47 protein-coding genes (1 of these 47 running past the window's edge) are annotated in these 57,671 nt (G+C 54.9%); 17 read left to right on the forward strand and 30 right to left on the reverse strand.

Translation table 11 applies throughout. The annotated features are described in order from the left end of the window. The first annotated feature begins 499 nt into the window (after nt 1–499). Nucleotides 500–3,175 (forward strand): phosphotransferase RcsD, encoded by a 2,676-nt coding sequence (gene rcsD, locus KCR01S_RS16435; RefSeq protein ID WP_072277172.1) that lies wholly within the window; start codon nt 500–502, stop codon nt 3,173–3,175. Between the two features lie 15 nt (nt 3,176–3,190). Beyond that, the gene (gene rcsB / locus KCR01S_RS16440; RefSeq protein ID WP_061284000.1) at nt 3,191–3,841 is read left to right on the forward strand and encodes a response regulator transcription factor RcsB; all 651 of its coding nucleotides are present in this window, start codon (nt 3,191–3,193) and stop codon (nt 3,839–3,841) included. 119 nt (nt 3,842–3,960) lie between these two features. Here rcsB and rcsC read toward each other — a convergent pair whose 3' ends face one another. Genes rcsC through gyrA form a run of 3 tightly spaced genes read right to left on the reverse strand, consistent with a single transcriptional unit; the run spans nt 3,961 to nt 9,632 of the window. Then, entirely contained in the window at nt 3,961–6,807 is a 2,847-nt protein-coding gene (gene rcsC / locus KCR01S_RS16445) for a two-component system sensor histidine kinase RcsC (RefSeq protein ID WP_061284003.1), read from the reverse strand. Continuing rightward, nucleotides 6,804–6,977, reverse strand: a complete 174-nt coding sequence (locus KCR01S_RS25180) for a hypothetical protein (protein ID WP_156478775.1) — start codon at nt 6,975–6,977, stop codon at nt 6,804–6,806. The genes rcsC and KCR01S_RS25180 overlap by 4 nt, the downstream gene beginning before the upstream one ends. 18 nt (nt 6,978–6,995) lie before the next feature. Then, the gene (gene gyrA / locus KCR01S_RS16450) at nt 6,996–9,632 is read right to left on the reverse strand and encodes a DNA topoisomerase (ATP-hydrolyzing) subunit A (RefSeq protein WP_061284006.1); all 2,637 of its coding nucleotides are present in this window, start codon (nt 9,630–9,632) and stop codon (nt 6,996–6,998) included. A gap of 160 nt (nt 9,633–9,792) precedes the next feature. Here gyrA and ubiG point away from each other — a divergent pair, with 160 nt between their 5' ends. From ubiG to glpC, 7 genes are all read left to right on the forward strand, one after another. Then, nucleotides 9,793–10,521: a bifunctional 2-polyprenyl-6-hydroxyphenol methylase/3-demethylubiquinol 3-O-methyltransferase UbiG gene (gene ubiG / locus KCR01S_RS16455; RefSeq protein ID WP_061284009.1), complete on the forward strand. Its 729-nt coding sequence runs from the start codon at nt 9,793–9,795 to the stop codon at nt 10,519–10,521. Between the two features lie 443 nt (nt 10,522–10,964). Continuing rightward, complete coding sequence (gene nrdA / locus KCR01S_RS16460; protein ID WP_061284012.1) at nt 10,965–13,250, forward strand: class 1a ribonucleoside-diphosphate reductase subunit alpha; 2,286 nt, start codon at nt 10,965–10,967, stop codon at nt 13,248–13,250. 256 nt (nt 13,251–13,506) lie between these two features. Beyond that, nucleotides 13,507–14,637 (forward strand): class Ia ribonucleoside-diphosphate reductase subunit beta, encoded by a 1,131-nt coding sequence (nrdB, locus tag KCR01S_RS16465; RefSeq protein ID WP_061284015.1) that lies wholly within the window; start codon nt 13,507–13,509, stop codon nt 14,635–14,637. After that, nucleotides 14,637–14,891, forward strand: coding sequence for a class I ribonucleotide reductase maintenance protein YfaE (gene yfaE, locus KCR01S_RS16470; protein ID WP_061284018.1), 255 nt, complete (start codon nt 14,637–14,639; stop codon nt 14,889–14,891). Before nrdB ends, yfaE begins: the two co-directional genes overlap by 1 nt. A gap of 226 nt (nt 14,892–15,117) precedes the next feature. Further along, the gene (gene glpA, locus KCR01S_RS16475) at nt 15,118–16,746 is read left to right on the forward strand and encodes an anaerobic glycerol-3-phosphate dehydrogenase subunit A (protein ID WP_061284023.1); all 1,629 of its coding nucleotides are present in this window, start codon (nt 15,118–15,120) and stop codon (nt 16,744–16,746) included. Next, nucleotides 16,736–17,995, forward strand: a complete 1,260-nt coding sequence (gene glpB, locus KCR01S_RS16480) for a glycerol-3-phosphate dehydrogenase subunit GlpB (RefSeq protein WP_061284024.1) — start codon at nt 16,736–16,738, stop codon at nt 17,993–17,995. Before glpA ends, glpB begins: the two co-directional genes overlap by 11 nt. Next, nucleotides 17,992–19,203 (forward strand): anaerobic glycerol-3-phosphate dehydrogenase subunit GlpC, encoded by a 1,212-nt coding sequence (gene glpC / locus KCR01S_RS16485; protein WP_061284028.1) that lies wholly within the window; start codon nt 17,992–17,994, stop codon nt 19,201–19,203. Before glpB ends, glpC begins: the two co-directional genes overlap by 4 nt. Here the strand turns inward: glpC and KCR01S_RS16490 are convergent. From KCR01S_RS16490 to KCR01S_RS16530, 9 genes are all read right to left on the reverse strand, one after another. Continuing rightward, nucleotides 19,175–20,371 carry a nicotinamide mononucleotide deamidase-related protein YfaY gene (locus KCR01S_RS16490; protein WP_061284030.1) on the reverse strand — a complete coding sequence of 399 codons (1,197 nt, stop codon included), beginning with the start codon at nt 20,369–20,371 and terminating at the stop codon, nt 19,175–19,177. The two genes, glpC and KCR01S_RS16490, sit on opposite strands and share 29 nt — an antisense overlap. Nucleotides 20,372–20,465: 94 nt before the next feature. After that, nucleotides 20,466–21,008, reverse strand: coding sequence for a YfaZ family outer membrane protein (locus tag KCR01S_RS16495; protein ID WP_061284032.1), 543 nt, complete (start codon nt 21,006–21,008; stop codon nt 20,466–20,468). A 179-nt stretch (nt 21,009–21,187) separates the two neighbouring features. Beyond that, on the reverse strand, nt 21,188–22,546 hold the full coding sequence (gene menE / locus KCR01S_RS16500) for an o-succinylbenzoate--CoA ligase (protein ID WP_061284035.1): 1,359 nt from the start codon (nt 22,544–22,546) through the stop codon (nt 21,188–21,190). Further along, entirely contained in the window at nt 22,543–23,508 is a 966-nt protein-coding gene (gene menC / locus KCR01S_RS16505; protein WP_061284039.1) for an o-succinylbenzoate synthase, read from the reverse strand. Before menC ends, menE begins: the two co-directional genes overlap by 4 nt. Then, complete coding sequence (menB, locus tag KCR01S_RS16510; protein ID WP_061284042.1) at nt 23,508–24,365, reverse strand: 1,4-dihydroxy-2-naphthoyl-CoA synthase; 858 nt, start codon at nt 24,363–24,365, stop codon at nt 23,508–23,510. Before menB ends, menC begins: the two co-directional genes overlap by 1 nt. Nucleotides 24,366–24,379: 14 nt before the next feature. Beyond that, nucleotides 24,380–25,141, reverse strand: coding sequence for a 2-succinyl-6-hydroxy-2,4-cyclohexadiene-1-carboxylate synthase (gene menH / locus KCR01S_RS16515; RefSeq protein WP_061284046.1), 762 nt, complete (start codon nt 25,139–25,141; stop codon nt 24,380–24,382). Then, nucleotides 25,138–26,808 carry a 2-succinyl-5-enolpyruvyl-6-hydroxy-3-cyclohexene-1-carboxylic-acid synthase gene (menD, locus tag KCR01S_RS16520; protein ID WP_061284049.1) on the reverse strand — a complete coding sequence of 557 codons (1,671 nt, stop codon included), beginning with the start codon at nt 26,806–26,808 and terminating at the stop codon, nt 25,138–25,140. Before menD ends, menH begins: the two co-directional genes overlap by 4 nt. A 79-nt stretch (nt 26,809–26,887) precedes the next feature. Continuing rightward, the gene (gene menF, locus KCR01S_RS16525; protein WP_061284052.1) at nt 26,888–28,180 is read right to left on the reverse strand and encodes an isochorismate synthase MenF; all 1,293 of its coding nucleotides are present in this window, start codon (nt 28,178–28,180) and stop codon (nt 26,888–26,890) included. Between the two features lie 200 nt (nt 28,181–28,380). Continuing rightward, entirely contained in the window at nt 28,381–28,836 is a 456-nt protein-coding gene (locus KCR01S_RS16530) for a GNAT family N-acetyltransferase (RefSeq protein WP_061284055.1), read from the reverse strand. A gap of 44 nt (nt 28,837–28,880) precedes the next feature. Between KCR01S_RS16530 and rnz the strand changes: the two genes are divergently transcribed. Beyond that, nucleotides 28,881–29,801, forward strand: coding sequence for a ribonuclease Z (rnz, locus tag KCR01S_RS16535; protein WP_061284058.1), 921 nt, complete (start codon nt 28,881–28,883; stop codon nt 29,799–29,801). Nucleotides 29,802–29,865: 64 nt separating this feature from the next. Then, nucleotides 29,866–30,861, forward strand: a complete 996-nt coding sequence (locus tag KCR01S_RS16540) for a chemotaxis protein (protein WP_061284164.1) — start codon at nt 29,866–29,868, stop codon at nt 30,859–30,861. Nucleotides 30,862–30,980: 119 nt separating this feature from the next. On the opposite strand, the gene KCR01S_RS16545 is transcribed toward KCR01S_RS16540, so the two are convergent. The 6 genes from KCR01S_RS16545 to KCR01S_RS16570 form a co-directional block, all read right to left on the reverse strand. Further along, nucleotides 30,981–32,015 (reverse strand): GIY-YIG nuclease family protein, encoded by a 1,035-nt coding sequence (locus KCR01S_RS16545; RefSeq protein WP_061284062.1) that lies wholly within the window; start codon nt 32,013–32,015, stop codon nt 30,981–30,983. Nucleotides 32,016–32,166: 151 nt separating this feature from the next. Beyond that, the gene (locus tag KCR01S_RS16550; protein WP_061284065.1) at nt 32,167–33,951 is read right to left on the reverse strand and encodes a diguanylate cyclase; all 1,785 of its coding nucleotides are present in this window, start codon (nt 33,949–33,951) and stop codon (nt 32,167–32,169) included. Nucleotides 33,952–34,069: 118 nt separating this feature from the next. Further along, entirely contained in the window at nt 34,070–35,179 is a 1,110-nt protein-coding gene (locus KCR01S_RS16555; protein WP_061284068.1) for an AI-2E family transporter, read from the reverse strand. Between the two features lie 148 nt (nt 35,180–35,327). Next, nucleotides 35,328–36,359, reverse strand: coding sequence for an AbrB family transcriptional regulator (locus tag KCR01S_RS16560; protein WP_061284071.1), 1,032 nt, complete (start codon nt 36,357–36,359; stop codon nt 35,328–35,330). 123 nt (nt 36,360–36,482) lie between these two features. Beyond that, nucleotides 36,483–36,686 (reverse strand): tautomerase family protein, encoded by a 204-nt coding sequence (locus tag KCR01S_RS16565; RefSeq protein WP_061284074.1) that lies wholly within the window; start codon nt 36,684–36,686, stop codon nt 36,483–36,485. A 65-nt stretch (nt 36,687–36,751) separates the two neighbouring features. After that, complete coding sequence (locus KCR01S_RS16570; RefSeq protein ID WP_061284077.1) at nt 36,752–37,921, reverse strand: MFS transporter; 1,170 nt, start codon at nt 37,919–37,921, stop codon at nt 36,752–36,754. A 107-nt stretch (nt 37,922–38,028) separates the two neighbouring features. On the opposite strand from KCR01S_RS16570, the gene KCR01S_RS16575 reads away from it, so the two are divergent. The 4 genes from KCR01S_RS16575 to KCR01S_RS16590 all read left to right on the forward strand — a co-directional run bounded on the left by KCR01S_RS16575 (nt 38,029) and on the right by KCR01S_RS16590 (nt 42,625). Beyond that, nucleotides 38,029–38,916 carry a LysR substrate-binding domain-containing protein gene (locus KCR01S_RS16575; protein WP_061284080.1) on the forward strand — a complete coding sequence of 296 codons (888 nt, stop codon included), beginning with the start codon at nt 38,029–38,031 and terminating at the stop codon, nt 38,914–38,916. A gap of 177 nt (nt 38,917–39,093) precedes the next feature. Further along, nucleotides 39,094–40,332, forward strand: coding sequence for an MFS transporter (locus tag KCR01S_RS16580; protein ID WP_061284082.1), 1,239 nt, complete (start codon nt 39,094–39,096; stop codon nt 40,330–40,332). Between the two features lie 257 nt (nt 40,333–40,589). Continuing rightward, nucleotides 40,590–41,570, forward strand: a complete 981-nt coding sequence (locus tag KCR01S_RS16585; protein WP_061284085.1) for a DUF1852 domain-containing protein — start codon at nt 40,590–40,592, stop codon at nt 41,568–41,570. Nucleotides 41,571–41,593: 23 nt separating this feature from the next. Beyond that, nucleotides 41,594–42,625 carry a methionine synthase gene (locus tag KCR01S_RS16590; protein ID WP_061284087.1) on the forward strand — a complete coding sequence of 344 codons (1,032 nt, stop codon included), beginning with the start codon at nt 41,594–41,596 and terminating at the stop codon, nt 42,623–42,625. Between the two features lie 89 nt (nt 42,626–42,714). On the opposite strand, the gene KCR01S_RS25185 is transcribed toward KCR01S_RS16590, so the two are convergent. Beyond that, a complete protein-coding gene (locus KCR01S_RS25185) occupies nt 42,715–43,134 on the reverse strand; it encodes a hypothetical protein (RefSeq protein ID WP_156478776.1) in 420 nt (139 codons plus the stop codon). A 288-nt stretch (nt 43,135–43,422) separates the two neighbouring features. On the opposite strand from KCR01S_RS25185, the gene KCR01S_RS16600 reads away from it, so the two are divergent. Next, the gene (locus tag KCR01S_RS16600; RefSeq protein WP_061284089.1) at nt 43,423–44,073 is read left to right on the forward strand and encodes a LysE family translocator; all 651 of its coding nucleotides are present in this window, start codon (nt 43,423–43,425) and stop codon (nt 44,071–44,073) included. 22 nt (nt 44,074–44,095) lie between these two features. Here the strand turns inward: KCR01S_RS16600 and KCR01S_RS16605 are convergent, their stop codons facing one another. Beyond that, nucleotides 44,096–44,983, reverse strand: coding sequence for a LysR family transcriptional regulator (locus KCR01S_RS16605; protein ID WP_061284091.1), 888 nt, complete (start codon nt 44,981–44,983; stop codon nt 44,096–44,098). Nucleotides 44,984–45,095: 112 nt separating this feature from the next. Here KCR01S_RS16605 and eamB point away from each other — a divergent pair, with 112 nt between their 5' ends. Beyond that, nucleotides 45,096–45,683, forward strand: coding sequence for a cysteine/O-acetylserine transporter (gene eamB / locus KCR01S_RS16610; RefSeq protein WP_061284093.1), 588 nt, complete (start codon nt 45,096–45,098; stop codon nt 45,681–45,683). Nucleotides 45,684–45,784: 101 nt separating this feature from the next. Here eamB and nuoN read toward each other — a convergent pair whose 3' ends face one another. From nuoN to nuoE, 10 genes are all read right to left on the reverse strand, one after another. Continuing rightward, nucleotides 45,785–47,242: an NADH-quinone oxidoreductase subunit NuoN gene (gene nuoN, locus KCR01S_RS16615; protein WP_061284096.1), complete on the reverse strand. Its 1,458-nt coding sequence runs from the start codon at nt 47,240–47,242 to the stop codon at nt 45,785–45,787. A gap of 6 nt (nt 47,243–47,248) precedes the next feature. Further along, nucleotides 47,249–48,778: an NADH-quinone oxidoreductase subunit M gene (nuoM, locus tag KCR01S_RS16620; protein WP_061284098.1), complete on the reverse strand. Its 1,530-nt coding sequence runs from the start codon at nt 48,776–48,778 to the stop codon at nt 47,249–47,251. 101 nt (nt 48,779–48,879) lie between these two features. After that, entirely contained in the window at nt 48,880–50,721 is a 1,842-nt protein-coding gene (gene nuoL / locus KCR01S_RS16625; RefSeq protein ID WP_061284100.1) for an NADH-quinone oxidoreductase subunit L, read from the reverse strand. Further along, entirely contained in the window at nt 50,718–51,020 is a 303-nt protein-coding gene (nuoK, locus tag KCR01S_RS16630) for an NADH-quinone oxidoreductase subunit NuoK (protein WP_052284921.1), read from the reverse strand. Before nuoK ends, nuoL begins: the two co-directional genes overlap by 4 nt. Next, nucleotides 51,017–51,571: an NADH-quinone oxidoreductase subunit J gene (nuoJ, locus tag KCR01S_RS16635; protein WP_052284920.1), complete on the reverse strand. Its 555-nt coding sequence runs from the start codon at nt 51,569–51,571 to the stop codon at nt 51,017–51,019. Before nuoJ ends, nuoK begins: the two co-directional genes overlap by 4 nt. 11 nt (nt 51,572–51,582) lie before the next feature. Beyond that, nucleotides 51,583–52,125, reverse strand: a complete 543-nt coding sequence (nuoI, locus tag KCR01S_RS16640; protein ID WP_052284919.1) for an NADH-quinone oxidoreductase subunit NuoI — start codon at nt 52,123–52,125, stop codon at nt 51,583–51,585. A gap of 14 nt (nt 52,126–52,139) precedes the next feature. Further along, nucleotides 52,140–53,117: an NADH-quinone oxidoreductase subunit NuoH gene (gene nuoH, locus KCR01S_RS16645; protein ID WP_061284102.1), complete on the reverse strand. Its 978-nt coding sequence runs from the start codon at nt 53,115–53,117 to the stop codon at nt 52,140–52,142. Beyond that, complete coding sequence (gene nuoG / locus KCR01S_RS16650; RefSeq protein WP_061284104.1) at nt 53,114–55,840, reverse strand: NADH-quinone oxidoreductase subunit NuoG; 2,727 nt, start codon at nt 55,838–55,840, stop codon at nt 53,114–53,116. Before nuoG ends, nuoH begins: the two co-directional genes overlap by 4 nt. 32 nt (nt 55,841–55,872) lie before the next feature. Further along, nucleotides 55,873–57,210: an NADH-quinone oxidoreductase subunit NuoF gene (gene nuoF, locus KCR01S_RS16655; protein WP_052284916.1), complete on the reverse strand. Its 1,338-nt coding sequence runs from the start codon at nt 57,208–57,210 to the stop codon at nt 55,873–55,875. Then, nucleotides 57,210–57,671: the 3' portion of an NADH-quinone oxidoreductase subunit NuoE gene (nuoE, locus tag KCR01S_RS16660; RefSeq protein ID WP_052284915.1), read on the reverse strand. It continues 39 nt past the right edge of the window; 462 of the gene's 501 nt are visible here — the last part of the coding sequence; its start codon lies off the right edge, out of view — the gene reads right to left on this strand; it ends in the stop codon at nt 57,210–57,212. The genes nuoF and nuoE overlap by 1 nt, the downstream gene beginning before the upstream one ends.

Genomic DNA, 57,671 nt, shown 5'->3' on the forward strand with positions numbered 1-57,671 from the left:
TAAAATAGTCATCGCTATCATCATTAACTTTATTTATTACCGTCATTCAGTTCTGAATGTCTGTTTACCCCTATTTCAACCGGATGCTTCGCATCCGGTTTTTTTTACCTTTCTTTACGAAAGCTTAATCAATCTGTGCTACCCACCGTAAATTATAACGACTATTAATTAATCGCATTGAATACAAAAATAATTCCCTGTTCATCATCATGAATTAATGTCTTGTTATTTCGTGCTATTTTTTAATGCATTAGGTAAATATTTGTACAGTATCTGTTTCGTTGTACACTTTCCCCGCACCCTCATCGCGCGTAAATGAAAATGCGTTTCAATTTCTGACTGAGCGGACCGCCCGTTTGATGAATTTAGCGTGTGTATGCATCTTGTTGGATTTTTTGTATATACTGCCAGCAGAGCAAAACAAGGTTTTACGCCTCAATGCACTTTACGCTTGAGCATATCCTCATTCAGATGCCGTTATGATGGGTTACACACGCCAATGAGTCAGTCCGACAAGATGAGCCCGACGAAATTCTCTCTCCTTCCCGGGAGCATCACGCGTTTTTTCCTTCTTATGATCATCGTCCTGCTGGTGACCATGGGCGTGATGATTCAAAGTGCGGTCAACGCATGGCTAAAAGATAAGAGCTATCAGATTGTCGATTTGACGCACGCCGTGCATAAACGCATTGATACCTGGCGCTATACCACCTGGCAGATTTACGACAATATTGCCGCCGCAAGCAGCAGCGCCACGCCGATTGAGGGTTTGCAGGAAACCCGGCTAAAACAGGATGTCTATTACCTGGAGAAGCCGCGTCGTAAAACCGAAGCGTTAATTTTTGGCTCGCACGATAGCGCGACGCTGGATATCACCCAGCGTATGTCGACTTATCTGGATACCCTGTGGGGCGCTGAAAACGTACCGTGGTCGATGTATTATCTCAACGGCCAGGACAATAGCCTTATCCTTATTTCTACGCTGCCGCTTAAAGATCTTTCCTCCGGGTTTAAAGAGTCTACCGTCGGCAGCATCGTCGATTCCCGCCGCGCCGAAATGCTTCAGCAGGCCAATACGTTGGATGAACGCGAAAGCTTCTCCACATTGCGCCGTCTGGCATGGCAAAACGGGCGCTACTTTACCCTACGCACCACCTTTAATCAGCCCGGTCATCTGGCGACCGTTGTCGCCTTCGATTTGCCGATAAACGATCTGGTGCCGCCAACGATGTCGCTGGACAGTTTCCGTCTTGAACCAGACCCAGCCCAGGCCTCGCCGCGGAGTCAGGAGAAAGACCCAGGCGACAGCGTAGCCATTAATTTTAATAGCTCCCGGATAGAGATTGCTTCAGCGCTCAATACCACCGGTATGCGCCTCGTGTGGCAAGTGCCATTTGGTACCCTGCTGCTGGATACCTTCCAGAACATCATGCTGCCGCTACTGTTAAACATCGGCTTACTGGCGCTGGCGCTCTTCGGCTATTCCACGTTCCGCAACTTGCCCGCGCGCGGCAGTAGCAATACGACGCCGTCGTCCGGTACCAATAATGAGCTGAGAATGCTGCGGGTGCTGAATGAAGAGATCGTTTCTTTATTACCCCTGGGATTATTGGTTCACGATCAGGAATCCAATCGCACCATTATCAGCAATAAAATTGCCGATCACCTACTGCCGCATCTGAACCTGCAAAACATCACCAGCATGGCGGATCAGCATCAAGGGGTGATTCAGGCCACCATTAATAATGAACTGTATGAAATACGCCAGTTCCGCAGCCAGGTTTCTCCACGAACGCAGATCTTTATCATCCGCGACCAGGACCGGGAAGTTCTGGTGAATAAAAAGCTCAAACAGGCTCAGCGGCTGTATGAAAAAAATCAGCAGGGTCGCGCCGCCTTTATGCAGAATATCAGCGACACGCTGAAGCAGCCGATTAAGGCGCTGGCCGCGGAAGCGACCAGCCTCGACACAGCTGAAAGCCAAAAACTGGCAAATCATGCCGACCTGCTGGTGAGATTGGTTGATGAAATTCAGTTGGCCAATATGCTGGAAAACGACAGTTGGAAAGGTGCATCCTCACAGTTCTCCCTTCAGGAGCTGATCGATGAAGTGGTACCTGAAGTGCTGCCGTCCATTAAGCGTAAAGGGCTACAGCTTCTGATCAACAACGCCTTACCGGCCAAAGAGCTACGCTTTGGCGATCGCGATGCCCTGCGGCGAATCCTGCTGCTGCTGATCCAATATGCGGTGACCACGACGCAGATCGGCAAAGTCACTATTGAGGTGAGCGCCGATGAATCGGCAGAAGATCGCTTAACCTTCCGTATCCTCGACACCGGCAATGGCGTGTCGCATGGTGAAGTGGACAACCTGCACTTCCCGTATCTTAACGATACGCAATCAGACAGCTACGGGAAAGCCAACGCCCTCACCTTCTGGCTGTGCGATCAGTTGGCCCGTAAGTTAGGCGGTCACCTGAGCATTAAAGCACGGGAATCGCTGGGAACGCGCTATACGCTGCACGTCAAAATGGCCGTGCGTGAAGAAAATGCCGAGCCGGAAGAGCAGTTGCTGGATGACGTCGTCGCCATGATTGACATCACCTCTAATGAAATCCGCAGCATCGTCACCCGTCAGCTCGAAAGCTGGGGAGCAACCTGCATCAGCCCGGATGAGCGCGCAACAAGTCAAGAATTTGATCTGTTTTTAACAGATAATCCGTCTAATCTTACTGCTTCAGGCTTGCTTTTAAGCGATGATGAGGCTGGGATACGCAAAATAGGCCCGGGCCAACTGCGTGTGAATTTTAACATGAGTAACGCCATGCAGGACGCCGTACTCCAACTTATTGAAGAGCAACTGGCACAGGAAGAAGTTACGGAATCGCTGCCCGGCAGCGATGAAAATGCCGAACTTCATGCTAGCGGCTATTATGCTCTGTTTGTTGATACGGTACCGGAAGATGTTAGCAGACTGTATACTGAATCCGCGGCGAAGGACTTTGCCGCTCTGGCACAGACAGCTCACCGCCTTAAAGGGGTGTTTGCCATGCTAAATCTGGTACCTGGCAAGCAGTTATGTGAAACGCTCGAACATCTTATTCGTGAGAAAGATGCTTCCGGCATAGAAAAATACATCAGCGACATTGACACCTACGTCAAGAGCTTGCTGTAGCAAGGTAGCCTTTACATGAACAATATGAACGTAATTATTGCTGATGACCACCCGATTGTGCTGTTCGGGATTCGTAAATCTCTGGAACAAATTGAATGGGTGAACGTTGTTGGTGAATTTGAAGACTCCACTGCGCTAATTAACAATTTACCGAAGCTTGATGCTCACGTACTGATCACCGATCTCTCCATGCCTGGGGACAAATACGGTGACGGCATTACGTTAATTAAATATATCAAGCGCCACTTCCCGGATCTGTCGATTATCGTCCTGACCATGAATAACAACCCGGCGATCCTTAGCGCAGTGTTGGATCTGGATATTGAAGGGATTGTACTGAAACAGGGTGCGCCGACCGACCTGCCAAAAGCGCTGGCAGCGCTGCAGAAAGGGAAGAAGTTTACCCCGGAGAGCGTCTCTCGCCTGCTGGAAAAAATCAGCGCTGGCGGCTACGGCGACAAACGTCTGTCCCCGAAAGAGAGCGAAGTATTGCGTCTGTTCGCAGAAGGCTTCCTGGTCACCGAGATTGCCAGAAAGCTCAACCGCAGTATTAAAACCATCAGCAGCCAAAAGAAATCGGCGATGATGAAGCTGGGCGTCGAAAACGACATTGCCCTGCTGAACTATCTCTCTTCCGTCACGCTTTCCCCGTCAGACAAAGACTAACGTCTGCACCGACCGGGGCTGACATCAGTCAGCTCCGGCATATCCTCTCTGCTTTAACTCTACTGACACCGCATCAACCGCATGCCGCGCTAGCTCAACGTTCGCTGAGCCAACGCCGTTTATTCACGCGTCTTACGCACCCTTGCCGCGTAGACCGTCAGGGTCTGCTTCAAGACGTCCAGCGTCACCGGTTTCGACAAACAGCTATCCATTCCCGACTCCAGACAGCGCTGCTTCTCTTCTGCCAGAGCATTTGCCGTTACGCCAACGACCGGCAGCGTCAGGCCCAACTGACGGATCCGCTGAGTCAGACGATAGCCATCCATGTTCGGCATATTGACGTCACTCAGTACGATATCAATGTGGTTTTTGCTCAATACGTTAAGCGCGTCGACACCATCATTAGCGGTTTTACACTGATAGCCGAGCGATCCGAGCTGATCGGCCAACAGACGACGGTTAATTGGATGATCGTCAACCACCAGGATCATCATGTCATCATTACTGTCTTCCGGCACTTCATGCGCCGACTGCGATTCCGCGGTTTCGCCCGTTTCCATCTTCACGCGATAAATACGGCCCAGTAGCGTCATGATCTCGTGCGGTGAAACAATGCTGTGAATCCATTGGCCCGGAGCGAACTCTTGCGGAATACCAATATGGCGGCGACAGAAGACCACTGCCGCACGGCCTGCCCACGGCTGGCTAATTTCATCGTCGGTGATCAGCAGATCGTCCGGCTCCGGCATTTCTCCATTGTAGAGACGCACGTCCATTCCGTGATAGGTCAATAAGGTCTGGATGAAATTGGACAGTGCGACGTTACGCACCGTCAACCAGCAGCGGACCGCCGCCAGACCACCAATCATCAACGGCGTTTGGTCCTGTTCACCGTACAGCGGAATCCGCAGCGTAAACTGGCTGCCCATGCCCGGTTCGGTATCGACCGCAATATCGCCGTCCATCATGTTGACCAGCTTTTCGCAAATCGCCAGCCCCAAGCCGGTCCCCTGGAAATTGCGCTGCACACCGGTCCCCACCTGGAAGAACGGATCAAACAAACGCACCACTTCTTTGGCTGGGATCCCGACACCGGTATCACGAATGCTGATGCTGAGGTAATACCCTTCCCGCTTCAGATGCAAAATAATGCAGCCAATATCGGTAAATTTGATGGCATTGCTCAACAAGTTGGAGATGACCTGCTGCAAACGCATTGGGTCGCCCATCAGTTTCGCCGGCACGTCCGGCTCGATAAAGCAGTACATTCCCAGCTGCTTTCTCACCACCAGCGGTAAATAGTTGGCGGTGATGTGGTTCATCACTTCTTTCGGCGAAAACTCACGCGGCTCAATCTTGAGCTGTTCGGACTCAATTTTAGAGAAGTCGAGAATATCGCTGATAATCTTCAGCAGCAGCGCCGATGAGTTATTCATGGCGGTCACCAGACGGTCAACCCCCTTCGGCAGCTCTTTGGTTTGCAATAAATCGAGGTTACCGATAATCCCGTACAGCGGTGTACGCAGTTCATGGCTGACCGTCGCCAGGAACATCGATTTCGATTGACTCGCCTGCTCCGCCGCCTGCGCCATCTCCTGCAGCGACTCTTCCATTTTGACGCGGGAACTGACGTCAACCAGCACGCAAATCGCCACGTTCTCATTGCGATAGCGCGAGTGGACAAAGCTGATTTGCAGATTGGTATTGTTACTGGTGAGCACGTCAACGAAGTTCACCTGCTGGCCGCAGATAATCTGCGTCAGCCGCTGGCGGTCTTCGTGCGTCAGCATATTCAGGTAGTTATGCGCCAGCTCGTTACTCAGAATATTGGTGCCGTCCTGGGTCCTCAGGATACAGATGCCAACCGGCGCGGAAGCTACAATTTTGCGGTTAAACTGCTCGTGCTCTTCCAGACGCAATGCGTCGGACTCTGCGGGCAGGAAAATACGGCGCTCATACATGCGCGCCATGGTAAACAGCGCAATCCCGGTCAACAGGTTTAACAGCAAAGCGTTGAGCACCAGAATACGAATACGTTCCAGCACCGCATCCAGCGGAACCGAGTAAACAATGCTGAGCGATGACGGTGAGAGCGTTTTCTTCATCACCAGCTCACGATAGCCGGCGGTATAGCCAAACCACAGCCGCTCCTGCAGGGCTCGCGTGCTGATATGCAGCTTGTTATCCGGCCCGGAGAGTGAGATCAGCGTATTGCCGTTGTCATCCAGGATCGAGACGCCCATCGGCATACTGCCCGGGGTGAAGAAGTTCTCCACGCGGATAGTCTGTTCAACACCCAGCAGCGCCTGCAGCCGATTGGCCAGATATACCGGCGTTAAGGCATAGAAATAGCCGACGCTGTGACGCGGCCCCTGCCCGACCCAGAACAGGTTACCACCGCGCTCGTCCTGCGGAGCATCGCGATAGGCCATAATACGTTCGTGCAGCGCTTTCAGCGCCTCGCTGCGCTCTACCGGCATTTCGCGCAGGCCAAAGTTGGCCATGCACAGATTATCGCTGCCGATTAAAAAGACGCGGTTAAGATCGTAGGCGGCGGAGAAGTTTTCTCGCCAATAGCGCAGGAACCAAGAGAGAGACTCCAGCGGGCCACGCCAGGTGGTATCAAGATTACCGCAGTCAGAATCCGGGAACAGCGGCTCAAAGTCGGGGATATCGGCATTATCTTTGCTGGCGCCGGCCGGTAAGGAACCGTTAGCCGCCGTCAGCCGATTTTCAGCAATATACTTCAGCTCCTTAATCACATCGGAAGTGCGCTGGAAGTATCGCTGGGCCTGATCGGAGTTGAGGTTAAACTCCTGGCGGATTTCCGACTCTTTCTGATGGAGAGCATTCACAATATAGAATACCGAAATCAGTGCGATAAGCAGCCAAAGCAGCAATGCCAACGCCCGGAACAGGTAGCGTGAGACTTTCAGCGTGGTGCGAAAGGAGACAAGATATTTCAAAGTGGCGAAACTCCGCCGTCAAAGGCTAACAGGATGTGGTTAAGGTAGCGGGAAAAGCCTTTTACCGCAATGTTAAAGCGCACAGATGAGCCGCCCGGACACGCATAGCGATAATCAAAATCGTCAGCGTCGGCCATAAAAAAAGAGCCGGTCTTCACCGGCTCTTTCATGCAACTTAACCTAACGAATTACTCGTCGGCGTCGTCGGCAACATCATCATCGCTCTCGGTTTCCGGCGCGATTTCATCATCACCTTCCGCCACGCTACCGTCGATAGCGTCTAGCTCTTCGTCATCAACCGGTTCAGCAACGCGCTGCAGACCCACCACGTTCTCATCTTCTGCAGTACGGATGAGGATAACGCCCTGGGTGTTACGCCCAACCACGCTGACTTCCGACACGCGGGTACGCACCAGCGTACCGGCATCGGTGATCATCATGATCTGGTCACAATCATCAACCTGAACCGCGCCCACTACGGAGCCGTTACGTTCGGTGACCTTGATCGAGATAACGCCCTGAGTAGCACGAGACTTCGTCGGATACTCTGCCGCCGCGGTACGTTTACCGTAACCGTTTTGCGTCACGGTCAGGATGGCACCATCACCGCGAGGAATAATCAGAGATACCACTTTGTCTTCGCCGGCCAGCTTAATACCGCGTACACCGGTCGCAGTACGACCCATGGCGCGAACGGCATCTTCTTTAAAGCGAACCACTTTACCTGCGGCAGAGAACAGCATCGCTTCGTCAGAACCGGAAGTCAGATCAACACCAATCAGCTCATCGCCTTCATTGAGGTTAACCGCAATGATCCCGGCAGAACGCGGACGGCTGAATTCGGTCAACGCCGTTTTCTTCACGGTACCGCTGGCGGTCGCCATGAAGACGTTAACGCCTTCTTCGTATTCACGCACCGGCAGGATCGCGGTAATACGTTCGTTCGCTTCCAGCGGCAGCAGGTTGACGATTGGACGTCCACGTGCGCCACGGCTCGCTTCAGGCAACTGATAAACCTTCATCCAGTACAGACGACCACGGCTGGAGAAGCAGAGGATCGTGTCATGGGTGTTGGCCACCAGCAGGCGGTCAATAAAGTCTTCTTCTTTAATACGTGCCGCTGATTTACCTTTACCGCCGCGACGCTGCGCTTCGTAATCGGTAAGCGGTTGATATTTGACGTAGCCCTGATGAGACAAGGTCACAACAACATCTTCCTGGCTAATCAGGTCTTCAATATTAATATCCGCGCTGTTGGCGGTGATTTCTGTGCGACGCGCATCACCGAACTGTTCACGTACCAGTTCCAGTTCTTCGCGAATCACTTCCATCAGACGTTCGGCGCTAGCGAGGATACGCAGCAGTTCAGCGATCTGCTCCAGCAACTCTTTGTATTCGTCGAGCAGTTTTTCATGCTCAAGGCCGGTCAGTTTCTGCAGACGCAGATCCAGGATAGCCTGAGCCTGCTGTTCAGTCAGATAGTACTGACCATCGCGTACGCCAAATTCTGGCTCCAGCCACTCCGGACGCGCCGCGTCATCACCCGCACGTTCCAGCATCGCGGAAACGTTGCCCAGATCCCATGAACGCGCCACCAGGCCCGCTTTCGCTTCAGCCGGGGTCGGCGCACGACGGATCAGTTCAATGATCGGATCGATGTTCGCCAGCGCAATGGCCAGCGCTTCAAGGATGTGCGCACGATCGCGAGCTTTACGCAGTTCAAAGATAGTACGGCGTGTCACCACTTCGCGGCGGTGGCGAACGAAAGCGGCGATAATGTCTTTCAGGTTCATGATCTTCGGCTGACCATGGTGCAGTGCCACCATGTTGATACCGAAGGAAACCTGCAGCTGAGTCTGGGAGTAAAGGTTGTTGAGAACCACTTCCCCGACCGCGTCGCGTTTCACTTCAATCACGATGCGCATACCGTCTTTATCAGACTCGTCGCGCAGCGCGCTGATGCCTTCCACGCGTTTGTCTTTAACCAGCTCGGCGATTTTCTCGATCAGGCGCGCTTTGTTCACCTGATAAGGAATTTCGTGGACGATAATGGTTTCACGCCCGGTTTTCGCGTCAGCTTCCACTTCCGCGCGAGCGCGAATGTACACTTTACCGCGACCGGTACGATAGGCTTCTTCAATGCCACGGCGACCGTTGATGATCGCTGCCGTTGGGAAGTCCGGACCCGGAATGTGTTCCATCAGACCTTCGATGGTGATGTCTTCATCATCAACATAGGCCAGGCAGCCGTTGATCACTTCCGTCAGGTTGTGCGGCGGGATGTTGGTTGCCATACCTACTGCGATACCGGAGGCACCGTTAACCAGCAGGTTAGGAATTTTGGTTGGCATCACATCTGGAATACGCTCGGTACCATCGTAGTTATCGACGAAATCTACCGTTTCTTTTTCCAGGTCGGCCATCAGCTCGTGGGCGATTTTCGACATACGGATTTCCGTATAACGCATCGCTGCGGCGGAGTCGCCATCGACAGAACCAAAGTTGCCCTGGCCATCTACCAGCATGTAACGCAGTGAGAATGGCTGAGCCATACGGACGATAGTGTCATAAACCGCGGTATCACCATGAGGGTGATATTTACCGATTACGTCACCCACGACACGGGCTGATTTTTTATAGGCTTTGTTCCAGTCATTGCCCAATACGTTCATGGCGTAAAGTACGCGACGGTGTACCGGCTTCAGGCCATCTCGGACATCTGGCAGCGCACGGCCAACAATGACCGACATCGCATAATCCAGATAAGAGTTCTTTAACTCTTCCTCGATGTTGACCGGTGTAATTTCTCTCGCAAGGTCGCTCATCTAACCGCTATCCCTCTACTGTGTCCCGGATTCAAAGGTCGCAAATTATAACACATCCGCGTAAAGACAGGTAAACCCAATAGCACCTGCCAGACGCTTTATTCGCTCGTTGGTACTGATATACTCGCAGACAATAACGAAATAAGGAGCAGGAACATCCATGAACGCCGAAAAAGCTGCGGTCGCGCACAACGTTGACCACGAAGAGATCGCCAAATTCGAGGCCGTTGCGTCACGCTGGTGGGATCTGGAAGGTGAATTTAAGCCTTTGCACCGTATTAATCCGCTGCGTCTGGGCTATATTGCTGAGCGTTCCGGTGGTCTGTTCGGCAAAAAAGTGCTTGATGTCGGCTGCGGTGGCGGCATCCTAGCCGAAAGTATGGCCCGTGAAGGCGCAACGGTGACCGGGCTGGATATGGGCTTCGAACCGCTGCAGGTCGCCAAACTGCACTCGCTGGAAACCGGTATTCCGGTTGATTATGTCCAGGAAACGGTAGAAGAGCATGCGGCGAAGCACGCCCAACAGTACGACGTGGTCACCTGCATGGAAATGCTGGAGCACGTCCCTGACCCACAATCAGTGGTTAAAGCCTGTGCTCAGTTGGTGAAACCCGGCGGACAGGTTTTCTTCTCAACGCTTAACCGCAACGGCAAATCCTGGCTAATGGCGGTCGTCGGTGCAGAATATATCCTGCGCATGGTGCCAAAAGGCACGCACGACGTGAAAAAATTCATCAAGCCAGCCGAACTGCTGAGCTGGGTTGACCAGACAGTGTTAAAAGAACGCCATATGATTGGCCTGCACTACAACCCGCTGCTCAACAGCTTCAAGCTCGCACCGGGCGTTGACGTTAACTATATGCTGCACACCACCGCCAACGCGGAATAACGCAGAGGGTAAGCCGGATAACGCACCAAGGTGTCGTTATCCGGTACGGTATTTTCCCACAGGGTTTATCCGACTTTATGCGGCTGGCCTACCAATCCTTGGTAGGCAGGCTACGACAAATTTGCGCTACGTCATATTGCGCAACAACGCCCGTCGATGAAGAAATCGGCACTCGATCAAATTTTCATTTTTTTTTGCAAATTATTGACATCCCCGCCAGCCCTTACGCGCCGTGGACTTAGCGTTTTTTACCCTTTCACAACCTCAATTCAACATCAAAATCAACTCTTGTACTCAAAAGAATCCCTACTAGAATACTCACCATATAGCGTTCATTTTATCAACGACCCCCTACATATAGTATTTATCCACAGGTTTTTACACCAACGGTAATTGTGGATAAGCAGGGGACATTTTTCTTTTCACGGACAGGTAAAAATCACATGAATCAGAGTCTGCTGGTGACTAAGCGTGACGGCCGCACAGAGCGCATTAACCTCGACAAAATTCATCGCGTGCTGGATTGGGCTGCTGAAGGGTTGCATAACGTTTCTATTTCCCAGGTTGAGCTGCGCTCCCACATCCAGTTCTACGACGGGATGAAGACGTCCGATATTCATGAAACCATTATCAAGGCCGCCGCAGACCTGATCTCTCACGACGCTCCGGATTACCAGTACCTGGCTGCACGCCTGGCGGTATTCCACCTGCGCAAAAAAGCCTACGGCCAGTTCGAGCCACCGGCACTGTTCACCCATGTCAAACGCATGGTCGATCTGGGTAAATACGACAATCATCTGCTGGAAGACTATACGGAAGAAGAGTTCAAGCAGATGGACTCGTTCATCGTTCACGAACGTGACATGACCTTCTCCTACGCTGCCGTGAAGCAGTTGGAAGGTAAATACCTGGTGCAGAACCGCGTCACCGGTGAAATCTACGAGAGCGCCCAGTTCCTCTACATTCTGGTTGCCGCGTGCCTGTTCTCGAACTATCCACGTGAAACTCGTCTGAGCTACGTAAAACGCTTCTACGATGCGGTCTCCACGTTCAAAATTTCGCTGCCGACGCCAATTATGTCCGGCGTGCGTACGCCTACTCGCCAGTTCAGCTCCTGCGTACTGATCGAGTGCGGCGACAGCCTCGACTCTATCAACGCCACCTCCAGCGCGATTGTGAAATATGTTTCCCAGCGCGCCGGTATCGGTATCAACGCCGGCCGCATCCGTGCGCTGGGTAGCCCAATTCGCGGCGGTGAAGCCTTCCACACCGGCTGTATCCCGTTCTATAAACACTTCCAGACCGCGGTGAAATCCTGCTCTCAGGGCGGCGTGCGCGGTGGTGCGGCCACCCTGTTCTACCCAATGTGGCACCTGGAAGTGGAAAGCCTGCTGGTACTGAAGAACAACCGCGGTGTTGAAGGCAACCGCGTGCGTCACATGGACTACGGCGTACAGATCAACAAGCTGATGTACACCCGTCTGCTGAAGGGTGGCGACATCACTCTGTTCAGCCCGTCCGACGTCCCAGGCCTGTATGACGCATTCTTCGCCGATCAGGACGAATTTGAACGTCTTTACACCCAGTATGAAAACGACGACAGCATCCGTAAGCAGCGCGTGAAAGCGGTTGAACTGTTCTCACTGATGATGCAGGAACGCGCCTCTACCGGCCGTATCTACATTCAGAACGTTGACCACTGCAACACCCACAGCCCGTTCGATCCAACCATCGCGCCGGTGCGCCAGTCTAACCTGTGCCTGGAAATCGCCCTGCCGACCAAACCGCTGGACGATGTTAACGATGAAAACGGTGAGATCGCGCTGTGTACGCTGTCCGCGTTCAACCTTGGTGCCATTAAGAGCCTCGATGAACTCGAAGAGCTGGCGGTGCTGGCGGTACGTGCGCTGGATGCCCTGCTCGACTACCAGGACTACCCAATCAAAGCGGCAGAACGCGGCGCTATGGGCCGTCGTACCCTCGGTATTGGCGTCATCAACTACGCCTACTGGCTGGCGAAAAACGGCAAGCGCTACTCCGATGGCAGCGCCAACAACCTGACTCACCAGACTTTCGAAGCGATTCAGTACTACCTGCTGAAAGCCTCTAACGAGCTGGCGAAAGAACAAGGCGCGTGCCCGTGGTTTAATGAAACGACCTATTCCCAGGGCATTCTGCCGATCGATACCTACAAGAAAGATCTGGATGCGATTACCAGCGAACCGCTGCACATGGATTGGGAAGCGCTTCGTGAGTCGATTAAGACCCACGGCCTGCGTAACTCCACGCTCTCTGCTCTGATGCCGTCCGAGACCTCTTCGCAGATCTCCAACGCCACCAACGGTATTGAGCCACCGCGCGGTTACGTCAGTATCAAAGCATCAAAAGACGGTATTCTGCGTCAGGTCGTTCCGGACTACGAACATCTGAAAAACGCCTACGAACTGCTGTGGGAAATGCCGAACAACGACGGCTACCTGCAATTGGTTGGCGTCATGCAGAAGTTTATCGACCAGTCGATTTCAGCGAACACCAACTATGACCCGACGCGTTTCCCGTCTGGCAAAGTACCGATGCAGCAGCTGCTCAAAGACTTGCTCACCGCCTATAAATTTGGTGTGAAGACCCTGTACTATCAAAACACCCGTGACGGTGCGGAAGATGCGCAGGACGACATGGTGCCGTCCATTCAAGACGACGGCTGCGAAAGCGGCGCATGTAAAATCTGATAACGATTGCCGGGCAGCGCTACGCTGACCCGGCCTTTGATTTCCGTCATGACCGGATAGCGACGTTAAAACCTTATCCGGTGCACGGATTTATACACATCGCCATTTAAGCTGCATTGAACGCATTCGCGTTTGAACCGCGCTTGCGCGGGTTCCAAAGGGAGCGGCTTGAAAGATGAAATGTATATTTACGATGATATTGTAAGCAGGTAAGTAAACGCCATCCGGCATTACTCTCCAGACAGGATTGACATCAATGGCATACACCACTTTTTCACAGACGAAAAACGATCAGCTCAAAGAGCCGATGTTCTTTGGCCAGCCGGTCAACGTGGCACGCTACGACCAGCAAAAATATGACATTTTCGAAAAGCTGATTGAAAAGCAACTCTCCTTCTTCTGGCGTCCGGAAGAAGTGGACGTTTCTCGCGACCGTATTGACTATCAGGCGTTGCCAGAACACGAAAAGCATATTTTCATCAGTAACCTGAAGTATCAAACGCTGCTGGACTCCATCCAGGGCCGTAGCCCGAACGTCGCGCTGCTGCCGCTGATCTCCATTCCGGAGCTGGAGACCTGGGTTGAAACGTGGGCGTTTTCTGAAACTATCCACTCACGTTCTTATACTCATATCATCCGTAACATCGTTAACGATCCGGCGATTGTGTTTGACGATATCGTCACCAACGAACAGATCCAAAAGCGTGCCGAAGGGATCTCCAGCTATTATGACGAGCTGATTGAGATGACCAGCTACTGGCATCTGCTGGGCGAAGGGACGCATAACGTGAACGGCAAAACCGTCACCGTTAACCTGCGCGAACTGAAGAAGAAGCTCTATATCTGCCTGATGAGCGTTAACGCGCTGGAAGCCATCCGCTTCTACGTCAGCTTCGCCTGTTCTTTCGCTTTCGCCGAGCGCGAACTGATGGAAGGTAACGCCAAAATTATCCGTCTGATCGCCCGCGATGAAGCGCTGCACCTGACCGGCACTCAGCATATGCTGAACCTGCTGCGTTCTGGCCAGGACGATCCGGAGATGGCGGAAATTGCCGAAGAGTGCAAACAGGAATGCTATGACCTGTTCGTTCAGGCGGCGGTGCAGGAAAAAGAGTGGGCGGACTATCTGTTCCGCGACGGCTCGATGATTGGCCTCAACAAAGACATTCTGTGTCAATACGTTGAGTACATCACTAACATCCGTATGCAGGCCGTTGGGCTGGATCTGCCATTCCAGACGCGTTCGAACCCTATCCCGTGGATCAACACCTGGCTGGTGTCAGATAACGTGCAGGTGGCACCGCAGGAAGTGGAAGTCAGCTCCTATCTGGTTGGGCAGATTGACTCGGAAGTCGATACTGACGATCTCAGCAATTTCCAGCTCTAATGAGCCGCGTGATACTGCGCATCTCTGGCACTCGCTTGCAGTGCCAGGATGAACATCCATCCCTGCTGGCGGCGCTGGAATCTCATAACGTTGAGGTAGAATACCAGTGTCGCGAAGGCTACTGCGGCTCCTGCCGTACCCGGCTGGTCTCCGGCCAGGTTGACTGGCTGACCGAACCGCTGGCTTTTATCCAGCCGGACGAAATTTTGCCCTGCTGCTGCCGGGCAAAAGGTGACATCGAAATCGAGATGTAACGGTGAGTGCACCGCGCGTGCACTCATTTTCATTTTTCCCCTAAGTATCCCCAGCCAAAGCCTCGTCTTTCCAGCGTTGAGCGCCGCTATCGCCGCTGACAAAATTCGATATCCGCCACAAAACGCGGCAATTCACTTTCGATTCATGCGCGAATATGTTCGATATCAAACAAAAAAACCTATTCATGTGACTTAATGTTGGTAAAACGACCATTGAGGACACAAAATGGACAGCGCCTCTACACCTGAATACGACGTCATCATTATCGGTGGCGGTGCCACCGGAGCCGGGATCGCCCGTGATTGCACGCTACGTGGCCTAAAGGCCGCGCTGGTTGAACGCTTTGATATTGCCACCGGTGCCACCGGCCGCAATCACGGTTTACTGCACAGCGGCGCGCGCTACGCGGTGACCGATAGTGAATCTGCCCGCGAATGTATCCGGGAAAATCAGATCCTACGCCGTATTGCACGCCACTGTATTGAGCCGACCAGCGGGCTATTTATCACCCTGCCAGACGATGACCTTGGCTACCAGCAAACCTTTATTAATGCCTGCACCAGCGCGGGCATTCTGGCCGAAGCGATTGATCCGGCGCTGGCTCGGCGAATTGAGCCGGCGGTCAATCCGGCGTTGGTCGGTGCCGTTCGCGTCCCGGATGGCACCGTGGATCCATTCCGTCTGACTGCCGCCAATATGCTTGATGCCCGCGAACACGGGGCCACGATTTTTACCGGTCATGAAGTCACGGGCCTGCTCCGCCGGGGCGAGCACGTGCATGGCGTGACGCTCTACCACCACGCCAGCCGGGCAAGACGCACGCTGCATGCAGCGGTGGTGGTCAATGCCGCCGGGATCTGGGGACAACGCATTGCGGAGTATGCGGATTTGAAAATCCGCATGTTCCCGGCCAAAGGTTCGCTACTTATTTTCGAAAGCCGGATTAACCAACATGTCATCAATCGCTGTCGACCACCGGCCGATGCCGACATTCTGGTACCCGGCGATACTATTTCCCTCATTGGCACCACTTCCACGCACATCGACTACCAGGATATTGACCGCTGCCGCGTCACCGCCGATGAGGTCGATATTCTCCTGCGCGAAGGCGAAAAGCTGGCGCCTATCATGGCCAATACGCGCATTTTACGCGCCTACTGTGGCGTGCGCCCACTGGTCGCTAGCGATGATGACCCGAGCGGGCGCAACGTCAGCCGCGGCATCGTGCTGCTCGATCACGCTGAACGCGATGGGCTGGAAGGCTTAATCACCATTACCGGCGGCAAACTGATGACCTATCGACTGATGGCCGAATGGGCCACCAATGCCGTCTGCCGTAAACTCAATCACAATCGCCCGTGCACCACCGCCGACACGCCGCTGCCGGGTTCACAGGAATCGGTGGAGAAAACCCTACAGAGCATGATTTCCCTGCCCGCGCCGCTACGGGGCTCCGCTGTCTATCGCCACGGCGACCGCACCCCAACCTGGCTCGGCAACAGTCGCCTGCATCGCAGCGTGGTCTGCGAATGCGAAGCGGTCACCGCGGGCGAAGTGCAGTATGCGGTTGAAAACCTGGCGGTAAATAATCTGCTGGATCTGCGTCGTCGTACCCGCGTTGGGATGGGTACCTGTCAGGGCGAGCTGTGCGCCTGCCGGGCCAGCGGCCTGCTGCAGCGCTTTGAGGTGACCACCGCGACGCAATCACTGGCGCAGCTTTCACATTTCCTCAACGAGCGCTGGAAAGGGGTGCAGCCGATCGCCTGGGGCGATGCGCTACGCGAAAGCGAATTAACCCGCTGGGTTTATCAAGGACTGTGCGGCTTACAAAAGGAACCTGAAGATGAAATTTGATAGCGTCATTGTCGGCGGCGGCCTTGCCGGGCTGCTGTGCGGGCTACAGTTGCAAAAGTCCGGTCTGCGTTGCGCCATCGTCAGCCAGGGTCAAAGCGCGCTGCACTTCTCTTCCGGCTCGTTGGATCTGCTAAGCGCTATGCCGGACGGGGCTCCGGTCACCCGTCTTGCGCAAGGGCTTTCGGCATTGGTGGAACAATCCCCTCACCATCCGTATGTCAACATCGGTATCGACAAGGTATTGCACTACGCCCGTCAGACGCAAACGCTGTTGGCGGAATGCGGCATCGCCATGCGGGGGGATGTCGAGCAGATTCATCAGCGCGTCACGCCACTCGGCACGCTGCGCCCCGCGTGGTTGAGTCCGCTGGAGGTACCATTGGCTCCGCTGTCTCAGGGACATATCCGAGTGGTTGGCATCAGCGGTTTTCTCGATTTTCAGCCTCATCTGGCCGCCGGTTCACTGCAACAGCAGGGGCTCAACGTTGATATCGCCGAAATCGATTTACCGGAGCTGGATGTGCTGCGCGAAAACCCCACCGAATTTCGCGCAGTGAATATTGCCCGGGTTCTCGATGAACCCTCGCTGTGGCAGCCACTTTTGCAGGCCCTGCTCCCGTTGTGCGAAGGCTGCGACTTACTGCTGATGCCGGCCTGCTTTGGCCTGCGTGATAGTTCACTGTTTGACTGGCTAAACGCGAATCTGCCCTGCCCGCTGTTTCTGCTCCCGACGCTGCCGCCCTCGGTGCCGGGAATGCGCCTGCACTCTGCGCTACAGCGACAGTTTGTTGCCCTGGGAGGAATCTGGATGGCGGGTGATAAAGTGCTTCGCATTAGCCATCGAGAAGGCGGGATGGCGGAAATCTGGACCCGCAATCACGGCGACATTCCGCTGCGCCCACGCTTTACCGTACTCGCCAGCGGCAGCTTCTTCAGTAACGGTCTAACCGCCGACCGTGAGCGTATTCGTGAAACCATTCTGGGGCTCGATATTCTCGCCCCTACGCCGCGCGCGCAGTGGTATGACCATGACTTTTTTGCCTCGCAGCCATGGCAGCAATCGGGCGTGGTTGTCGACGAGAGCCTGCATCCTTCGCTAGGCGGTAAGACTCAGCCTAACCTGTTCGCCATCGGTTCACTGCTGGGCGGGTTCGATCCTATCGCGCTGGGCTGCGGCGGCGGGGTCTGTGCTATCAGCGCCATGCATGCCGCACAGCACATTATTGCGTTAGCCGGAGGTGAAGCATGAGTCAGCAAAGCTTTAAAAACTGCATTAAATGCACCGTCTGCACCACCGTCTGCCCGGTAAGTCGCGTAAATCCACGCTATCCAGGACCAAAGCAGGCAGGGCCGGATGGCGAACGACTGCGTCGTAAAGACAGCGGGCTGTATGATGAGGCGCTGAAATACTGCATCAACTGCAAACGCTGTGAGGTCGCCTGCCCTTCCGATGTCAAAATTGGCGACATCATACAGCGCGCCCGCGCCGATTACGGCCACGCCAAACCGGGTTTACGCGACGCTATTCTCAGCCATACCGACCTGATGGGGACGTTGTCGACACCGTTTGCCCCCATCGTCAACGCGGCAACCGGCTTGAAACCGGTACGCCAGCTGTTGGATACGGCGCTGAAAATCGACCATCGCCGCAGCCTGCCCAAATATTCTTTTGGCACTTTCCGTCGCCGCTATCAGCGCATCGCCAAAAGCCAGGCGCAGTATGCCGAGCAGGTCGCCTTCTTCCACGGCTGCTACGTGAACTACAACCACCCACAGTTAGGGCTGGATATGATCCGCGTGCTTAACGCACTGGGTATTGGCGTGCAGCTGTTGAGTAAAGAGAAATGCTGCGGCGTACCGCTGATTGCGAATGGCTTCTTTGATAAAGCGCGGCGTCAGGCGCAAAGCAATGTGACCTCGCTACGGCAAGCCATTGTTGAAAAACGTTTGCCGGTACTGGCGACTTCATCGACCTGTACGTTTACCCTGCGGGATGAGTATCCCCATCTGCTGGAGGTCGATAACCACGATTTGCGAGACGACATCGAACTCGCGACTCGTTGGATCTGGCGCCGGCTGGATGCGGGCGCTACGCTGCCGTTAAATCCGCTGCCGCTCAAAGTGGTTTATCACACGCCATGCCATATGGAGAAAATGGGCTGGTCGCTGTATACGCTGGAGTTATTACGCCGCATTCCAGGCGTGGAATTGCAGGTGCTGGAGTCCAATTGCTGCGGTATCGCCGGGACCTACGGTTTTAAAGCCGAAAATTACCCGACATCGCAAGCGATAGGCGCCCCGCTCTTCGCACAGATTGAAAACAGCGGCGCTGACCTTGTGATAACGGATTGCGAGACCTGTAAATGGCAAATCGAGATGTCCACCAGCAAACGCTGTGAACATCCCATTACGCTGCTGGCGCAGGCGCTTACAGCACCAGCGAATCCACCACGTTAATCCAACCGTGTTCGCTGGCGATCGGGCGACCGTTCAGCCAGCGGCGCAGCATGTTTAACGCCATCATGGCGCACACTTCCTGACGCACCACCAGACCATGACGCGTATTGCTGAACTTCAGCTGAAGCGCATAAGTATTGTCGGGGGTAGAAAGCGCCACATTGATGTGTTCAGACTCCAGCCCGCTCACCGCCAGCGCCAGACCAGCGAAATGGTTAACCCGACGCTCTTCCGCCCACCGCGCGGTTTGTGCCAACGTCTCATCCTGCGCGGGAACCACTTCGCTGGCCAGCAATGGGGCACTGGCACGAGAAAGCTGAAGCGCCAGCAGGCCGCTGGTGAACTGCTCGCTCAGCGTCAGGCTGAGCTGCTTTTCTTTCAATACGCGAGCAATCTGCGCGGGCAGGCCTTCGGTGCCTTCGAAGATCAGGCTTTCGCCAGCGACCTTCTGCACCTCTGGCCACAGCGCCAGCATCGCGTCGCGGTGTTCAGCAGGCCCGGTGAGTTTCAATTCGATAATCGGCATCGATGAGCGATAGCCCATGGTCACGCCTGGCGGCAACGCCAGATGCTGTAAGCTTTGGGCCAGATCGCTTTCGGAACGGCCAAAGGTGGTCAGTCGCAAACAGATTGGCGGCTCCCCCACCGGATAGCGCTGGCGAATGCGCGGCAGGATTTCTTTTTCGACCATCACTTTGAATTCGGACGGCACGCCCGGGGTGAAGAACATCAGGCAGCGATTAAGCCTGACCGCAAAGCCGCAGGCGGTGCCGACGGGATTATCGATAAGCTCAGCGCTGGCCGGAATTTCCGCCTGCTTGCGGTTACTTGGCGCCATGATACGACCGCGTTCAGTGAAAAAACGCTCCATGCTCGCCAGCCACTCTTCGTGCAGAATCAGCGACTCGCCCTTCGCCGTCGCCGCAGCCAGCGCACTAAGGTCATCGCTGGTTGGCCCAAGGCCGCCGTTGACAATTAAGACGTCCGCCTGCGTGCTGCGCTCGCGCAGAATGGCCACCAGATCATCCAGGTTGTCGCCCACGGTATTACGCCGTGACAGGGGAATGCCCTGCTGAAAACAAAAATCAGCAAGCCACGCAGCGTTCGTATCGACAATCTGCCCCGATAAGACTTCATCGCCTGTGGATAGCATCTCAACCGTTATCATCACTTACTCCAGTAAAAAGAGAACGGTTTACTATAGCGCAAGGTGGGGATTTAAAAAGGGAAAACTGGCGCAGCAGGGCGCTGCGCCGCGGGCATTAGAACGAAGCGCTCACGCCAACATACGGGCCATCGGCCAGGGTGTTGTCACGGTGACCGTCTTTACCCGCGAGGTTCAGGTAACGGTAACCAGCTTCAATGCTGATTGGGCGCATAATCGTGTAGCGTGCGCCGGCGTTGGCTTCGGTATAGCTGTCGATGCCGCTGGACAGTGAATCTGGGGAGTAGTAGTACTCACCAAACAGACGCAGGCTATCACCAATTTTCCACTGCAGGCCGCCGCCGACCGCCGCCGCATAGCCGGAGTCGCTGTTGTTCGGGTCGGTGTAAAGCGCTTTACCGCCAACCGTTGCCATAAACGGCCCCAGAGGGATATTCAGACCCAGACCCAGGCCAGCAACGTCGCCATCATCATCGCTGTGCGTCCAGTTACCGGTCAGCGCCAGGCCGGAAGTTTCGGTGCCAACGCCAAAGCCCAGATTGGTATAATCTTTACCCGCCTGGCCATTAAAACTGATTGCACTCGCTGACGCCGAGACAAACATCAAACCTGCGAGGCCAAATAACACGCTCTTTTTCATCTTAATCCTTTCACGCAAACGCAAAAAATAAATGCCCATAAACAGCTGAATTGTACTGCGATATAGTCAGGATTCAATGTCCTGAACGGGCAATAAACGATGGGATTGTAACCAAGTACAACCCCATATCCGTGGCAATGATAATTGATATTTATTCAATAATGCAGAACTATTATACGTTAATGAATTTGCTTGCTGACCCACAGCTTAAGCTGATGGCGAGAGACTTTAATTCCCGTTCCCTTCATCGCGTCAGGTAACCGCAGCCAACGGTAAGGTTGCTGAAACCCCGCCAGCTTATCCTTCACCCATATGGCCATTTCTGGCAGATTCAGCGTAGGTTCAGCATCCACCACGGCAACCGGGCGCTGTCCGAATTCAGGGCAATCAACCGGCACCACAAAAACCTGTGATACCGCCGGATGCTGAGCAATCACTTTCTCCACCGCTTCGGGCTGGATGCCTTCACCACCGCTAAAAAAGAGATTATCCAGCCGCCCTATTACCCGCAGCTTACCCTCACAGAGTTCACCGCGGTCGCGAGTGGCAAACCAGCCTTGATCGTTGAGCAACGGAATTAATGCTCCGCAGCGCCAGTACCCCGCCGCCATGCTGGTCGCCCGCAGCCAGATTTCGCCATCCACCAGCCGCAGCTCGCGCCCCGGAAGCGGCGTACCGACATCATCACCGCCGTTGGCTTCCCGTGCGCATACGGTAGAGGCAAACTCAGTCAGACCATAGCCACAGAAGGTGCGAATCCCCTGCTGGGCTGCCTGTGCTGTGAGCGCGGCGGGAATGGCCGCACCACCGAGCAGTACGGCTTTCAGGCTTAACGGTTGATTATCATTGAGCAGCCGCCACAGCTGCGTCGGCACCAACGAGGCATGAGAACAACCGGCGAGCGCCTGCGCCAGCGGCCGTTCGCTGATTGCCATCTGCCCGCCCGCCTGCAGCCAGCGCCAGAAAATACCCTGTCCTGAGACGTGGAACAGCGGCAGCGACAGCAGCCAACAATCGTTCTCATGATATGGGATCAGGCTTAACACCCCATCAGCACTGGCCAAATGGGCCGCCGCGCTGTGCACCGCTGCCTTCGGTAGCCCCGTTGATCCGGAGGTTAACGTCATGGAGACAAAGCGCTGCGCCTGCCAGTCAACGTCAACGCCGCCGGACTGAGCCAGGCTACGTAGCGGCGGCAGGCCGTAGTTATCGTCGGTTTCAAGATTCAGGATATGGTGCAGGGTTAATCCCGGCAGCAGTTCGCCGATCAGTGCCGATGGTAATTTGGGGTTGAGTGGCAGAATACGCGCCCCGCACTGCAACAGCGCCAGCCAGGCCAGTACCGCATCGGAACGATTTCGCGCACAGAGCGCAACGCCATCACCGGCATTAACGCCCTGTGCCTGAAAACCCGCGGCCAGCCGGTCGATACGCTGGCAAAGCGTTGACCAGCTTAAGGTCTCATCATCCAGACGCAGCGCGGGCGCATCGCCACGCTGGGTACGCCAGTGCCGCCAGGGCCAGGAGGCAAACATCACAGCAGCAGCTCCATGTCTTCAATCCCCCCACACGGTAGCGAACTTTGCGGCCAGCAGCGGACAAGCTGCATCTGCATCAGATTCAGCGTATCCAGCCCGGGCATGGTCTGCGGCGTTAGCCAGGCAGCAATACGCGCCAGCTGGGTTAAGCCAAGGCTGGATTCCAGGGAAGAGCTGATCACCGCCGTCAGACCGAGCGCATGTGCGGCAGCCACCTGCTCTTTCACGCGCGCCAGGCTACCGGTGAGTGAGGGTTTAATCACCACCGCCCGAAGGCCCGGCTCGGCTTCAAAGCGAAAATCCGCTTCGCGCAGGCTTTCATCCCAGGCGATAGCAATACCCGTTTCACGAGCAAAGGCACGGGAATCGTCGCGGGTTTTGCACGGTTCTTCGAGGAAGGCAATGCGTGAACGATAGTCAGGGTTGACGTATTTAGCGAACTGCTGGGCTTTAAGCGGTGTCCAGGCGCGATTGGCATCGAGCCGTAGCGTTAGATCGGGAATCGCCTCCAACAGCAGGTTCACCACCATGCCATCGCGCACCGCCTCGTAGAGCCCGACCTTCACCTTAGCCACCTTCTCGCCGGACATTTCAGCCAGCTTCAGCACCAGTTCGTCGGGATCGCCCGTGCACAACGGTGCCGCACGATAGTCCGCCGCCTGCGGCAGTTCATCGTTGATCTCCGCGAGCGCGCAGCTGACCCCGAAAGCGACCGAAGGGAGCGTGGGGCATTCAAGATCTTCGCCCTGTCGCCAGCGGGTTGCCCAGGCGAGCAGCGCCGCCTGCGCCTCGTCCAGCGTTTCCAGGCTGAATCCCGGCAGGGGGGAAATTTCTCCCCACCCATCGCGTTCGCCGTCACGCAGGTAGACGAATAACCCGTCGCGGGTTTTTAGCCGCCGCTCACGCAGAACCACACCCGCGTCCATCGGGATCTGCCAGCGGTAAACCTGCGCGCGCCGCATTACGGATTCCGTTTAAATTTGCTGAAGTCAGGCTGACGCTTCTGGTTAAAGGCATTGCGCCCTTCCTGTCCTTCTTCGGTCATGTAGAACAGCATGGTTGCGTTGCCAGCCAGCTCCTGCAGCCCCGCCTGACCATCGCAGTCGGCATTCAGCGCCGCCTTCAGGCAGCGCAGCGCCATTGGGCTGTTTTGCAGCATTTCGCGGCACCAGCGTACGGTCTCTTTTTCCAGATCCGCCAGCGGTACCACGGTGTTCACGAGGCCCATATCCAGCGCGGCTTTCGCGTCGTACTGACGGCACAGGAACCAAATCTCACGCGCTTTTTTCTGACCGACGATACGCGCCATGTAGGAGGCGCCCCAGCCGCCGTCGAAGGAGCCGACTTTCGGGCCGGTCTGGCCGAAGACCGCATTTTCTGCCGCGATAGTGAGGTCACACATCATGTGCAGCACATGGCCGCCGCCGATGGAGAAGCCCGCAACCATCGCTACAACCGGTTTTGGACAGGTGCGGATCTGGCGCTGGAAGTCCAGCACGTTCAGGTGGTGCACGCCGCTATCGTCCTGGTAGCCGCCGTAATCACCGCGAACTTTCTGGTCACCGCCGGCGCAGAACGCTTTATCGCCCGCGCCGGTTAAAATGATCACGCCGATGTTGTCGTCATAGCGTGCATCAGACATGGCCTGAATCATTTCTTTTACCGTCAGTGGACGAAACGCGTTACGTACCTGCGGGCGGTTAATGGTAATTTTGGCGATGCCGTCGGCGGATTTTTCATACAGGATATCGGTAAAACCTTCAGAACAATCGTGCCATTCGGCAGGGGCATACAGCATAGCTTCATCAGGATAAATCATAACGTGTCCTATTGTCAGAAAGGCAAAATCTGCGCCAGGCACGCAACCACGCCAGCGGGGTTTTCCCGATGCGCGTTGTGCCCGGCATCACGAATAATGCGGGATGGGAGCGAGAGTTCCTCCGCGATGGCGCGAAACTTGTGGTCACGCTCGCCGCAGAGATACCAGAAAGGAGTGAGGCAACGACGCAGCGCCGGACGCAGATCGTCCTGCACCGCCAGCGACGTCGCCAGCAGCATGGCGGCCAATGCGCCGCCATCGTTAGCCTGACGCAGCGTCACCAGCGCATCGCGCTGAACTGCCGTTAGGCTGGAAAATACCGGCTGTTGATACCAGTCATGAAACACGTCTGCCAGCGGTTGAGTAGCAAAACGCTGCGCCCATCGCTGGTCGTTACCCAGCCGTTGCTGCCGCGCGTTAATATCCATCAGCCCCGGATGGGCGCCTTCAACAATCACCCCTGCCAGGCCTTCTGGCTGCGAGCGGCAGGCGTAATACATCGCAATCCGCCCGCCCAGCGAGTAACCAATCAACCAGTGGTTAAGTATGTTGTAACTAAGAAGCGTTGCTTTGAGCATTTCCGCCACGGCGGCAAAGCCGTCAACCCGCACGGAGGCTGAGCCACCGTGTCCGGGCAGATCGACATACAGACGATTGGCATCAGCAAATGCCTCACCGACCGGCTGCCACTCGCGGCGATCGCCGGAAAAACCGTGCAGGAAAACCAACCAGGGCTGCGTCGGCTCTCCGCGTTCGGCGGTGGCATGCAAAATCATAGATGGCTGACCTGCGCCAGAAGATGTTGCAAAGTTTGCGCACCGTCGGTGTCGTTCACCACCAGCTCAATCACCGTGGTCGCAGGGGTACACCATGCGGTGCTCAGCGCGGATTCCAGCGCATCCCAATCCTGCGGCTGCTGGTAGCGCAGACCAAACATCTTCGCCGCATGCTCAAACTGCACGTTTTGCGGCATCGCGTAAAAGCGTTCGCGCTCGGAGACCGGCGTTGGTAGCAGGGAGAAGATCTGCCCGCCGTTGTTGTTGACGATAATCAGCACCATCGGTGCCGAGACCTGACGCAGCAGCGCCAGCGCGTTGAGATCGTACAATGCAGAGAGATCGCCGATGATAGCCAGAGTTGGCCGAGCGCTCGCCCGCTGCACCCCCGCTGCCGTCGAGATCAGCCCGTCGATACCGCTGGCTCCGCGATTACTGTATACCGGATATCCTGCGGGTAGCCGGCCTAAAGCATCAATCAAACGCACTACCAGGCTGTTACCAACAAAAAGCTGCCCTTGTTCCGGCAAATAACGGTGAATTCGGTGCGCCAGTTGCGCTTCGCCGAAGTGGGCGCTGTGTTCAGCCACCCTTTGCCAGGCCTGCTCAGCAAGAGCGGGGATCACTGTCGTCCACGGCGTGCGTTTCTCCGCCGGGTGTTGCTCCAGCCAGCGGTCAATATGACACACCAGACGGCGTCCGCGATGGTGCGCCGGATCCAGGCGGCCGGTGAGATTATCCACCAGCCAGTACTCGTCAGGTTCGCAGGAAAGCTGCCATTGCAGTACCCGTTTACCGGTTAAGCTACTGCCGAGCTGTACCACAATCTGCGCCTGATCCAGTTCGCTAATCGCGGCGGGATTCCCCAACCAGAGATCGGCGCACGGCAGCGGTTGCCCGGTTTGCGAGAGCACATCGCTGATGAGCGGCCAGCCCAGCGTTTTCGCCCAGGCCGCAACCTGTTTGCCCTCTTCTGCACTCATTCGCCCGGCAACCACGACGCCGCGCTTTTGGCGCCAGAAGAACCAATCACGCTGTACCGCGCTCTCCTGATGCAGCCCTTCGCGCAGCCAGGGTTTATCGCTCTGCCACCAGTCGCCAAGCGCCTGCTGCCAGCTCAGTCCGGTCTCATCCATATCGCCGTAAAGCGGTTCCGCAAACGGACAATTAATATGAACCCCACCGCCGTGAAGCGCGCCGAGGGCGTTATCCACCACCGATACCAGCCAGCGCGCCGGAATATCCTGGCTTGGGCGCGGCAGTGAAACGGTTTGCGAAGGATGTGAAGCAAACATCCCCGGCTGACGAATAGCCTGGTTCGCGCCACAGTCAATCAATTCCGGGGGGCGGTCTGCCGTCAACAGGATAATCTTTTCACCGGTTAATCCCGCTTCAATCAGCGCAGGATAGAGATTGGCAACCGCCGTACCGGACGTGACAATCACCGCCACCGGCTGCTGGCTGACTTTGGCCAGCCCTAATGCCAGGTGTCCAAGACCGCGCTCGTCGAAGTGGGTGTGGTGAATAAAAGTGCGATTCTCCGCCGCGGCCAGGGTGAGTGGCGTCGAGCGCGATCCCGGCGCAATGCAGATGTGCCGCACGCCGTGACGGGTTAATGCTTCAAGGATCACCGCCGCCCAGCGTCGGTTAAATGCGCTTACTGACATGAAATTGTCCGGTATCAAATATTGCGGCTCAGTATAAGTTCTACGAAAGAGTAGGATCTTGATATGAGTCGATAATGTTTTATTCAGAGAACAGTAATGAACGGAGTCCCGCCGCTTTATTTTCGATTTCCTGCCATTCCTGTTCGGGATCGGAGCCTTCCACGATACCGGCGCCGGCATACAGCCGCAGCGTATTACCTTCTATCATCGCCGAACGCAGCGTGACGCAAAATTCGCTTTGGCGACGAGAGAGAATGCCAGCCGACCCGGCATACCATTGCCGGGTAAAGGGTTCTTCACGTTCAATAAAGGCCAACGCCGCCGCTCTGGGCAAGCCCGCCACCGCCGCCGTCGGCTGTAGCTGCAGCAAACAGCGCGTGTCATCCGCCGTCTCCAGCTCGGCCTGAATACGACGACGCAGGTGCTGAACCTTGCGCAGACGCACAACTTCGGCCGGTAACACGTCCAGAGTCTGCGTCATGCCCTGCAGGCGCTGGCAGATGTCTTCCACCACCAAACCGTTTTCCCGCTGGTTTTTATCGTCGTTCATCAGCCAGTCGGCCAAGCGCTGCGCGGCAGCATCATCACTATGTCCAGCCACGGTACCGGCCAGCGCTTCGGTATCAAGATGAAGGCCGCGTCGACGCCATAAGCGCTCCGGCGATGAGCCAAGGAAGGTCCGCTGGGCATCAAAAGCCATATAGAAATGATAGCAAGAGAAATTGACCCGACGGCTGGCCGCCATGAGTGCGCCGGCGTGAGGGGCTCGGCTGAACAGCAGATCCGTCGCGCGCGCCAGCACCACTTTGCTGAACTCACCACGGCGAATCGCTTGCGTGGCTTGCTGAATCATCTGGCACCAGCCCGCTTTGTCAGGGAGATGCGCTTCACCTTCCTGCTGCAAGGCCAATTCAGTGGGTGTGTGATCCGCGCAGAGCGCAGCCAGACAAGTGCGGGCACGTTCTGCATCTTGCTGTAGCGAAGTCTCACTCGACAGGTAGAGTCGCAGCGTCGCACGCCCCGCTTCCCGTCGCCATGCCAGGCGCGGCAGAAACAGCATCCCCTGCTGGGGATCAAAGGCATTCACGCCGCACAGCCGAATATCGTCGCGTTCCTGGGTTGCCAGAAAATCATTGGCCTGCGCCAACGATGAAAATAGGTGTACCGCGCCAAGGGCGGCAATCTCTTCGCGGCCGCTGCGCTGCTGCCAGTAGAACTGCGGCCACACCGGTTGCGCGGTAAGCCAGGCCAGCGGGTCGAACGCATCGTTCAAAGGGAATGTGACTTCAATGATTCGCGTGCCGGGCAACGCAGGAAAATCGTCTGCCAGATGCCCTGACAGGCTCTGCAACGCCGCTAGTATGGATCGCACGCGAACCTCCCTATCATAAAAACCACATAGTATACGGGGTACTAAGGATAAAAAGCAGTACCCACGATGAGGGAGCGAGAAGCGAATAAGGCAATATCGCACTGAAAAACAACGCTCTTTGCCTTTACTATAGACGTTAATCGTCCGCGCTGCCGGACGGCAGCGGCGTGAATCAGCCGTGGTGATGAATAGGCCAGGGCTTACTGAACCTCGCGCGCCATCCCGACATGCGCAATACCGTCTTCGTCATACACATCGGTCACGGCAATAAAGCCAAAATGACCATAGAAAGCACGCAGATGAGCCTGTGCGCCAAGGTAAATCGCTCGCTCCGGCCAACGCTGTTCACAGCTGGCAATCGCTCGTTCCATCAGCTGATAGCCCAGACGTTCGCCGCGCACCGCGGGGCTCACAATCACCCGGCCAATCGTCACCGGTTCAACCGCCTCTTCGCTGACCAGAATACGGGCGTAGGCCACCAGCGTATCGCCCTGCCAGCCGAGAATATGCCGGTTCTCACCGAGCAGGTCGTCACCATCAATATCAAGATAAATACAGGCCTGTTCGACCACAAACACTTCGCTGCGCAGTTTCAGCAGGGCGTACAGCTCCGCGACGGTGAGTTCAGAATGGTGCAAATCTTGCCAGCGAATCATGGTAGGCTCCTTAGACCTTTATTTACCGCCAGGGGCGCGGCGCTATGCAATTGACGTTTTTAGGCACATCCGCGGGCGTGCCAACCCGAACCCGCAACGTAACAGCAATGCTGCTGCATCTGCAACATCCGACACAACCGGGGCAGTGGCTTTTTGACTGCGGCGAAGGGACGCAGCATCAGCTACTGCACACCGCGTTTCACCCGGGAAAAATCGATCGCATTTTTATTAGCCATTTACACGGCGACCATTTGTTCGGCCTGCCGGGTTTAATCTGTAGCCGTTCCATGGCGGGCAACGTCCAGCCGCTGACGATTTACGGCCCAAAAGGGATCAAAGAATATGTCGAAACCAGCCTGCGGCTAAGCGGTTCATGGACCGACTTCCCGCTGGAGATCGTTGAAATTAGCCCTGGCATCATTCTGGATGATGGCCTGCGCAAAGTGAGCGCATATCCGTTAAACCATCCGGTGGAGTGCTACGGTTTTCGCATTGAAGAGCACGACAAACCTGGCTCCCTCGACGGTAAACGGTTGATTGCCGCCGGCGTCCCATTTGGCCCACTCTTCCAGCGGCTAAAGGCCGGTGAGTCCGTGACGCTGGATGACGGCCGCACGATCCACGGTAAAGACTTTATCGCCCCGGCAACGCCCGGCAAAAAGATCGCCATTTTTGGTGATACCGCGCCCTGTGAGTCTGCGCTAGAGATGGCCCGGGATGTCGATGTGATGGTCCATGAAGCGACCCTTGAAGCGGCAATGGCGGAAAAAGCCAATAGCCGCGGTCACTCGTCAACCGAGCAAACCGCCCAGCTGGCGCGGGCCGCCAACGCTAAACGACTTATCGTCACCCACGTCAGCTCACGCTACGATGCTGAAGGCTGTCGCCGACTGCTGGCCGAGTGCCGCAACCATTTCCCGGCGTGCGAACTGGCGGAGGATTTTGCCACCTTCACGCTGGCATAACGTTTTGCCCTTTGGTGCCGATAACTCTGCTATCGAGATTACGCTTTACCACGCTGAGGGCACCATGGATAACTTCCAGAAAGAGATCGACGACAGGGCAAACCTGACGCTGTCCAACCGTTTTGAGCTGTTGCTCTTCCGGCTGGGGGCAGCGTCACAGAGTGACGCCTCCGAGCTGTACGGCATTAACGTTTTTAAGCTGCGGGAAATTGTCCCGATGCCAAGCTTCACCCGCCCTGCCGGAATTAAGCCGCCGCTGATGGGGATGGTGAACATTCGCGACCAGATAATCCCGGTTATCGATCTTGCCGCCGTGGCGGGCTGTAAGCCTAAAAATGGGCTGAATATTTTGCTTATCACCGAGTACGCCCGCAGCGTACAGGCCTTTGCCGTTGAGTCCGTTGAAAACATCACCCGTCTGGACTGGACGCAAATCCATACCGCTGAAAAAGCCGTGAATGGAAAATACATCACCAGCATTGCCTGCCTCGACGAGCAGGTGGAGAGCAACAATCTGGCGATGGTTATCGATGTCGAGCAAATTCTCTACGACATCACCCCCGCCAACCACGATCTGCATGCCAAAGAGCTGAGCCCGCGCAAATTCAACATCAAACCGGGGGCAACCGCCATCGTCGCGGAAGACTCAAAAGTGGCGCGCGCCATGCTGGAAAAAGGGCTGAAGGCAATGGATATCCCGGCACAGCTGCACGTGACCGGTAAAGAAGCCTGGGAGAAAATCGAGCGGCTTGCTCAGGAAGCGGCGCAGGAAGGTATTCCGGTTAGCGATAAAATCGCGCTGGTGCTGACCGATCTCGAAATGCCGGAGATGGACGGTTTCACCCTCACCCGCAAGATCAAAACCGATCCGCGGCTGAAAAATATTCCGGTTGTGATCCACTCCTCGCTGTCAGGCAATGCCAACGAGGATCATATCCGCAAGGTCAATGCTGACGGCTACGTCGCCAAATTTGAAATTAATGAGCTGGCGTCGGTTATCGAGAACGTGCTGAATAAGGCAAGTGGCAAAGGGGAAAGCCCGCTGCACGCGGTACGGTAAATTGCGAAGTGAACACCGCCAGGGGAAATACGGTGATTAACCTGGCGGTAAATAGGTGATGTCGTCATTAAACACAGATCACAATATGCCGGTTGTTCTCTTGTTAATCCATCCACTAGTTAACAAGCTCTCTTTACCATCCATAAATAAATCAGATTCAATTGCGCTATCTTATTTTTAATTGACTCTTCAACGCTGCCATTAATCAGCAACGGTGACCAGATAGTTAAGTGTGGTGAGACCGGCATTGCACGGACAACATGATGGCCATCCTTCTTTATCAATGTTACATCCTGCGTATTGCGCCTTTGATAATCATACTTTTGATCCAGACACTCCTGCGCTTCAACTAAAATCGAATGCCAATTCTCATACGTCAACTCACTGAGAGAAAATGATTTCCCTCCAATATATTTCTCTTTGATTTCAGGTCGAGAAGCGACCTGCCACGCATCTCGGGAAAACGTCATGAAAATGACGTCGGGATTCTCTAATTGTGGAATAACATTCAGTAATTCAGGATTGGTTAATTCTGTCCGAATCAGTCGGGCGATCGGCCAATCTTTGTACATCATCCCTTCAAGATTCACGCCAATAGAGATATTATCCGTTTGGGTATTGACAGATATATTCCACTGCACGCCTTCATACCCATCACTCATACCAAAAAAGGGTTTATTGAGCTGACCAAAAGCTCTGCCCTTTACCCCCAGCGCTTCACAGAATGACTGCAGCAAATCAGCAAATTCAACGGAGTGATGTCTGGAGTGAGCAGAATAACGGTTCTTCATTTTAGATTTGGCTTTACCCTCATACACGACTGCTGAATCATAGTCGCGGACTAATGTTATATCATCTTGTGCATCCAATATGGATATGGCGGCTTTATAAGCGTCATCGGCATTGAGATTAAAAAACTCCCGCCTTTTTTGGCGTAATGGGGTTAATTTATGATGAAGCAGCTTTTCAAATTTCTTACAGTCATTAACGGCCATACTGTAAGCGACTGCCCAGATAAAATCCCCGGTAGAACTTTTATTGATTTCATGGCATCGCGCAACCGGGTCTCTGGTGGTCATGCCAATTTTACATACCGGCAGGTCGATATCCGAAACTTCCAGTATATATACATATCCGTATAATTCTTCGGTCATATTCGTCCGTCTGTCGCAGGTTGCTCTATTTTTTTCATTATGCTGTGACGAAAATGCTTAAGCAATTATCATCGCATCCGCACAATGCCGCCCGCCTCAACAATGAAGCAAGCAATCGACGACCTATGATGTCGTTATGTTAATCAACCTATCACCCCGCCTCCAGCATACCAAAATTAACGATCCGCGAACGGCCCATCTCTTTTGCGCGGTAGAGCGCCACGTCGGCAGCACGCAGCAGGTTGTCGCTTTGGACATGCTCAGGGTAGCTGGCCACGCCGATAGAAACGTCAACATGGCCGACATCCACGCCGCCAAAACGCAGCGGCATCTCGCGTACGCCGTTAAATATCACCGTTGCGCAGCGGTTAGCGGCCTCTTCATCCATATTGGCCAGCAAAACCAGAAACTCTTCGCCACCGTAGCGGAAGGCGACCCCGCCTTCACGGACCACGCGCTGAATAATGGCGGCGACGCTTTTAATCACCCCATCCCCCACCTCGTGGCCGAAGCGGTCGTTAATACTTTTGAAATGATCGATATCGATCATTAAGCAGCTAATCGGCTCTTTATTGCGGATCGCCTGACTCATCTGAGTGCCCATGATATCTTCCAGATGGTGGCGGTTACGCAGGCCAGTCAGCGGGTCGTAGAGGGCTTTTTCCAACAACGCATCACGTAAACGCTGGTTAGCTAACGCCAGCCCAAGCGCCTCGGCCATCAGCTCCAGATAGCCACGGGAGAAGGTGCTAGCGGCATCCAGATTCTGGAATGAAAGCAGGCCGATAGCCTCACCCTGTGCGATAAGCGGCACGCACAGCGTGTGATCCTGGCAACTCTCCGGCAGGTGATAACAAATGATATCGGGCTCACCATGCACCGGTGGATGACTCTGTCCACGCCGCACCGCCCAGCATTCATCCGGATGGAAAGGCTCATCGCTGCCCTTCGGTGACAGCCACTGCGCTACGCAGCGCATCTGCCAGGGTTCTCTATCGAGGATATAGAGTCGCCCGGCAACGCCCGGGGCGATGTTCGGCGCAAAAAGCTCTGCCACATTGATGACGTCAGCAAAGGTTTCGCATCCCTGTAACCGCTGAGTCATTCGCGCCAACAGCTCGCGAATCGCCCAGTTGGCATCACGTTCTCTCTCCAACTGCTGTCGCGCTAACCCATTCTCACGAAAAATACGGATAGCCTGCGCCATATCGCCGATTTCATCAATCTGGTTAAAATTCGGCGTTTCAACAGCGTAATCCTGCGAAGCCAGGCGATGAACCACATCGCTCAGGCGGACTACCGGGCGCAGTACGCGGCGCTTTAAAATAAAACCCATGACGAACAAAAAGAGCAGCGCGGTCAACCCGACCATCACTTCAGACAGGGTGCGTAGCGTACGAGAGGCGTTGGTTGCATCGATAATGGCGTCACGCGCGCGGTTGTCCAACATCTGGCGGAAATGGTCTATCCGTTCCTGTACGCGGTCCAGCTCCTGTTCATAGACTTTCCCATAGAGCAGCGCTACCGCCTCTTTATCTTCCCCCCGCGCAACGCTTTCAAAGGCGGTTTTCTGCTCATCCAGTAGCTCATCAACAATTTGCAGCCCTTCATGCAGCAGCGCCAACTCTTCTTCTGACGCCCCTGAGTCTTTTAGCTTCGATAGTCGATGTTCAATTTTTACCTGTGACGCTTCTTTTTGCTGATAGTCCTTCAGCACATCAGGATCTTTCGCCAAAACGTACAAGCGAGCCAGGTCCGATAGCTCCCAGGCATCCGTTTCCACTTCATCGGTAAGCTGATCGAATACCTGACGCTGCTCTACCGCCTGGCGTTCAGCGTTATCTGCATTGGACGCCATCACCATGACGATGCCGGAGACGATGGTCAGGCATACGGTCGCGCTATAGGCCCAGTTCGTGATTGTGGCAATTCGCACCTGTTGGTTCCTTCTGCAGCAGACAATGAATAAGCATTACTGAAATTATAGGAAATGTATGATTTCGCGTGATAATAAAAAGGCGACCCGCAGGCCGCCTTGAGTTATCGTCTTATCGCTACAATTCTGGAGGGTTTTTTCCCTCTTCAATAAACTCTTCGTCCAGCCCTTCTGCGTTACCGGCATGATCTCGCCCGGAGAACAAGTTCCAGCAGGCCAGGAACAATGCAGCGATCAGCGGGCCGATAACAAAGCCGTTGATGCCATAAATTTCCATACCACCAAGGGTGGTAATCAGGATCAGATAGTCCGGCATCTTGGTGTCTTTACCCACCAGCAGCGGACGCAGGATATTGTCCACCAGCCCGACGATAATCACAAAGAAGCCGACGATAAACAGCCCTTGCCACAGCTGCTGCGTCGCAAAGAGGAAAATAGCCGCAGGCACCCAAATAATCGCGGAGCCGACGGCGGGCACCAGGGAGAGAAACGCCATCAACGCGCCCCATAAAACGCTGCCATCAATGCCCACAATCGCAAACGCAATACCGCCGAGCGTCCCCTGCACCACCGCCACTACCGCCGTGCCTTTTACCGTCGCACGGGTGACGCCCACGAACTTGGCAAACAGGTGCTGTTTGGCGAAATCCGACAACGGCAGCGAATCCAGTATCTGGCGAACCAGGTATGGGCCGTCTTTTAGCAGGAAGAACAGCAGATACAGCATGATGCCGAAGCTTATCGCAAAGCCAAAGGTGCCCTTGCCGATAAGGAACGCGCTGCCCGCAAGGTACTGCCCGCCCTGCAACGCGAACTCAGACAGCTTCTTCTGGATTTGCGCAGCGCTGCTAAGGTTGTGCTCGATCAGGAACCCCTGCGCCCAGCGAGGCAGATGGGACAAAATGCTGGCCACCACCTCCGGAAATTGGGTGTTATTTTGCTGAAGTTTGGTATCGACCACGCTCAGCTCAAGCGCCAGCGAAGAGAGAATGATCATCAAAGGGATAAATACAATCAGGCAGATAATGCCGATAGTCAGCAACGACGCCAGCCCGTTTCGATCTCCCAGCGCGCTGCGCAGTTTATTTTTTACCGGATTGAAGACCACGGTGAGCACCGCAGCCCATAAAATGGCGGAAAAGTAAGGCGACAATACATCGAAAAACGCCCAGGTCACGAGGGCCAGAATAAAAATGAAAAAACCTTTGGTCAGTCCGTTAAAGCGCATTGGTGGATCCTGTAGCGGGGAAACTGTCTCGACTATAGAGGCGTTTAGCGGGTTTTACCAACCTGGACACTGACTTTAAACTCGGACAGCCCTATTTCCGGATATTTCACCGTGGCCGTAAACGCCCCGGAATATTCAGCCACACCGGTTAGGATGATTTCTCGCTTTGTCGATGCTGGCGAAAAATAACCAGCGCGGGCAGCGTATGGATAAGCAACATGCGAATCAGATGATTGGCCATAACAAACCCCGCGTCGACCTTGAGCATCAATGCGGCAAAGGACATAGTTTCGACGCTGCCCGGCACCCAGGAGAGCAGCAATAAAGAGAAGGGATAGCCCACCAACCAAGAGCCCCCCCAGGCCATCACCACGGTGATACCCAGCCCTATCGCGATAAGCTGCAGCGAGGACCAAAGGTGGCGGCCAAACTCAGTGAATGAAAAAAGGGTGAAATGATGGCCTAACAGCATCCCCATCAGCACCATGCTCAGTTGGTTGAGAATATCCGGGAAATAGAGCGTTTCTGCAGCCAGCGGATGCAGCGCGGCGGCGCAAAATAGCGAAGTCAGCATAAACGGTGCGGGAAAATGATAGTGCTCAAGCCATTTCCCCAACGTATAGCCCACCGCGACAATCGCGGTCAGCCACAGCATATTATTGATGGTGAAAAAAACGGCCGAAACCGGGACTAAACTGCCTTCTGCGCCGCCTCGTGAAACAAAACCGGCCAACAGGGTCAGCACAATCAGCCGTAATGCATGCGAAATCACAATTTTTTGCGGCGGCGTTTTGCTATGCGCTGCCAGCGCCAGCACCGCAGCCATCGCCCCCGGAACCGCGCCCAGCAGAGCTTCGTCTTTGCTCCAGCCTAATTTTCGTCGGCACCAGAAATAACAGAGCGTGAATTGCAGCGCTAAACAGAGCAGCAAGAGGCCGAAAAACAGTCCAATCTCCAGCCCTTCGCTAAAGGAAAAATGGCGCATTAACAGCCCGATCGATGTTCCCAGCGAGAGCTGGATCAAGGTGATGCTACCGGAAAGCGTCGGCACTACGCCAACGCAGCGCCTGAGCAGGAGAACCGTTATCAATGGGCCAAACATCATGCCCAGTGGAATATGGCACAAGACAAAAACCTGGCCAACCAGAATGCATAAGATAAAGCTTATTAGCCATTTCATATAAGGGCCCGATGAATTCGACCTATCACGATTTCAGCTCGCTGCACAATCAATACAGATTATCGTCGTGCTGATAGAATAAACGGGCTACGTATTTATCACCCGGTTATTCATCCGCTGGCGTTATTGGCTTATCTTACGTAATTCAGTGACGGGGACACCGCCAATTCCCCAATTATCGGTATCAACCTCATCAATCACCACAATTGTGGTGCTAGGGTTTTTATTCAGCACATCAACCAGTAATTGGGTGACGCCGGACATGAGCCGTTTTTTCTGCTCATCCGTTGCGCCTTCTTTGGTAATTTTTATATTGACATAAGGCATGTTCATTTCTCCTGTAGGGTAGAGGTGGTCGTTGTTTTTCTAAAGATTAAAATGCGCAGACGCGTCTATGATTTTGTTTTTCGGTATTGTAAATGGCTTATACCCGCCGCGATAAATAGTGCACCCGCGCCGAGTAGCGTTGGCCCGGTAAGACTCTGGCCGCGGTTCTCAAACGCGCTGACCATCAGCGGCCCGGCAATTTGCCCCACGCCATAGGTCAGGGTCACAAGGCCGAGCAGATTCACTTTTTGCGGCGCCTTGAGTTTTTTTGCCAGCGGCATCACCAGTGAACTGGTGCCCATAAACGTCGCACCAAAGCCGATACACCCTAGCGTGAGCAGAATAGAAGAATGGGTCAGCGCTGCCAGTACCACGCAGCAGGCTTGCACAATGAGATTCAGGCTCAGACACGGCAGAATATTTCCCTTTCTGGCCACCCACAGCCAGCCATAGCAACCGGGAATCACCGCCAGGCCCACAACCGACCAGATATGTTCGGCTATGAAACTCGCCCCTAATCCTTTCGCCATCACGGGCAAATACGTGGCGACAATAATATAGCCAAAGCCGGCCAGGCCATATAACAGCGCCAACTGCCACCATTGAATACTTTTATCAGCCTTGAGCGGCTGCGCCATTTCCTGAGGAATATGAGCATCGCGTGGTAATAAAAGCCACAAGACGATCAGTAATACGCCTGAAATACATGAAGCCCCTAGCCAGAGTGTTTTTGCACTCAGCAAATGCGCGACGCCGGCGATGACATATTCATTACCGATAAAAATGCCAACACCAACGCCGGAAAATAACGAAGCAATGACCCAAGGACGATGGCTGTGCTGTAGTACCAGCATGGCGCCAAATATCATCATTCCCGCACTCGCCACCCCAGCGAGGAATCGGATGAGGATGACCACCTCAGGCACCGTGACAATCGCCATGAATAAAATCAGCAGACCGGTGATCAGCGCAACGGCCAACAGCATGGCCTTGAGATGGGCCAGACGAGTAAAAACACCAAACGAAAATAGCAGGCTGCCGAACAGGTATCCCGCATAATTGGCGCTCGCAATCAGCGACAGTTGCGAAAAGGTAAAAAGCCCTTCATGCAGCATAATGGGCAACATCGGCGTATAGAGAAAACGTCCAATCCCCATCCCCAGCGTCAATACAACCATGCCAAATACCGCAGTACGGATTTGGTGATAGCGCGCGTCTTTGTGATCAGGATCCATTTTTAGCACTCAATCCGGTAATTAACTTGATTGTTATCTTACATAAGCAAATGATTATAAAAAGTTAATAAAAAAGACCAGTTCGTTCACTTTGAGTAACAATCACAATGAACAGTACCGCGCTTAACTTATTTAAAACGGTAGCAGAAACCGGCTCGATATCCGCCGCAGCCCGACAGCTTCACTGCGTATCATCCAACGTCACGACCCGTCTTAAACAGCTGGAAAGCAGCCTCGACGTCTCGCTGTTCATTCGGGAAAAAAATCGCCTGCACATCACCCCAGAGGGCGAACTCCTGCTGCGGTATGCCAACAAAATCATGGCGTTATTGGAAGAGGCCCAGCTCTCGATGCAGGGCACAAAAGCCGCGGGCCCGCTGCGTATCGGCGCCATGGAGACAACGGCGGCGATTCGCTTACCGCCATTGCTGGCCCGTTTTCATCGTGAAATGCCGGCGGTCGAGCTGAATTTAAAGACCGCGCCAACGGAACTGTTAATGCAACAGGTGAACAATAACGAACTGGATATCGCTTTCGTTGCCGACAACCCTCGGCTACATGATGAAAATTCATCATTACAATCACAGATCCTCTGCCAGGAGACGCTGGTGCTGGTGACGGCGGCCGAGCATCCGGCGGTCACTCAGGGTACCGACCTTCAGGTGACAAAACCGCTGGTGTTTGTGAAAGGCTGTAATTATCGTTCCCGCCTGGAGCAATGGCTTGAATCGCTGGGAGTGGAACATTCAACGCCACTTGAATTTGGTTCATTTCAGGCGATTCTTGGCTGCGTCAGCGCAGGCATGGGGATTGCGCTGCTGCCCGAAAGAGTCGTCAGGCAATATGAGGACAATTTCAGCATCCGCAGCCATGCGATTTCTCCGCAGATTGGTAACGTGAATACGATGGTCGTCTGGCGCAAGAACCGTGAGATAAGCCCGGTGATCAACTGCTTTATCTCGTTTATGACCGCTGAACGCGCTCGCAGGACATAACGCCCGATAACGGAGCGCCGCGTTCGGTCGGTTCACTGCTGAAAAGAGGCCGCCGGAAGAAAACATCCGGCTTATGGCGAGGTAGATCAACGCCGTTGTAGGCACGCTTCTCGGGATACAGTATTATGAAACACAGTTTCATTCAGATGCATTCCCTAACACAGACCCCTTACCACCATGAAAACGAATAATAAAAAAGGGCACGCTTTTCACTTTAGTGCTTTCCGCCACCTCTTTTTTGCGCGCCTGCTGACCGTACTCGGCAACGGTATTGCCCCTATCGCGCTGGCGTTTGCGGTACTGGATATCGGCGGGTCGGTGTCCGATTTGGGGATTGTCGTCGCCTCCCGCTCACTCTTCAACGTCGCCTTTTTGCTGATTGGCGGCGTATTAGCCGATCGCTACTCGCGCAGCCGCGTGCTGGTCTCCTCTTCGCTGGTTGCCGCTATCTCACAGGCTATCGTAGCGTGGTTAGTCCTTGACGGTTCCGCGACGGTCATGAGTCTGGCTCTACTGGGTACACTTAACGGTGCCGCCGCGGGTATTGCCTTACCGGCCTCCTCGGCGCTGGTGCCCCAAACGGTCCCCGCGCAGAATTTGCGTCAGGCCAATGCGCTTATCCAACTGGGCATCTATAGCGGCACGGTCATCGGCGCATCGCTTGGCGGCATCCTGATAGGCTCCGTGGGCCCCGGCTGGGGGCTGGCGATTGATGCTCTCGGCTTCGCATTCGCCGCGCCGCTGTATCTGTTCATTCGCGTGGCCGCAATCAAGTCCGGTGAATCACAAAGCAATATCCTGTTGGATTTAAAAGAGGGCTGGAAAGAGTTCGCCAGCCGGGCGTGGGTATGGTCGATTGTCGTCCAGTTCACCATTATCAATGCGGCATTCAGCGGTATTGTGATGGTATTAGGACCGGTGATTGCCGACGCTTCTTTTGGCCGCGCCAACTGGGGGATGATTATTGCCGCACAAAGCGTTGGCCTGATTGTCGGATCGTTCCTCGCCCTGCGCTGGCGCCCCCGTCGCGATCTGTTTATCGGCGCCATGCTGGTTGCACTGTGCGCCGTTCCCATCTTCCTGCTGAGCCAGCCGGCTTCAGCGCCGTGGCTGGTTGCCGCCTTTTTCACGGCGGGTGTCGCCTTTGGTCTTTTTGGTGTCTCCTGGGCTCACTCCCTGCAAACGCATATTCCGCCAGAGAAACTGGCCCGCGTGTATGCCTATGATGCGGTGGGCTCGTTTGTGGCGATCCCTTTTGGCGAACTGGTTGCCGGACCGCTGGCCGCGCGTTTTGGCACCAGCGACGTGCTGCTGGTTGCCGCGTTGGCGGTCGTTGTCGCCACCGCTGGCGTGGGTCTGGTTCCCGCGATCAGACGGCTTGATAACGCCGCGCGGAGTAAACCGCACGCCGTGTAATCCTACGTCCGTTTATCTCCCCCACTCCGGCGCCCATTCCTCGGGACCGGAGCTTTAGCGCCCCGCCAAAATCGATCATGAAGATGACTCATGTTGTTATGAAATTAAGTCGCTTTCCCTCATCCGGTGGCTCTGGCATAAATTAACTCATCTTAACTTATCAGCAACATGAACGCTGCTAAATGGCAACCCAGAGTTTTCTGGTGAGACCAGAAACAGGCACACTCTTCATGTCAGAACTCAGGATGCCAAGAGCGATGAATAAAGAATTTACCTTTACGATTTCCAGCAGTATTTTCGACGAGAATTATAACCCTTCGGAAAATACGCGTATTACCACCAACTTCGCCAACCTGGCTCGGGGAGAAAACCGTCAGGAAAACTTACGCAATACGCTGGCGATGATTGATAACCGCTTTAATACGCTAGCGCATTGGGATAACCCGAAGAGCGATCGTTATTCCGTCGAACTTGAAATTATTTCAGTGCAGATGAATATTGATGACCAGGCTGATACCTTCCCGGCCATTGAAATTCTGAAAACCAATATTATCGATAATAAAACCCAGGAACGTTTTGACGGTATTGTGGGTAATAACTTCTCGTCTTACGTGCGGGATTATGATTTCAGCGTATTGCTGCTGGACCATAATAAGCAACAGCCACAATTTAGCATCCCAGAAAACTTTGGTGATTTACACGGTAATATTTTCAAGCATTTCGTTAGCTCTGCGGAATACCGGAATAACTTTAACAAAGCCCCGGTTATCTGCCTGAGCGTGTCGAATAAGAACACCTATCAGCGGACCGGCAACCAGCACCCGGTATTAGGGATTGAATACCAGCAAAATGGCACCTCTTTGACGGAAACCTATTTCGGCAAGATGGGGCTAAAAGTACGCTATTTCATGCCGCAGAATAGCGTCGCGCCGCTGGCATTCTTCTTCACCGGTGATTTGCTCAGCGATTACACCCCCCTTGAGCTGATTGCGACCATCAGCACAATGGAGACATTCCAGAAGATTTATCGCCCTGAAATTTATAATGCTAACTCGGCCGCCGGGCTGTGTTACCAACCGAACCTGAATAACCAGGATCACTCTTTAACCAAGATTGTTTACGATCGCGAAGAGCGTAGCCAGTTAGCGATTGAGCAAGGGAAGTTCACAGAAGAGAACTTCATCAAACCATACAAGAACATTCTTGAGCAATGGTCTGCTAACTACGCTTTTAATTAATTTGCCAGAGAAGGTCACCTATTATGAAAACATTGCTTCCGACGTCTACTGCAGGCAGCCTGCCGAAACCTTCATGGCTGGCACAGCCGGAGACGCTATGGTCCCCGTGGAAATTACAGAACGAGGAATTAATCGAAGGCAAACAGGATGCGCTGCGCCTTTCCTTGGCTGAACAGCAACTGGCCGGCATTGATATCGTCAGCGACGGGGAGCAAACCCGCCAGCACTTCGTCACTACCTTTATTGAGCACTTAAATGGCGTCGATTTTGAAAAGCGCCAGACCGTGCGTATTCGTAACCGTTACGATGCCAGCGTCCCAACGGTCGTCGGCGCCGTGGAGCGTCAAAAGCCGGTTTTTGTTGAAGACGCTAAATTCCTGCGCCAGCTCACCCAGCAGCCGATTAAGTGGGCGCTGCCGGGACCAATGACCATGATCGACACGCTGTACGACAACCACTATAAAAGCCGCGAAAAGCTGGCCTGGGAATTTGCCAAAATCCTCAATCAGGAAGCGAAAGAGCTGGAAGCGGCAGGCGTCGATATTATCCAGTTTGATGAACCGGCCTTTAACGTCTTCTTTGATGAAGTGAATGACTGGGGCATCGCCACGTTAGAGCGTGCCATTGAAGGGCTGAAGTGTGAAACCGCAGTGCACATTTGCTACGGCTACGGTATCAAAGCCAATACCGACTGGAAAAAGACGCTGGGTTCGGAGTGGCGCCAGTACGAAGAGGCCTTCCCTAAACTGCAGCAATCGAACATCGATATCATCTCGCTGGAATGCCATAACTCTCGCGTGCCGATGGATCTGCTGGAGCTTATCCGCGGTAAAAAAGTGATGGTTGGCGCGATTGACGTTGCCAGCAACACCGTTGAAACCGCAGAGGAAGTGGCTGATACGCTGCGTAAAGCGCTGCAGTTTGTCGATGCCGATAAGCTCTATCCGTCAACCAACTGCGGCATGGCTCCGCTGGCGCGTCAGGTTGCGCGCGGCAAACTGAATGCGTTAAGCGCAGGCGCTGAGATAATTCGCCGGGAAATTCTGGCGAAATAACGCCGAATCTCGGCCGGATATTCTCAGGCTCCGCTTTCGATCTCAGGCGATCTCGATCATCGCCTGAGATCGGTAAACGTCGTTTTCTGTTAGTCGATGGTTACGCCAACCACTTTGCGGCTATCCACATCCTGGTTCAGAAAAGCATGGAATCCGGCCTTCTGCCACGTCACACCGTCTTTACCGACTCGCGTCCATCCCTGTTGGGTCATCACTTTAATTGCTTGAGCGAGATCCTTATCGCGAACCTGCGGCAATATTTTCGCCTGCACCGCTCGTGCGGCCTCCGGGTCCGCTTTCCCGTGGCGTTGGTTCGCTTGTGGCTGTGCGGCAGCCTGATTCTGCGCTTTTGACTTATGGATATCGCAGCCATTGCCGTCAGTTAGCTGCGTACAGCCCGAACGTTCAAGCTGGGCACGATAGGCTTCGCTGATAGCGTGCGCCGGGAGTGCGGTAAACCCCGCCAACGCGGCGGCCGCAAGGATGGTCATCGCGATCGTTTTTTTCATTGTGGAACCCTGTCTTCATCTCGTTTGACGTGGGGAGAAGCATCAAGCATAACTCCCCCACGTAGCGTTTATTGCCACCGCATTATCCCTGACGGTTGACCTTGCCTGAACTGAGCGTCATTTCAGGCCCTGTAATATGGAGGATGCGGCATCGTTGATACGTTGACGTCTATCAAGAATAGATGACACATTCCGCACGATTCAAATGAGGCAACGCTAAATCTGGTTATTCCTGCCTGGCAGAAATTGCGGTAACGTAGCTCACCGCTTTCATTTTGGCTCACCCGTATGCCCACGACTGAAACATTCCTGACCTTCCTCGTCGCCTTAGCCCTGCTGGAAATCTCGCCAGGCCCCGACATGATGCTCACCATCGCGCGTGGCATTGGTCAGGGGCGACGGATCGCACTGCTGACCGTGCTAGGCAACGTCTTTATTGCAGGCACGATTCAGGTTTCGTTTCTGGTCTTCGGCCTGGTGGCCGCCGTCCATGCTTGGCCGCTGGCGCTGGATGTCCTCCGCTGGGTGGGTGCCGCCTACCTGATATGGCTCGGCATCAAAATGCTCGCGACCTCAGGGGTCAACACCCGGATCGGCAAAACCGTCAAAATATCAGGCCGAAGAGCGGTTAAGGAAGGGGCGATTAACAGCCTGACTAACCCCAAGTCACTGCTGTTCATGTTCGCCTTTCTCCCACAGTTTGTAGACCCGGCCGCCGGCCCTATCTGGCTACAGCTGCTTATTCTTGGCAGCATTCAAAAACTGGCCGGCATCCTTTCACTAGGATCAGTCGCCCTCGCCTCAGGCACCTTCGGCAACTGGCTTAGTCAGCATCCGGGCTTTTTAAAATGGCAGGAGCGATTCACCGGCGTGGTGATGATTGGGCTGGGCATTCGCATGCTGTTTAGCGGCGGTATGCCGCAAAACTCAGTGAAGTAAAGGCCTGGCTGCGGCCAGGTATTCAGGTTGCGCTTTCTCCCAAACATTCACGCATACAGTCGATAAAGATTTTCATCGCCGGGCTGACGGTTCTGTCGGCATGGTAGGCGCAAAGCGCGGTAATGGTCGGCGGATTGGAAGAAAAAGGCAGCGCGTTAAGTTCACCGGATTCAAGTTCCCGCATTACGCTGAAATAAGGCAGGAATGAAACCCCGAGATTACTGGCCACGCATCGCTTAATGCTCTCAATGCTCCAAAGCTCAATGGTGTTCTCTAAGGTTATTTTTCGCTCACGCAGCGAGGATTCGAATATTTGCCGGAAGATGCACTGTGGCTCATTGATAATAAAGCTGACCGGAATATGCTGCTCTGCCCTGGTAAAATCAACATCTTCGAGCTGCGGAGAGGCAACCAGCACTAACTCCTGCTGGCCAAAATATTCCATGTGAAGCGCATCGTCATGCCCTACCCGATAAAAAACGCCCAAATCAGTGTTATCGGCAAGCAGGGAATCCCGGATGGAATAACAGTTTACTGACTGCAGAGACAACCGAACTTTTGGCGCTTTAATACGAAACAATCTCAGTACTTCCGGCATTTTATAAGCCAGTAGCGTCTCCCCGACCATTATCCGTAAGTCTCCCGCGATCTCTTCCTCACTGGCAGAGATCTCACGGATCCCTTCCAGCACGCGCGTTAACTCCCTCACTTTTGGCAGCAGCAGTTTTCCCGCCGGCGTCAGCACCATACGACGGCCGACTTTTTCGAATACCGGGTATGAGAGTTCTTGTTCCAGCTGTTGGATCTGGAAGGTGACGGTGGATTGCGTGCAGCACAGCTTGCGGGCAGCCTGCGCAAAAGACCCCTCTTCCACAATCGTTTTAAAGGTGATGAAACGCCGCAAATCCATAAAGCCACTCCGCATCAAACACATCGAAAAATTGAAAGTCAGATATCAAAAACATTCGCTTTTTTGAATATATATCGCTGGCTAATATGCGCTGACAACAAGGAGAATACAAGTGACACCAACAATAATCAGTGGCTTTCTCACCTATACATTAATCACTGCGCTGACCCCTGGCCCTAACAATATTCTGGCGCTAAGTTCAGTGAACCAACATGGTTTTCGCCGCAGTTTGCGCGTGCTGGCAGGAATGAGCGCTGGCTTTTTGGTGCTCATGCTCGTCTGTGGCATTTTCACCTATACGCTTATCAGCGTACTTCCGTCACTCACCAACTGGCTAGTATGGATTGGCGCGGCCTATATTTTGTGGCTAGCGTGGAAGATAGCCAATAGCTCACCGGCCGCTGATGACAGCAGTGAAAGGCCTCTGAGTTTTTGGTTGAGCTTCTGGCTTCAATTTGCCAACGTGAAAATTATTCTGTACGGCATTACGGCGCTCTCCGCCTTCGTGCTGCCGTATACGCAGAATATTCTCTCCGTGACCGCAGTCAGTGTTCTGCTCGCCGTTATTGGCTGTCTGGGAAATCTGGTGTGGGCATTAGCCGGCCATCTGTTCCAGTCGATTTTTCGCCAATATGGTCGGCTGGTTAATCGGGTGCTGGCCCTGTTACTGATTTACTGTGCCGTCAGGATGTTTTTCTAATGACTGATTCATAATATTAACCCGCCTATTCTCGTCAACCGACCCTTCGCCCATAAAAAAACCGCCGAACAATCGGCGGTTTTTTCTTAGAGCCACATCGCTTACATCAGCGGCATCGCTTTTTGCACAATGCTAATCAGCGGCTGCGGATAGATACCCAGAACCAGCACCAGCAGCGCGGAAATCAGCACAACAATACCACCGGCGCTGTACTGCCAGTTGGTTGGGGCATCGCGGTTAGGTTTATCCGGAGCAGACAGGTACAGGCTCACGGCCACGCGCAGGTAGTAGTACAAACCAATCGCGGAGCCCACAACCACGGCACCGACCAGCCACCACAGATGCGCCTGAACACCGACTGCCAGCACGTAGAATTTACCGATAAAGCCCAGCGTCATCGGGATACCGGCCAGAGACAGCATCATCACGGTCATCACCGCGGCCAGAATCGGACGGTGCCAGAACAGGCCACGGTAAGCAAACAGCGATTCGGCATCCGGGCCACGGTATGGACTGGACATCAGGCTCACCACGCCAAAGGCGCCGAGGCTGCTGAACAGATAACCGGCCAGGTAAACACCGACGGTTTCCATCGACATCTCACCGCTTTGCAGCGCAATCATCGCCACCAGCAGGTAGCCGAGGTGGGAGATAGACGAGTAGCCGAGCAGACGTTTGATATTCGTCTGGCTAAGCGCCATCAGGTTACCGAAGATGATTGAGGCGAAGGCAATAATACCCAGCACCACGCGCACCGCTTCGCTGTCGCCCACTGGAGCGTAGAGGAACAAACGCATCACCACGGCGAAAATCGCAATCTTGCTGGCGGTGGCCAGGAAGGTTGAAACCGGCGCAGGCGCCCCCTGGTAAACATCCGGCGTCCACAGGTGGAAAGGCACCAGCGAGAGCTTGAAGCCCAGACCGACAATCATCATGCCGAGACCTGCCAGCAGCAGCGGTTCGTGCAGCATGTTGTCGCCAAGGCTCTTACCGAGCGCGACGAAAGACAGGTTGCCGGACTGCGCATACAGCAGCGCCATACCAAACAGCAGGAAGGACGAAGCGGCGGCGGACAAAATGGTGTACTTGATGCTCGCTTCCAGTGAACGTTTCTGGCGGAAGGCATAGCCCACAAGTCCAAACAGCGGCAGAGAAATCAGTTCAATACCGAGGAACAGCGCCGCCAGATGGTTGGCGTTAGCCAGCAGAATACCGCCGAGCGCAGCAATCAGCACCAGCAGGTAGAACTCTTCCCGGTTATCGGTATAACCCTCAAGCCACGGGTAAGCAAAGGTACAGGTAGCGAGACTCGCCAGCAGTACCAGCCCGGTGTAGAACATGGCATAAGCGTCAACGCGCATCAGCGGCGTGACATCCATTGCGCCCGCCTGGCCAACAAACCAGAGCGAAACCAGCGCGGCGTTAAGCCCAATGACCGACAGCGTGGCATTGAGGAAGTGATTGCGTCGCCACGCAATGGAGAGCATCACAACCACCACCGTCAAGCCGACGATCAGCAGCGGTAACAGCGCGATCAGTTGTTGTGGAGTTATTGTCATGGCGAATTACGGCCTTGTAGTTGGAACAGAATTAACAAACCACTGCTGGATGTTACTCATCGCAGAATGTGACGTGTCCAGGATAGGCTGCGGGTAGAAGCCCAGCAGAACCAGAAGCACGACCAGCAACAGGACGATAAACAGCTCACGCAGCGACATCCCTGGCAGTTCTTGTGCCGCAATTTCACTCTTCGCTTTACCGAAGTAAGCGCGGTGCAGCATTGCCAGCGAGTACACGGAGGCAAAGACCAGACCGAAGGTTGAAATTACCGTAATCACCGGAACCACTTTGTAGCTGCCGAAGAGGATCATAAATTCGCCAACGAAGTTACCGGTCCCCGGCATCCCCAGCGTCGCCACGGCGAAGAACATGGACAGCGCAGGCAGCCATTTAATTTTGCTCCACAGACCGCCCATCTGACGCATATCGCGGGTGTGCAGACGCTCGTACAGCTGACCGCACAGAATGAACAGACCCGCCGCCGACAGACCGTGAGCAATCATCTGAATCACCGCGCCCTGGTACGCCAATTGGCTGCCGGTGTAGATAGCAATCAGCACGAAGCCCATGTGGGAAACGGAGGTGTAAGCAATCAGACGTTTAATATCGTACTGGGTGAACGCCATCCATGCGCCGTAGAAGATACCGATAACGCCCAGCCACATCGCGATAGGTGCAAATTCAGCGGAAGCATTCGGGAACAGCGGCAGCGCAAAGCGCAGCAGACCGTAGGCCGCGGTTTTCAGCAAGATACCGGCGAGGTCAACAGAACCCGCGGTTGGTGCCTGGGAGTGTGCATCTGGCAGCCAGCCGTGCAGTGGAACCACCGGCATTTTCACCGCGAAGGCGATGAAGAAGCCCAGCATCAGCAGATATTCCACGCCGTGCGACATTGGCGTTTTCAGCAGCTCTTCGTAGTTGAAGGTCCATACGCCGGTTGCGCCGTGGTGAACAAACACCAGACCCAGAATGGCAATCAGCATCACCAGACCACTCGCCTGGGTATAGATGAAGAACTTGGTCGCCGCCGTGATACGCGTTTTACCGTCAGAGGCCTTATGCCCCCACAGCGCGATCAGGAAGTACATCGGTACCAGCATCATCTCCCAGAAGAAGAAGAACAGGAACATGTCGATGGCCAGGAACACGCCGATAACGCCGCCCAGGATCCACATCAGGTTGAGGTGGAAGAAGCCCTGATATTTCTGGATTTCACGCCAGGAGCAGAGTACCGCCAGCACGCCCAAGAGCCCGGTCAGCACCACCATCAGCAGCGACAGGCCGTCGAGCGCCAGGTGCACGGTGATACCAAAGCGCGGGATCCACGGCAGAATAAACTCAGACTGCCACTGCGGCAAGCCCGCGGATTGGGTCAGCGAATAGCCACCCTGCAACCACAGTTGCAGAGACAGCGCCAGCGTCAGTCCCATGGTGATCAGCGCAATCCAGCGCGGCATCTTCACGCCAAAGCGTTCAGTCTGCCAGCAGAGGAAACCGCCGATAAAGGGAATCAGTATTAGCCAGGGTAATAACATGGCAATTCATTTCCTTATTCATCTATCCGGTGGCAACGACGCCAGCCGGAACAGGAAAACAGCACGACATTTTCATGGGGAGGAAAACCCTCCCCAACGAATTAACGCAACACCATCAACAGCGCCAGGACAACCACGGCACCAATGCTCATCGACGCAACATACCAGCGCAGGTATCCGTTCTCGCTCATCACCAGGCCTTTGCCTGCAAAGCGGGAGAGAATGGCTGGAATGTTCATCAGCGCATTGAGCGGGTCGCTCTTCAGCAGCCAGGCAATGCCCAGGAACGGCTTAACGAACACTTTGTCGTACAGCCAGTCGAAGCCCCAAGCGTTATACCACCAGGTGCCCAGCAGGCGGCCCGGCGCGCTATTAGCGATAGAGGTCACCAGCGTACGTTTGCCCAGCCACAGCCACGCTGCAATCAGGATGCCGGCAATAGCTACCACCCCGGAGGTGATTTCCAGCGTCAGCACGCGACCGTGCTCAAGCTCGGTGGTGGCTGGCAGTACGCCATGCAGCGGTGGCACAATCATCGCGCCGATAAAGGTCGACAGCACCATCAGCACAATCAGCGGCAGGTGGTGGGTAATCCCCTTCCCTGCGTGGGCGTGAATCTGCTCTTTCCCGTGGAAGACGATGAAGATCATACGGAAGGTATACAGGGAGGTCATGAATGCACCGACCAAACCGGCAACCATCAGATTGATATGACCGTTTGCCATTGCACCCGCAAGGATTTCATCTTTACTGAAGAAGCCTGCGGTAATCAGCGGCAGCGCGGACAGCGCGGCACCACCGACCAGGAAGCAGGCATACACCAGCGGAATCGACTTACGCAGGCCGCCCATCTTGAAGATGTTCTGTTCGTGGTGGCAGGCAAGGATGACCGAGCCGGATGCCAGGAACAGCAGCGCTTTGAAGAATGCGTGAGTCATCAGGTGGAAAATCGCCGCATCCCACGCCTGTACGCCCAGCGCCAGGAACATGTAACCAATCTGGCTCATGGTGGAGTACGCCAGAACGCGTTTGATGTCGGTCTGGACCAGCGCGGCAAAGCCTGCCAGCACCAGCGTAATCGCCCCAACAATCCCAACCAGATGCAGCACTTCCGGCGTCAGCAGGAACAGGCCATGAGTACGGGCAATCAGGTAGACGCCGGCGGTAACCATGGTAGCCGCGTGGATCAGCGCTGAAACCGGCGTTGGGCCCGCCATCGCATCCGCAAGCCAGGTCTGCAACGGCAGCTGCGCGGATTTACCGACCGCACCGCCCAACAGCATCAGGGTTGCCCACATCAGCATGTCATTACCTGCGGCGAAGTGCGCCGGCGCCAGTTCAACCATTTCGCGGAAGTTCAGCGTGCCCAGCTCGTTGTAGAGAATGAACAGCGCGAACGCCAGGAAGACGTCACCGACACGAGTCACCACGAAGGCTTTCATTGCCGCCGCGCCATTCTTCGGATCGGTGTAGTAGAAACCGATCAGCAGATAGGAGCACAGGCCCACGCCTTCCCAGCCGAGATACATCAGCAGCAGGTTATCCGCCAGTACCAGCACCACCATGCTCGCGATGAACAGGTTGGTGTAGGCGAAGAAGCGGGAGTAGCCCTCTTCCCCACGCATGTACCAGGAAGCAAACATGTGGATCAGGAAGCCGACGCCGGTGACCACGGAGAGCATGGTCAACGACAGGCCGTCCAGCACCAGGTTGAAGCCGATGTTGAAATCACCGACCGACATCCAGGTCCACAGCGGCTGGCTAAATGCCTGTTTGCCGTTGGCGAAGAAATCCATGCCGACGAACGCGGTGACCAGCGCTGACAGACCAATCGATCCCATACCAATGGTCGCGGACAGGTTTTCAGACCAGCGGCCGCGGGAGAAGGCCAGCAGGACAAAGCCGATTAATGGAAAAATAATGGTTAAGGCAAGCATGTTCATCCGCGCAACTCACTTACTGAATCGATGTTCAGGTTCTGGCGGCGACGATGGAGCTGCAGCAGCAGCGCCAGGCCAATACTCGCTTCCGCAGCCGCAAGAGTAATGGCTAGGATATACATCACCTGACCATCGGTCTGGCCCCAATAGCTGCCGGCGACCACGAAGGCCAGCGCGGCGGCGTTAATCATGATTTCCAACCCAATCAGCATAAACAGCAGATTGCGACGGATAACCAGACCGGTCAAACCGAGAACGAAGAGGATCGCGGCGAGGATCAGTCCATGGGTTAAGGGGATCATGCGTGCTCCTCCGTTTTTCTTTTCGCGCTATCACCGGCGCGATTGCTCAGCACCTCGCCCGCGCGGTCTTCACGGCCGAGGTGGAAGGCAACCACCAGACCCGCCAGCAGCAGCATTGACGCCAGCTCAACCGCCAGAACGTATGGCCCGAACAGCGCAATACCGACTTCTTTCGCGCTAATTGCGTTACCGTCGATACCCTGGTCGTTAATGCCGAGGATGGCATACACCATTACCGCCAGCAGCACGGCGGAAAGAATCGCCGGACCAATCCAGATTTGCGGCTTCAGCCACTGACGTTCCTGGGCAATTTCAGCACCGCCCAGGTTCAGCATCATCACCACGAACACGAACAGCACCATGATGGCGCCCGCATAGACGATGATCTCCAGCGCACCGGCGAAGTACGCGCCCAGCGAGAAGAACACCCCGGCAATTGCCAGCAGCGAGATGATTAAGTACAGCAGTGCGTGTACCGGATTAGTGTGCGTAATCACTCGCAGCGTCGCGAGGACAGCAACAAGGCCACAGATATAAAAAGCGAATTCCATTGCCCCTCTCCTTACGGTAACAGGCTCTTGACGTCGATAGGCTTGGCTTCGTTCTCTGCTTCGCCCTTATCTTTGCCGTCGATTGCCATACCCGCCATCCGGTAGAAGTTATATTCCGGGTATTTGCCCGGACCGGAAATCAGCAGATCCTCTTTTTCGTACACCAGGTCCTGACGCTTGTATTCACCCAGTTCAAAGTCCGGGGTCAACTGAATCGCCGTGGTTGGGCACGCTTCTTCACACAGCCCGCAGAAAATGCAGCGCGAGAAGTTAATACGGAAAAACTCCGGATACCAGCGGCCATCTTTGGTCTCTGCTTTTTGCAAAGAGATACAGCCCACCGGGCAGGCTACCGCGCACAGGTTACAGGCTACGCAGCGCTCATCGCCGTCCGGGTCGCGCGTCAGCACGATACGGCCACGATAGCGAGGCGGCAGGTAAACCGGCTCTTCCGGGTACATTTGCGTTTCACGTTTAGCGAACGCATGCAGGCCGATCATCCAGATACTGCGTACCTGGGTACCGAAACCTACGATAATATCTTTTAAGGTCATGGTCTCATCGCCCCTTATGGCTGCTGCCAGAGAATGACAGCCGCCGTTACCAGCAAGTTGATTAGCGTCAGCGGCAGGCACACTTTCCAGCCGAAGGACATTACCTGGTCATAACGCGGACGCGGTAATGAGGCGCGAATCAAAATGAACATCATCATGAAGAATGCCGTTTTAATGGCGAACCAGATGAATGGTGGTAAGAACGGGCCTTGCCAGCCGCCGAAGAACAGCGTCACGATCAGCGCCGACACGGTAACAATACCGATGTACTCACCGACGAAGAACAGACCGAACTTCATGCCGGAATATTCAATGTGGTAGCCATCGGCCAGCTCCTGCTCTGCTTCCGGTTGGTCAAACGGGTGACGGTGACAAACCGCCACACCCGCAATCGCAAAGGTCACAAAGCCGAAGAACTGAGGAATGACGTTCCACAGGTGTTCCTGGTTGTTAACGATGTCGGTCATGTTAAATGAACCGGCCTGCGCCACAACGCCCATCAGGGAGAGACCAAGGAACACTTCGTAGCTCAGCGTTTGCGCGGAAGCACGCATCGCCCCCAGCAGGGAGTATTTGTTGTTGCTCGACCAGCCGGCGAACAGCACCGCGTACACCGCCAGACCCGCCATCATCAGGAAGAACAGGATCCCGATATTGAGGTCTGCAACCACCCAGCTTGGGCTAACCGGCACAATAGCAAAGGCCAGCAGCAGCGAGGTGAAGGCGATAACCGGTGCCAGGGTAAAGATCATGCGGTCCGAGAATTTCGGGATCCAGTCCTCTTTGAAGAACATTTTGATCATGTCGGCCACCAGCTGGAGCGAACCGCCCCAGCCGACACGGTTTGGCCCGTAGCGGTTCTGGAACAGGCCCAGCAGGCGACGTTCGCCGAAGCTCATGAACGCACCACAGGTGACGACCACCAGCAGGATGACCACGGCTTTGATGATGCTAATCAGGATCTCAATCAGATCCGGCGTTAACCAACTCATTGCTGTGCCTCCTGCAGATTTTCAAGACGCGCGCCCGCCAGTACAGGAGCAATGCCCGGCATGCCCATCGGCAAACCAACCTGCCCTGCCACCAGTCCGCTGGAAATCACCAGCGGCAGCGTGACCGTCTGACCGTCGTAGCTAAGCGCCATCTTCGCACCCGCATTCACGCCAAGCGCCGCGGCATCTGCCGGGTTGAGCTTGAGGTAAGGCTGCGGCATACGCGTCTGGAATACCGGCGCGCGCTGCGACATTTCGTCGCTGCCGAACAGGTGGTAGTACGGTGCCACGCGCCATTTGCCCGCTTCCGCCTGGAAGCTTGCCGGTACGGTGGTGAAATAATCCAGACCGTTTTCCGACGCTTCGATCAAACGCACGCCCGGGTCACCGTGACGCAGTTTACCGCCCACTTCAGCCTGGAACTTGTTCCATGCCTGCGGGGAGTTCCAGCCTGGAGCCCAGGCAAATGGGATCTGCGAACGCGGTGCGTCCGGCTGGTTGTTCCCTTCCATCGAGAAGGCGAACATGGTGTCTTTATCCTGCGGCTGACGCGGTTCGTGCACGCTGATATTGGCGCGCATTGCCGTACGACCGCTGTAGCGGTGCGGTTCGCGCGCCAGTTTCTGACCGCGAATCCGGAACGACGCATCCGGAGCCGCATCTTTAATGCCGGCCAACTGCGGCAGTGCTGCAACGGCGGCATCAATCACGTGATCCAACTGAGTCCAGTCAACCTGACGGTTTTCCAGGGTGCTATGCAGCGAGTGCAGCCAGCGCCAGCTTTCCAGCATGATGGTTTTGCTGTCGTAGTAGCTTGGGTCATAAACCTGGAAGAAGCGCTGCGCGCGACCTTCATTGTTAATCACCGTACCGTCGCTTTCCGCAAAGCTTGCTGCCGACAGCACCAGATGCGCATGGTCCATAATCGCCGTGCGCTGATGGTCGATGACCATCACCAGCGGTGCTTTATCCAACGCAGCATTCACGCGGCTGGCGGAAGCATGGCGGTGCAGATCGTTTTCCAGCACGATAACCGCATCGGCACTACCGCTTTCCAGTTCGTCCAACGCTTCATCGAGTGAACCGCCGCCAATCATGCCGAGACCGACGCTGTTCACCGCGCGGGCAATCATCGTCACGCCAACGTCTGAACCACGAGCCTTCAGCGCTTTTGCCACGTTCGCCGCTGCCTGAATCACTTCGGCGCTACCGGCATTTGTACCGGAAACAATCAGTGGTTTCTTCGCCCCGGAAAGTGCCTGAACGATAACGTCAATTTTGCCCTGCAGATCGCGATCAATGCCGTCAACTGCCGGTGCACTGTTATCCAGCGCGTGCGCAATTGCGAAGCCTAAACGCGCCTGATCTTCTACCGGTGCGCGATAGGTCCACGCGGCGATATCATCCAGACGGGTGTCGTCAACGTTGGTCACGAACAGCGGGTGTTTGGCACGCTGGCCGATGTTGAGGATTGCCGCAATCTGCCAGTCAGCCACTTTCTGGGCCGCCGCCATTTCGCGCGCTTTACCTTTCACCGCCTGGCGAACCGCCAGCGCAACGCGAGCACCGGTCTGAGTAATGTCTTCACCCAGCACCAGCACCGCATCGTAAGATTCGATATCACGCAGTGCAGGCGTATGGATGCCGCCTTCGCGCAGCACTTTCAGCGCCAGCTGCAGACGTTCCTGTTCACCTTTGGCGATACCGGTGTAGAAGTTATCCGCACCCACCAGTTCACGCAGCGCGAAGTTGCTCTCTACGCTCGCACGTGGAGAACCAATACCAATCACTTTCTTCGACTGACGCAGAATATCTGCCGCACCCTGCATCGCCTGTTCGGCGTTGAGGGTGATCAGATCGTCACCGCGACGTTGCACCGGCTGACGCGGACGGTCTTTCAGGTTCACGTAGCCATAGCCGAAACGACCGCGGTCGCAGAGGAAGTAGTGGTTAACGGTACCGTTGTAACGGTTTTCGATACGACGCAGTTCACCGTAGCGCTCACCTGGGCTGGTGTTACAGCCAATGGAGCACTGCTGGCAGATGCTTGGCGCAAACTGCATGTCCCACTTACGGTTGTAGCGCTCGGAGTGCGTTTTATCGGTAAATACGCCGGTCGGACAGATTTCGACCAGGTTACCGGAGAATTCGCTTTCCAGCGTACCGTCTTCCGGACGACCGAAGTAAACGTTGTCATGCGCGCCGTACACACCCAGATCGGTGCCGTCCGCGTAATCTTTGTAATAACGCACGCAGCGGTAGCAGGCGATGCAGCGGTTCATTTCGTGAGAGATGAACGGCCCCAGATCCTGGTTGCGGTGGGTACGCTTAGTAAAGCGATAACGACGGAAGCTATGACCGGTCATGACGGTCATATCCTGCAGGTGGCAGTTGCCGCCCTCTTCACAGACCGGACAATCGTGCGGGTGGTTGGTCATCAACCACTCCACTACGCTTTCGCGGAACTGTTTTGCTTCTTCGTCATCAATAGAAATAAAGGTGCCGTCAGATGCCGGAGTCATACAGGACATCACCAGGCGACCACGCGTGTCTTCCGCGTTTTGATATTGCTTCACCGCACACTGGCGGCAAGCACCGACGCTGCCTAGCGCCGGGTGCCAGCAAAAGTATGGAATATCAAGGCCATGAGAGAGACATGCCTGCAGCAGGTTGTCCGCCCCATTAACCTCGTATTCTTTGCCGTCTACATGAATCGTAGCCATTAGCGTGCTTCCAAAATAAATAAATCTTTAGATTACCAGCGCGTCTTAAGCAGGTTCGGCTGAATCCCATGAATAGCGTGGGTGTTGCTGAACTGCTGCTTAATGCCTGCCTCGAATTCGTCGCGGAAATATTTAATTGCGCTCTGCAGCGGTTCTACCGCGCCAGGCGCATGCGCGCAGAAGGTTTTACCCGGCCCCAGGAATCGACACAGTTGCTCAAGTGTCTCGATATCGCCAGGCTGGCCTTCACCCCGCTCAAGGGCGCGCAGAATTTTCACGCTCCACGGCAGACCGTCGCGGCACGGTGTACACCAGCCACAGGACTCGCGGGCGAAGAACTCTTCCAGGTTACGCACCAGGCCGACCATGCCAATTTCATGGTCAACGGCCATCGCCAGTGCGGTCCCCAGACGGCTACCCGCTTTACCGATACTTTCAAATTCCATCGGCAGGTCAAGGTGCGCTTCGGTCAGGAAGTCAGTTCCCGCACCACCCGGCTGCCAGGCTTTAAATTTCAGGCCATCGCGCATGCCGCCCGCGTAATCTTCAAGGATTTCACGTGCGGTAGTGCCAAACGGCAGCTCCCACAGGCCCGGATTTTTCACGCGGCCGGAGAAGCCCATCAGCTTAGTACCGGCGTCTTTGCTGGTAGAAATGTTCTGATACCACTCAACGCCGTTAGCCAGAATCGCCGGGACGTTACACAGGGTTTCCACGTTGTTGACGCAGGTCGGTTTGCCCCATACGCCGGAGCTTGCCGGGAACGGTGGCTTCGAACGCGGGTTAGCGCGGCGACCTTCGAGGGAGTTAATCAGCGCGGTCTCTTCACCGCAGATGTAACGCCCTGCCCCGGTGTGCACGAACAGTTCGAAATCGAACCCGGTGCCCATGATATTTTTGCCAAGCAGGCCCGCTTCGGTGGCTTCCGCAATGGCGCGGCGCAGATGCACAGCCGCTTCAATGTATTCACCGCGCAGGAAGATGTAACCACGGTACGCTTTCAGCGCAAACGCAGAAATCAGCATACCTTCCACCAGCAGGTGCGGTAGCTGTTCCATCAGTAAACGGTCTTTGTAGGTGCCCGGCTCCATTTCATCGGCGTTACACAGCAGGTAACGGATGTTCATGGATTCGTCTTTCGGCATCAGGCTCCACTTCAGACCGGTGGAAAAGCCCGCGCCGCCGCGCCCTTTCAGGCCAGCGTCTTTTACCTGGTTGACGATTTCGTCCGGTGCCAGCCCGGTCAGCGCTTTACGCGCCCCCTCATAGCCGTTTTTGCTACGGTATTCGTCCAGCCATACCGGCTGTTTGTCATCACGCAGGCGCCAGGTCAGCGGATGCGTTTCGGGAGTACGGATCACGGTTTTCATTATTTATACCGCTCCAGTAGGTCAGGAATGCCTTCCGGGGTCAGATGCGAGTGAGTGTCCTCATCGATCATCATGCTCGGCCCTTTATCGCAGTTCCCCAGACAACAGGTCGGCAGCAGCGTAAAGCGACCGTCGAAAGTCGTCTGCCCCGGTTTGATGTCGAGTTTTTTCTCAAGTGCTGCCTGAATGCCCTGGTAGCCATTGATGTGGCACACAACGCTGTCGCAATAGCGGATCACGTGGCGGCCAACAGGCTGGCGGAAAATCTGGCTGTAGAAGGTCGCAACGCCTTCAACATCGCTTGCCGGGATATCCAGTAAGCCGGCGATCGCATGGATCGCGCCGTCCGGCACCCAGCCGCGCTGCTTCTGAACGATCTTCAGCGCTTCAATGGACGCCGCACGCGGGTCTTCGTAGTGGTGCTTCTCGTGCTCAATGGCTTCACGCTCTACTGCACTCAG

It is taken from the genome of Kluyvera cryocrescens NBRC 102467, from assembly GCF_001571285.1.
Taxonomy (GTDB): Bacteria; Pseudomonadota; Gammaproteobacteria; order Enterobacterales; family Enterobacteriaceae; genus Kluyvera; species Kluyvera cryocrescens.

Bases quoted from the DNA above. Each gene is read 5' to 3' on its own strand.
- nrdA (WP_061284012.1), top strand. From the start codon at position 10,965: ATGAATCAGAGTCTGCTGGTGACTAAGCGTGACGGCCGCACAGAGCGC.
- KCR01S_RS16605 (WP_061284091.1), bottom strand. From the start codon at position 44,983: ATGGATTTGCGGCGTTTCATCACCTTTAAAACGATTGTGGAAGAGGGG.
- KCR01S_RS16585 (WP_061284085.1), top strand. From the start codon at position 40,590: ATGAATAAAGAATTTACCTTTACGATTTCCAGCAGTATTTTCGACGAG.
- KCR01S_RS16565 (WP_061284074.1), bottom strand. From the start codon at position 36,686: ATGCCTTATGTCAATATAAAAATTACCAAAGAAGGCGCAACGGATGAG.
- menC (WP_061284039.1), bottom strand. From the start codon at position 23,508: ATGCGGCGCGCGCAGGTTTACCGCTGGCAGATCCCGATGGACGCGGGT.
- KCR01S_RS16575 (WP_061284080.1), top strand. From the start codon at position 38,029: ATGAACAGTACCGCGCTTAACTTATTTAAAACGGTAGCAGAAACCGGC.
- nuoN (WP_061284096.1), bottom strand. From the start codon at position 47,242: ATGACAATAACTCCACAACAACTGATCGCGCTGTTACCGCTGCTGATC.
- nuoH (WP_061284102.1), bottom strand. From the start codon at position 53,117: ATGAGTTGGTTAACGCCGGATCTGATTGAGATCCTGATTAGCATCATC.
- nuoK (WP_052284921.1), bottom strand. From the start codon at position 51,020: ATGATCCCCTTAACCCATGGACTGATCCTCGCCGCGATCCTCTTCGTT.
- rcsD (WP_072277172.1), top strand. From the start codon at position 500: ATGAGTCAGTCCGACAAGATGAGCCCGACGAAATTCTCTCTCCTTCCC.
- KCR01S_RS25180 (WP_156478775.1), bottom strand. From the start codon at position 6,977: ATGAAAGAGCCGGTGAAGACCGGCTCTTTTTTTATGGCCGACGCTGAC.
- yfaE (WP_061284018.1), top strand. From the start codon at position 14,637: ATGAGCCGCGTGATACTGCGCATCTCTGGCACTCGCTTGCAGTGCCAG.
- nuoG (WP_061284104.1), bottom strand. From the start codon at position 55,840: ATGGCTACGATTCATGTAGACGGCAAAGAATACGAGGTTAATGGGGCG.
- rcsB (WP_061284000.1), top strand. From the start codon at position 3,191: ATGAACAATATGAACGTAATTATTGCTGATGACCACCCGATTGTGCTG.
- menB (WP_061284042.1), bottom strand. From the start codon at position 24,365: ATGATTTATCCTGATGAAGCTATGCTGTATGCCCCTGCCGAATGGCAC.
- KCR01S_RS16540 (WP_061284164.1), top strand. From the start codon at position 29,866: ATGGATAACTTCCAGAAAGAGATCGACGACAGGGCAAACCTGACGCTG.
- KCR01S_RS25185 (WP_156478776.1), bottom strand. From the start codon at position 43,134: ATGAAAAAAACGATCGCGATGACCATCCTTGCGGCCGCCGCGTTGGCG.
- nuoM (WP_061284098.1), bottom strand. From the start codon at position 48,778: ATGTTATTACCCTGGCTAATACTGATTCCCTTTATCGGCGGTTTCCTC.
- rnz (WP_061284058.1), top strand. From the start codon at position 28,881: ATGCAATTGACGTTTTTAGGCACATCCGCGGGCGTGCCAACCCGAACC.
- menD (WP_061284049.1), bottom strand. From the start codon at position 26,808: ATGTCAGTAAGCGCATTTAACCGACGCTGGGCGGCGGTGATCCTTGAA.
- gyrA (WP_061284006.1), bottom strand. From the start codon at position 9,632: ATGAGCGACCTTGCGAGAGAAATTACACCGGTCAACATCGAGGAAGAG.
- nrdB (WP_061284015.1), top strand. From the start codon at position 13,507: ATGGCATACACCACTTTTTCACAGACGAAAAACGATCAGCTCAAAGAG.
- KCR01S_RS16600 (WP_061284089.1), top strand. From the start codon at position 43,423: ATGCCCACGACTGAAACATTCCTGACCTTCCTCGTCGCCTTAGCCCTG.
- KCR01S_RS16570 (WP_061284077.1), bottom strand. From the start codon at position 37,921: ATGGATCCTGATCACAAAGACGCGCGCTATCACCAAATCCGTACTGCG.
- ubiG (WP_061284009.1), top strand. From the start codon at position 9,793: ATGAACGCCGAAAAAGCTGCGGTCGCGCACAACGTTGACCACGAAGAG.
- KCR01S_RS16495 (WP_061284032.1), bottom strand. From the start codon at position 21,008: ATGAAAAAGAGCGTGTTATTTGGCCTCGCAGGTTTGATGTTTGTCTCG.
- KCR01S_RS16555 (WP_061284068.1), bottom strand. From the start codon at position 35,179: ATGCGCTTTAACGGACTGACCAAAGGTTTTTTCATTTTTATTCTGGCC.
- KCR01S_RS16490 (WP_061284030.1), bottom strand. From the start codon at position 20,371: ATGATAACGGTTGAGATGCTATCCACAGGCGATGAAGTCTTATCGGGG.
- KCR01S_RS16530 (WP_061284055.1), bottom strand. From the start codon at position 28,836: ATGATTCGCTGGCAAGATTTGCACCATTCTGAACTCACCGTCGCGGAG.
- KCR01S_RS16580 (WP_061284082.1), top strand. From the start codon at position 39,094: ATGAAAACGAATAATAAAAAAGGGCACGCTTTTCACTTTAGTGCTTTC.
- KCR01S_RS16545 (WP_061284062.1), bottom strand. From the start codon at position 32,015: ATGACCGAAGAATTATACGGATATGTATATATACTGGAAGTTTCGGAT.
- nuoI (WP_052284919.1), bottom strand. From the start codon at position 52,125: ATGACCTTAAAAGATATTATCGTAGGTTTCGGTACCCAGGTACGCAGT.
- nuoJ (WP_052284920.1), bottom strand. From the start codon at position 51,571: ATGGAATTCGCTTTTTATATCTGTGGCCTTGTTGCTGTCCTCGCGACG.
- nuoF (WP_052284916.1), bottom strand. From the start codon at position 57,210: ATGAAAACCGTGATCCGTACTCCCGAAACGCATCCGCTGACCTGGCGC.
- KCR01S_RS16560 (WP_061284071.1), bottom strand. From the start codon at position 36,359: ATGAAATGGCTAATAAGCTTTATCTTATGCATTCTGGTTGGCCAGGTT.
- menH (WP_061284046.1), bottom strand. From the start codon at position 25,141: ATGATTTTGCATGCCACCGCCGAACGCGGAGAGCCGACGCAGCCCTGG.
- nuoL (WP_061284100.1), bottom strand. From the start codon at position 50,721: ATGAACATGCTTGCCTTAACCATTATTTTTCCATTAATCGGCTTTGTC.
- glpA (WP_061284023.1), top strand. From the start codon at position 15,118: ATGGACAGCGCCTCTACACCTGAATACGACGTCATCATTATCGGTGGC.
- glpC (WP_061284028.1), top strand. From the start codon at position 17,992: ATGAGTCAGCAAAGCTTTAAAAACTGCATTAAATGCACCGTCTGCACC.
- glpB (WP_061284024.1), top strand. From the start codon at position 16,736: ATGAAATTTGATAGCGTCATTGTCGGCGGCGGCCTTGCCGGGCTGCTG.
- KCR01S_RS16590 (WP_061284087.1), top strand. From the start codon at position 41,594: ATGAAAACATTGCTTCCGACGTCTACTGCAGGCAGCCTGCCGAAACCT.